Consider the following 57671-nt stretch of genomic DNA (forward strand, 5'->3'; position numbering starts at 1 on the left):
AGAAGGCTTTGCTCAGACTGTCGCCCAGAGGCGTCAGCGTATAATCGACATGCGGTGGTATCACCGGATAGACAGTACGTAGAACAAGTCCATCTTCCTCAAGGCGCCGCACCGTCTGCGTCAGCATCTTTTGGCTGATCCCCCCGACAACCTTCCTCAGTTGCGTATAGCGAAGCGTCCCATGCTCGTGGAGCGCTTCGATGATCAGCATTGTCCATTTGTCGGCGACCTTGCCGATGATCTCCTCGACCAGCGCCTCGATAGCCGGATCGATTTCCTCGGGAATCGGCTGTTTGCGTTTTGCCTCGATCTCGGGGTCGGCCTCGGCGCGCCGCATGCTCCACTCTCCTTTTGGTGCGTATAAATCTTTCGGGTGCCTACTTTCTGGTCGGGAGCATGGAGCCTAAATTTTGCCTTCACAAGTCAGAAAAACGGCAAATCCATGAGAATGTCAGGCAATACAATTCTGATCACCGGCGGCGGTTCGGGCATCGGCAGGGCACTGGCCCACAGGTTTCATGGCTTCGGTAACACGGTCATTATTGCCGGGCGTCGCATGGAGGCCCTGCAAGAGGCCGTGGGCAAGCGCCCGCACATGCATGCGATGACAGTCGATATCGAAAACCCGAAGAGCGTGGCCGATTTCGCAGAACGGTTGCTGGCTGATTATCCGCAACTCAATATCCTTGTGAACAATGCGGGCATCATGCGCTTTGAAGCGCTCGATCGCTCCCGCGACTTGGTGGATGCCGAAGCGACGATTTCGACGAACCTTTTGGGCCCAATTCGCCTGACGGACGCGTTGATCGAGCATTTGTCGGCCCAGAACGGTGCGACAATCATCAATGTCAGCTCAGGTTTGGCCTTCGTGCCGCTTGCCGCCGCGCCGACCTATTGTGCGACGAAGGCGGCGATTCACAGCTACACCGTGGCGATGCGCGAGGCGTTGGCAGGTCATGTCGAAGTCCTCGAGCTTGTTCCGCCGCTCGTGCAGACCGAACTGACGCCTGGCCAATCGACGCGGGTCGGGCCCCTGTCCCTCGACGAATTCATCGACGAGGTCATGGACCTTTTTCAGGAACAGCCGACCCCGTGCGAAATCATTGTTGCGCGCGCAGAGTTCCAAAGACATGCCGAGGCCGAGCACCGCTTCGACGAAGCGGTCACAATCCTGAACGCTCGCGATCGGGAAAGTCGGGTGGGCGCGTAGCGGCGGCGGTCGCTCACTGCCCGCATCCCGTAAAATTCCACTTTGCGGACAGCCTGATGCAATTTGGTGTTCGCTCGGCACACTTGAGCGACAAATTGATCGTACCGCCTGTTCCCTGCCGCGAACGCCGTGCCGCAGTGAATTGTCCAAGAGAGCTCAGGGCAATGCAGGACGCTCCACATGTGGTCGTTGTCGACGATCACCACGATATCCGCGACTCGGTTCGGGAATATCTTGAGCGCCAGGGCTACAGGGTCAGCGTGGCGGAAGGGGGAGCATCCCTGCGACGGATCCTCGAGCGGCGGTCTGTCGATCTGATTATCCTCGATATCATGATGCCGGGGGAGGACGGCATCTCCCTGTGCCGGGAAGTCCGCGCCTCCGGCAATATTCCCATCATTTTCCTGACCGCCGTGGCCGAAGACACGGATCGCATCGTTGGCCTCGAGCTCGGTGCGGACGACTATCTGGCCAAACCCTTCAATCCGCGCGAGCTTCTTGCCCGCATTCGGGCTGTGCTTCGCCGGGCGGCCGGGTCTGCTCCGGCGCACGGCATTCTCGATCGCCGCATCGTTCACATCGGTCATTGGAAGGTCGATCTGGGGCGGCAAGAGATCTTCGGAGACGATGGGGTCGGGATCGCGCTCAGTACGGCGGAGTTTCGTCTTCTGAAGGTGTTCATCGAGCGGCCCGGTGTCGTGCTCAGCCGCGAACAGCTCCTTGATCTGACGGTTGGAAGAACGGCCGATGTCTTCGACCGCAGCATCGATAACCAGGTCAGCCGCCTTCGAAAGAAAATCGAAGAGAACCCCAAAAATCCCTCAATCATAAAAACGCATTGGGGCGGCGGTTACAGCCTGTTTGCCGAGGTTGGGTTCGAATGACCTATTTTGGGCAGAGGAGCTTGGCGACCCAGTTCATCGGGCTGATGCTCGCCGCGTTGATCGTCTCGCAGGCTTTCACCTTCCTCATCTCCATCGATGGGTACACTCGGAAATTCGATGCCGGGGTGAAAGCGGACTTTATCAGCCGGGCCGCGTCGGTGACCCGCTTGTTGGAAGCGCTGCCCGCCCAATCGTGGGAGCAAGCGCTCCGCGCCAGCGAGGGCAGCTATCTAAGATACTGGTTGAGCGACCGCGAGCCTGTGGACGCCAATGCATGGAGAGTGGGGGCGCTGGCCCAGCTTTCCCGGCCGCTGGATAGGTCCGTCGATCCGGGCGGAAAGTTGGGATGGGCCGGCTCGCCCGCTCCGCGCTTGCCCGATGCCGATGACGTTGCCACTGCAAATGCAGAGGACCCATGGGTGATCCCAGGGCCGTATTTGTGGATGCTGACCCGGCCGACGAAGGTTTTGCGGTTTTCCGGCAGCCGTGGATATGGGTACAGGACGCAGCTCGATGACGGACGTTGGCTGAACGCTGCCTTCTATCAGCACGACAAGGGTGGCTTGTGGACCTCCAGGTCCCTGATGTCGCTTGGGTTTACAGCTCTCATGCTGGCCTTGATCGGCGTTTTCATTGCACGGCGCATCGCGCGGCCGCTGCGGAATCTGGCGACTTCCGCCGAAGCCTTCGGGCGAGGGCAAAATCTGCCACCGTTGTCGGAAGACGGGCCCGAGGAGATCAAGCGGACGGCGCAGTCCTTCAACAGGATGCAATGCCGCCTGCAGCGTTTCGTTGAAGATCGAACCAAGATGTTGGCGGCGATCGGCCATGATCTACGTACGCCGCTGACCTCGCTGCGGCTAAGGGCGGAATTCGTCAACGACGATGATATCCAACGCAAGATGATATCGACGATCGACGAACTACAGTCGATGACGGAAGCCGCGATTTCGTTTGCGCGCGGCGAATCCGTCAGGGAGGAGACTCGCGTTATAGATCTCGAAGCGCTCGTCGGGAGCATCTGCGACGATCAGTCCGATCTCGGACATCCGGTCAGGCATGTGGAAGGGGCAAAAACGAAGTACCGGTGCCGACCCGATAACCTTCGCCGTGCGATCCGCAATCTGGTCGAGAACGCCGTGCGCTATGGCGGCGAGGCGAACGTCTATCTCCGGCACACCGCATCGGCTGTCGATATCATCGTAGAGGACCGGGGCCCGGGAATTCCGGACGACATGATGGAGAAGGTGTTCGAACCCTTCGTTCGCCTAGAAACGTCGCGGAACAGGCAGACCGGGGGCATTGGCCTTGGCCTCTCCGTCGTGCGTGCCGCAGCGCGGCAGCACGGGGGCGATATCTCGTTTGCCAACGGTGCAGCCGGAATGCAGGCGGTCATCTCGCTCCCGAGAGAAGGCTGCGTCGAAGCCGCATCGGAACCGAAAAACTATCTTTGGCGGCTCGAAAAAAGGACGCGTCCTGGGTATAGCGCCCAAGCTTCGAAGTAGATTTAACTTCTCTGTTGGCGATCAATTCGGGGATCGTTTTAGCGCCGCACGCGGCGAGCAGCCGATACGACCAGGTTCGCAGAAAGCGGATTGAGCGTCTGGTCTCTTACGGGTCGGTTCGAGAGGGCGAACTTGTCGCGGACCGAACGCGGCTAGACCCGCTCCAGCGTGCCCGCGTCGCGACGTGTCTCATCGAGAAAAGAAGCGCCTGACCGGCCTGTTGCTCGATGCCCAAAACTGCGCGGGGCCCGGCGCTCGTGATTTTCGCACGAATGCCGGGCGTGCAAGAGCTTCGGAGAACGCAACAGCGCTAGGTTTATTGCGCCTGGAGGATCAAAGGACGTCTTCGATACGGATGGGGAGCTTGCGAATGCGCTTGCCCGTCGCGTGATAAATCGCGTTTGCGATGGCAGGCGCCGTTCCGATCATGACAAGTTCGCCCATGCCCTTGACGCCGGCCGTGTTGACCATCGTATCGGGCTTGTCGATCAGGCCGACATCGACCTCGCCAATGTCTGCGTTCACCGCCATGACGTAGTCGGCGAGATCGTCATTCAGATATCCGGCGAAGCGCGGGTCGACCTCGCTCTGTTCGCGGAGCGCGGTGCTGAATCCCCAAACCATACCACCATGCATCTGGCCTTCGGCGGTCTTGGGGCTGACGACCCGACCGATGTCGGCAATGCTGACGGCGCGCGGCATGCGAATGCGCCCCGTTCGCGGCTCGATATGGATCTCCACAAACTGCGCGATATAGCTCATCGAGGTGAAGCCGGGATATTCCGAGCCTGCTCCCGCCGCCCAGCTTCCAGCCCGGAAACCCTCGAGTGCGGAGGCGTCCTGGCCGGGAGCGAGCTGCGATGCGGTGACCTCGATATAGGGTCGCTTGAGGCGCGCCAGTTGCTCGTGCAGGTTGCCAGCAGGAGGATTGGGGCCGGCGAGTTCTTCGAACCGTGCCTTCAGGGCTTCCACGACTTTGAGCGTCGCCGGGATGATGCTTGCCGTACCGCGTTCTCCGACCGTTGCCATCTGCGGCCCCACGGAGGTGTCGCCCATCAGGATCTCTATTCTGTCGGGATTGACGTTGAGCCCCTGAAGGATCGCGTTCGCGACGGCGGTGCGAATGCCCTGTCCCATTTCATGGCCTGAACTGACAATCCGCGTCGTGCCGTCCGCCCGGACCCTGAGTGTCGTCTCTGCGGCGGACCCGGACGCCCCGAAGATGCCGCAGGCGACACCGAGGCCGACGAGCGTGCCGTCTTCCAGGGTCATTGAGCGAGGCTCGGGCGTGCGGCGGCTCCACTCGAAGCGACGGGCGCCTTCCCTCAGGCAGTCGTTCAGGAAGTGCGGCGCGAGCGGCTGTCTGACGACGATGTCGGTCGTCGCCTCGTGATCGAGACGAAGCTGCACGGGGTCTTTGCCCAGCCGGTATGCCATTTCGTCGATCGCGCTTTCCAAGGCAAAGCAGGCCGGAAACGGATGGGTTCCGCGCGTGTGGCGGGGCATGTTGCGATCGATATAGACGTCGCCTGCGGTCGCGCGGAGTTCGTTGATGGCGTATAGCCGCGCAATGTCGCCATAGTAGCCGTTCGAGCGGAATCGGCCGCCGGGCCAATTTTCCTGCACCACGTCATAGTTGATCGCGGTCAGGCGCCCATCGCTGTTGGCCGCGAGTTGGATGTTGTGGATGCTGCGGGGTCGGTAGTTGGCGATGTGAAACAGTTGTCCCCGTGGCGTGACCAGCTTGACCGGGCGCCGGGTCAGCCTCGCGGCTTCGGCGACCAGGGCGGTCTGGAGCTTGGGGGGAGACTTCTGTCCGAAGCCGCCGCCGACATAGTCGGACTTGATCGTGACGGCATCGGGGGAAATCCCCATGGCTTCCGCGAGCGCATTTTGGGCCTGGGCGGAATTCTGGCAGCCTTCGTAGACGGTCAGGTGTCCTCCCGACCAATGCGCGACGGTGCCGAACAACTCCATCGCGTTGTGATGCTGGATCGGCGTTTCGAAGGTGCCCTCGACGATCTCGGTGGCATTCTGAAACGTGTCGCCGACATTGCCGGTATCAAACCCCTCTGAAGGAACGACCGAAGCGCCTGGGCTGTCCATCAGCGGGATGAAGGACGTGGTCTCATAGGTTGCGCGTATCGCCTCTGCCCCCTCGATCGCGGCCTCGAGCGTTTCGGCAACGACCATTGCGATAGGGTGGCCCAAATAGGGGATTTCGGCCGTAAGCGTTGGAAAGTCTCCTAGGGAGAGGACTCCTACCACGCCGCTGGTTTCGGCCGCTGGCGCGATATCGATGCTGCTGACCGTACCTTTGGCGATTGTAGCCGGAACCAGCATCGCGTAGAGCATGCCCGGCAATTGCGTGTCGGCGCCGTAGAGCGTCTGGCCGAGAACCTTGCCCCTGGCGTCGATGCGAGAGATTTCGGAAAACACGTCTGCAGGCATCAAGCCCTCCTTTGCGCGGCGATCAGCAGGGCATCGGCGATGACCCTGGCACCGAGCTCGATCTTGAATGCGTTGTGCTGACCGGCGCGGGCTTCGGCGAAGGCGGCCTGTCCGGCCCGAAGAGCCTGATCGGGAGTGAGGGGCGCGCCCGTCACAACCCGTTCCGCGGCTCTGGCCCGCCAGGGTGTGGTGGCGACGCCGCCCAATGCGATGTGGGCGGTGCGGACGCTGTCCCCGTCCATGTCTATGGCCACGGCGGCGGATGCCAGCGCAAAGGCGTAGCTCTCCCGGTCGCGGATCTTGTGATAGGTCGACGTGCGTCCCGCCGGGGTTTTTCGAACGGTGATCGCCGTCACCAATTCGCCCGGATCGATGTTGAACTCCCTGTGCGGCGTGTCTCCGGGAAGCCGGTAGAAATCCGCAATCGGAACGGTGCGTGTGCCTTCGGGCCCGAAAATCTCGATTGTGGCGTCCAGCGCGGTCAGCGCCACTGGCCAGTCTCCGGGGGCCACGGCGGTACAGGCCTCGCTGGTGCCGAGCACGGCTTGCGTGCGGTCGAGCCCGCCGATGGCGGCGCAACCCGATCCCGGTTCGCGCTTGTTGCACGGGTAAACGCCAACCGTGGACAAGGACCCGGCGCCATTGCGGAAATACATGCACCGGGTGCGCTGCAGCAGGTTGCCGCCGACCGTGGCCATGTTGCGCAATTGCTGCGAAGCGGCCTTGAGCAGGCTTTCGGCCAGAACCGGATACTCGTCGCGCACGATCGGGGTGCGTGCCACGTCCGCCATCAGGGCGCGACCGCCGAACCGCAGGACATCTCCGTCGGTCTCGATGGTATCCAGCCCTTCGATGCGGCTGACATCGATCAGGCGAACGGGGCGTTCGATCCTCAGCTTCATGAGGTCGTAGATGTTGGTACCGCCCGCGATGTAGCGCGCGTCTCCACCAGCGTCAGCAAATTGCGCGACGGCCGCGTCCGGTGTTTCTGCGATGGTGTAAGTTAATCCCCGCATGGTCAGCCTTTCATCGTTTCGGCGGCCTGCGAGACGGCGGCGAGAATGCCGACATAGGCGCCGCAGCGGCAGATGTTGCCGCTCATGAACTCGCGGATGGATTCCGGGTCGGTTGCATGTCCCTCGGTGACGCAAGCGACAGCCGACATGATCTGCCCCGGCGTGCAGTAGCCGCATTGAAGCGCATCGTTGTCGATGAAGGCCTGCTGCATGGGATGCAGCTCGCCGCCGCTTGCAAGCCCTTCGATCGTCGTGACCCGTCGTCCATCGACTTTGCCCGCCATCGTGAGGCAGGAGGAGACGGCACGGCCGTCCAGATGCACGGTGCAGGCCCCGCATTGGCCGTGATCGCAGCCCTTTTTTGTGCCGGTGAGCGCCAATCTTTCGCGTAGCAGGTCCAGCAGAGACGAACGTGAATCCACGTCCATCTCGACTTGTTCGCCATTGACCTGAAACGAGATGTGCGTCGTCGGTCCGGCCTCCTGGAGCGGGGCGGGCGCTTGCTCCTGGGCTTCGAGCCGAAGCGGAACCAGGCTGGCAGCCGTCACGCCAGCGCCCGCGCCAAGCACCGTGCGGCGGCTTACGCCGGATACTGTGCCGCCATAGCGATCCGAGTGGGCTTGTGAGTCCATCACTGTCAACTCTCCTTGCTTGCCCATGCACGCATCGCCCAGGAGAAGCTTGGGCAACGTTTGCATGGCGTAGTCGGCGAGGAGAGTAGGCAGGATGTTTTGCGCGGCTATGCCGTGGGCCGCCGGAATTGTCGCAAACTATCTCAACTTGTTACATATAAAGAATACTATACTGAATATTTTAAGAATAAATCGGATTCCGTGTTGCCGTTGGTGCGCTTTCTTCATGGTCGGGGGAGGGCGCCGGTCCGGCAGACCCGGCGAGGGGGCTGTCGGTCAGTTCGACGAACCAGGGATTGAGTGGTCTCGGCCAACGGCGCCTCTGACGCATGCCGACGATACATTTTCGTACAAGTTCGCCGCCTTCCGGCACATTCCTGGGATCGCGGTTGGCTAATGGACCGAGTGTTCATTGCCGATGCCAAGTAAGACGGCCTGGGCAATTCGCCGCACATGACAACCGGAAGGGCAGGTACGTGCAAATTCTGAAAATGAAATTCATGCAGCGCTGGACACCGGAATTGTTGAGTCTATTGCGCATCATTTCGGCGGCATCGTTCTTTACGCATGGAGCGATGAAATTGTTCGCATGGCCTGCGCCATTCGAGTTCCATATGAATTCGATACTTTATCTTGCCGGTGTCTTGGAAGTGTGTGGCGGATTTCTTTTGGTTCTTGGCTTGTTTTCGCGTCCGGTCGCCTTTGTTCTATCCGGTTCGATGGCGGTTGCCTATTTCATGGTTCACGCTTCGGGGGGATTTTTCCCGGTGCTCAACCATGGCGAGGCGGCAATGCTTTACTGCTTTGTCTTCCTGTATATCGCAGCCGCCGGGCCCGGCCCGCTCAGCGTCGACGCGCTGGTCGGCAGATCCAAGCAACGGCAACCGGCAGAAGCCGTCTGATCGACCGTGGGATCAGGCCGCGCCGGGCTTACAGTGTAGGGCCAGCCCCCGACACTCCGGTTCGCCTGCATCCATCTTGGGCGGCGAGTGGGCGGACCACTCGCCGCATTCTCGAGGGCGAGGCTGATTAGAGCCTTTTCGCTCAGACGGAATTATTTAAGAGACAAGAAAGCTCTAAATATTCAATAGGTTAAGTGCGTCATAAAGCGCCTTCGATCAACGAGGCGAGCGCTTGAACGGCTTCCGCCTCGCTGCAACGCCCCCGTGCCATGTGCGCCGAGAGAGCCTCTCCGGCACCGACCATGCCGACGCAGCGGCGTTCCAGTTCTGTCGGCGACAAGGTGCTGTGCGGCTGCAGCACCGAGACAAACATCTGAACGCTGTTGTCGAGCAGGTCCTGGAAGACGGCAGCCTTCTCCTCGCTTCCAGCCAATGCAGCCCCCACCGCGTGAAATTCGTCGGTCATATCGCCGGCACAACGGATATAGGCGGCTGCCAGTCTGTCCACGGTTTCTCCGAGGCTGCTTTCGCCACTGGCCATGGACTCCCGGAAGGCGTCCACCCGCTCGGTGTCGATCATCCTGTATAGGTCGATGAGCAGTCCTGAGCGGGTGCCGAAGTGGTCGTAGGCGACAGGCTTCGAGACCCCGGCACGCACGGCAAGATGGCCGAGGGTGAGCCGATCAGCACCTTCTTCCCGAACGATCTCAAGCGCCACGTCCAGCAACTGACGGCGCCGCTCCGCCCTGGCCAGCCTGCGGGTCGCCGTTTCCCGTGTTGCGTTTTGCCGTGTTGCGTTCGCCATTTCGATCTCACGCCTCTTGCGGAACCTACTTTTGGTAACCTAATTATCTGAACCTACGAATGGTAGGTTCACTGGCGCAGACCAAGAGGCTCCGCAATGTCGTCACATCCCATCCTGCTCATCGGCGGTTCGGGTGTCGTGGGTCGCCGAGCGGCGCAGTATCTGCGTCAAGCCCATCGCGAATTGCCGCTGCTGATCGCGGGCCGCGATCTTGCAAAGGCAAGGCAGGCGGCGGCCGAAATCGGCGGGGCAGAAGGCGTGGCGCTGGATCTTGCGGCCGACGATCTCGGCTTTAGCCGGAGACCGGTCAGCGCCGTCGCCGTCTTGTTTACGGACGAGCGGCTTGCCGGTCTCCGGTTCGCGCAATCTCGCGGGGTGCCCTATATCAGCATCTCTCCGCTTCTCCAGGAAATCGGCCCTGAAGTCGGCGGCTACATCCATAAACCGGGCGCTGCCCCCATCATTCTCGGCACGGAATGGCTCGTCGGCGCGACGACTGTCCCCACGCTGGAGTTCGCGAAGGCGTATGGCCGGCTCGACAGTATCTCGATTGGCGCCCTGCTGGACGACGAAGACAGCGGCGGTCCGGCGCAGACCGTGGATCTGGAGCGGGTGACGAAGACTGGGCCGGCCGCACTCGCGCGGCAAGAAGGCCGATTTGTCTGGCGTGTCGGCGATGATGCCACGGCGACGATCCGCGCCGTCGACGGGACCAGAATGGAGGCTTCCGCTCTATCGCCGAACGACGTCGTGGCCTTGGCGATGGCGACAGGCGCGCCAAATGTCGAGTTCAACCTCGCGACCGGTGTCAGTTCCACGCGCCGTCGGGGCGAGCCGATGTCGACCGAGATCATGATCGACCTTGCGGGAGAGGACCCTGCAGGCCGACCGCTGAGCAGCCGGCACGCCGTTGTCCATCACGACGGTCAGTTTCCGCTGACGGGGCTCGGGGTTGCTATGGTTCTGGAAAGGGCAACCGGCTTGTCCGGAGGGCCGGCAATCCCGGCTGGGCTCTATTTCCCTCACCAATTGCTGGAGCCTGAAGCCTATCTTGCCCGCCTGAAACAGATTGGCGGGTGCGTGCTGACACTCGATCCGCGATAGCGTAATCCGTCCCAGCCTTCGAACTTATCGAAGCGCTTGATGTCCGTTGGCGCCGGTGTGGAGCAGCGTTCGAATCCGCTCGGCATTTGTCGCGTCGACGGGCGTATAGACCTGCATCGCCAGATCCGGACGCCCATCGACGGCAAAGGAGGAGTATTCGAGCGCGAGCTCTCCGGCGATCGGATGGCGCAGCAGCTTTACCCCTTCGCCGAAGTCGCTGACATCGTTCTCCGCCCACATGGCAGCGAACTCGGGACTGGCGCGGCAAAGTTCATCCGCCAAGGCCAGCATTGACGTGGCCGCACCGGCCCTTGCCGCGTCGGCCCTGAACACCGACACGACGAAGCGCGCAACGCTTTCCCAATCGGTCTGCAAAGCCCGCACGTGCGGATTGAGGAACATCAGCCGGAGCACATTGCGGTCGTGCGGCGAGAGCGTCTCGTAGTCGGTGAGAACGGCGCTGGCGGCCCGGTTCCAGGCGACGACATCCCACGTCGCGGACGTCACAATGGCGGGGCTGGTTTCCATGCCGTCCAGCACGCGCTGCAGCCTCGGCGTGATGCCGTCGACAGGCTGGTAGCGGATTTCCGGCCGATGGCCGAGACCGAGAAGAAAGATATGTTCCCGTTCGGCTTCGGTCAGCATGAGCGCATGGGCGATCCGCTCAAGCACATGCGCAGAGGGACGTCCTCCGCGATCCTGTTCGAGGCAGGTGTACCAGGTCGAACTGATGTTCGCCCGTTGCGCCACCTCCTCACGCCGAAGGCCGGGCGTGCGCCTGCGCGCGGTGGAGAAGCCCAAAGCCGCCGGATCGAGCCGGCCCCGGCGGTCCTTGAGATAGGCGCCGAGCGATATGTCGTCGGGCATCGTCGCTTATCCTGTCAGAATCTATACTACTATAATGTCCCTACTTTACCGGTATAAGTCATCGACCGATCTTCTGCGCAACCCAACAGGAGATCGAATTGATGCATGTTTTCGTAACGGGTGCGACAGGATGGGTCGGCTCAGTCGTCGTGAAGGAGCTGCTCGGCGCGGGCCATCGTGTCACCGGGCTCGTCCGCTCCGAGGATAAGGCGGACACGTTGCGGGTGGCCGGAGCGGAGCCGAGATTGGGCACGTTGGACGATCATGAGGCGCTGCGCGCCGCAGCCAGCGATGCCGACGCCGTCATCCACACCGCTTTCAACCATGATTTTTCGAAGTTCGCGGAGAATTGCGAGCAAGATCGGCGCGCGATTGAGGCACTTGGAAGCGCGTTGGAAGGGTCCGATCGCCCGCTTCTGGTCACCTCCGGCCTGTCGGGATTGCCGCGCGGTGCCACGGAGGCCAATATGCCCGGCTCTGCCGGACCGAGGAAATCGGAAGCCGCCGCGCAGGCGCTCGCGGAACGCGGTGTTCGCGCGGCGACGGTTCGGCTCGCGCCATCGGTCCACGGTCTCGGCGACCATGGATTTATCTCCATCCTGGTTCGCCTTGCGCGCGAGAAAGGCGTGTCCGCCTATATCGCGGACGGTGGGAACTGCTGGTCCGGCGTCCACCGGCTCGATGCCGCGACGGTTTATCGCCTCGCTCTTGAGCAGGGGGCGAGCGAACCCGTCTATCATGCGGTCGCGGACGAGGCCGTGCCGTTCAAAGAGATCGCTGAGGTGATCGGCCGCCGGCTTGGCCTCCCCGTCGAGCCGAGAGACCGGGAGCACTTCGGTTGGTTCGCGGTGATGGCGGGCGGGGACATGGCCGTCTCCAGCGCCCACACCCGCGCGATCCTCGGTTGGGAGCCGACCGGCCCCAGCCTCATCTCCGACATCGATCAGCCCGGCTACTACGCCGGATAGGGCTGACTGACTGTGATTGTCGGGACAATCTCGGTTCCCGGCCGTAGGCGTTAACGTCAACCAACGCACCCAACAGCCACAATTGAAGAGTGCGTTTCCATGATGGAGGCCAAACGGCCCAACATGGCCTATCGCCGTGTCGTGATTCTGACGATTGCCCTGTTTCTCTCCTATCTCACCGTCGCCATGTCGCTGCCCGCCGTGCCGATCCATGTCGTGCAGCGACTTGGGCTCGACAATGCCTATGGCGGGCTGGCCGTCGGCATCGCGTTCCTGTCGACGATCCTGACACGCGGACGCGCCGGCGCGTGGTCCGACCGCATCGGTGGGAAGCTGACCATGCAGCGCGGGCTTTTGATCTATGCGGTCGCGGGGTTGGTTTGCCTTCTGACAAGTTGGCCTCAGCTTCCGGTCAGTGCCAGCTATGGAATCCTTATCGTCGGTCGGTTGCTGCTCGGCCTTGGGGAGAGCGTGGCCATGGTCGGCATGATGGGTTGGGCGATTGGTCTTATGGGACAGGCCCGTTCCGGCCGCGTCATCTCGCTCGTCGGCATGGGCATGTATGGCGCTTTCGCGGCCGGCGGGCCGCTTGGTCTGGCGCTGCTGGACCGGCTCGGTTTCGCAGGCCTGATGGCTGTTTGCACGGCGATGCCGCTTGTCGGGCTGGCGGCGATTCACTGGCTGCCCGCGGTGGCGCCCCATGCCGGGCCAAGGGAATCGTTCTGGCGGATTATCGGGCGCATCGCGCGTCCGGGTGCCGCCGTGGGGTTGCAAGGTGTTGGGTTTGCCGCGCTGGGCGCGTTCTTCTCGCTTTATTTCCTCAGCCGTGGCTGGCCCCATGCCGGGCTTGGCCTCACCTTCTTCGGCGTCGGCTTCGTTCTGGTGCGTCTGTTCTGTGGCCATTTGCCGGACCAGATCGGCGGTGGCCGGGTGGCCATCGTCGCTCTGACGGTGGAAGCGTGTGGACAATATCTGCTTTGGCTCGCGCCTGGGCCGTATGCCGCATTCGCAGGCGCGCTATTGACCGGCCTCGGCTGCTCCATGGTGTTTCCGGCGATGGGAACCGAAGTGGTGAAGCAGGTGCCACCACATCTGCGCGGGACGGCGATCGGCGGGTTTGCGGCCTTTCAGGACCTCGCCTATGGGGCCACCGCACCGGCGGTGGGAGTGCTGGCCGACCACACTGGCTATTCCTCGGTGTTCCTCGTCGGCGGTCTGGCCGCGACGCTCGGCCTGTTGTTGGTGGCGTCGGCCCGATTTGACAGTAGGCCAACCCGAGCGACCGCCGAGCCAAACATCGATGGGTGAGCCCTATGAAGAAACGCAGGTGGGATCTGTTTGAAGGCTGATGATATAGGCGCAGAACATGTCGGCCATCGCCTCGGCGTAGCTCTCGATCTCGCTCGGAGACCGAGGGCTTTCGGAGAAGTCTTTTCCGGCCGTGGTCAGCGTCGTCAAGATCAATTGGGCGGCCACATTGCGCACATGCTTGGGCGTGCCGGACAAGGCCTCCTCCATGAAGACCCGAAACGCGCGGCCACCGTTGGCTTTCGCCGCTTTCGCCTCGGGCGCATCGCGATAGAGAGGGGCCGCGTCGTCAAGCGCGCCGCGGACCTCCGCCTCCTCGCATTCGGAACGGATGAAGGCGTGAACCAGCGCCCGCAATCGATCGAGCGGCGGCGTGTCCGTCCCTTGAAGTATATCGCTCAGCAGATCGGTCGTTTGCCGCCATTCGTCGCTCTGAAGTCGGAACAGGATCGCGGCCTTGTTCGGGAAATATTGGTAGAGCGATCCGACGCTGACCCCGGCCCGTTCCGCTACCCGCGCCGTCGTGAATCGCTGTACGCCTTCTTTCTCCAGAACCTGAATGGCAGCGTCGAGGATCGTGGCGACGAGCTCGGCCGAGCGTTCCTGCTTCGGGCTCTTTCGTAAGGAGATATCTGGGTTTTGAGGATCGGTCATGAAGCGCGGCCAGAATGCGAATAGGAACGGCGACGAATTCATCATATTCTCGGTCTGGTCTGGCGGACAAGGTCATGGAAAAGAGAGATGCGGAATCCGGTTTGGGCCCGCATCCGCGTTCCGGCCGCTATCTCAGGCTGGGTTCATTGCCGCGAAGATGGCGTCGTAGTAGCCGTCTCGCTCCGCCCATCGCCTGGCGAAGTCGCGCTCCAGCAACACCTCGCCTCTAGGGTGATCTCCCGCCTCCAGCAGGCGCATCACCTCCCCAACGTAGTCGTCGAGAGGCATGGCCCGCGGGTCGGACATCTGCTGGCTGCCCGTAAGCTCGGTCTGCACGTAAGGAGGCGAGAGCTCCAGCACCTCGACGGGGACGTCGCGAAGCTGGTGGCGCACCGAGGTCAACCAAGAGTGCAGAAACGCTTTGCTGGCACAGTAGGTCGGGAAATCGGCGCGCGGCACGAAGGCGAGTGCCGAACTGGTCGCCATGATCGTTGCGTTCGGCTGCCCTTTCAGCATCGGCAGGAAGGCGGCTGTCGTCCGCAGCACGCCCAGGATATTCGTCTCGACGATCGTTTCGGCCTCGGAGAGTCCCCAACCGCCCGCCGTGAGGTTCTCGGGCCGCGAGACGCCGGCATTGGCGATAAGCACGTTGAGATCCGGAAAATCTGCGCGAACTTTGGATGCGGCGGCGGCCAAGGCCGTGGGATCGTCGACGTCGAGTTCCATGCCGATCAGCCCGGGGCGATCCGCCGTGATTACGTCGAGCATGTTTTGCCGGCGCCCGGCGATGATGACGCGGTTACCGTTGTCATGGAACGCTTCAGCAAGCGCGCGGCCGATGCCGCTGGTGCCGCCGGTGATGAAAATCGTGTTGCCGGTAATCTTCATGTCGTCTGCTACTCCCACAGGGTTCGGTCATTGAAAGACCACGGCATCCTGGGGACCTCGCCAAGAACAAGTCTGGTTGGACCGCAATCAACCCGATGGCGCGGAGCCTGTCGGACTATGCGGTTCGAACCGAAAAGCGACTGCTGAGGAGAGGTAGCGTACCGTGGCATCTTTCGGTCGAGTTCTCCCTGCTGGGGTCCCCTCGACAAAGGATGCGTTGGATAACGGTAACGCCTACGACAGTGCGATTTCATCGACTGCGCCTGACGAATATTTCGCTTGGCCTGCCCCTGTCAAGTTGCGCCAGCGCCGCCGGTACGAAGCTTTTTCGGGCTCAAAATCTGAATAAGGTCAGCCAAAATCGCCGAAGGAACGCGCCGATAGAACGCCGGAATAAGAAAATAGAGCGATTTTACAGGGGCGTAAGGGCGATGTGCGGTCGGGGCGGCGAATGCGAATAGAAAATGCGAGTGATGATTCGTATTTTTCCCGGAGCGACACATTCGCATCGGATTGGAAAAATCAATGACGACACTCACGACCGAGCCCGTCGCATCGCTGCTCGACAGGCTATTCCAGCAGGCGGATGCAGCAACCAGCCCGGCCATAGCGGAGATTTCACCGCAGGAGAGAATTCGGATGCTGCAAAGCAAGACCGAGTATCTCGATCTCTACGGGCGCCTCAAAGCGCTCTGGCTCCCCGTTTCTCCGGAAACCGGAAAGTTGCTTTATATGTTGGCGCGCCTGTCACGCGCCAAATCTATCGTCGAATTCGGCACGTCGTTCGGCATTTCCACGGTCCACCTGGCCTCCGCGCTCAGGGACAATGGCGGCGGCCGCCTGATCACCAGTGAGTTCGAGCCGTCGAAGATCGAGCGCGCACGCGAGCACATCACGGCGGCGGGCTTGATCGATCTGGTCGAAATACGCGCTGGAGACGCCCTGGACACATTGAGCACGGATCTTCCCGAGATTGTCGATTTTCTCCTGCTCGACGGTGCCAAAGGCCTCTATGGCGACATCCTCGACCGGGTCGAAAGCCGGCTCAGGCCGGGCGCAATCGTGGTGGCCGACAATGTCGATATGAGTCCCGAATACGCCGCCCGCGTGCGCTCGCCGGCAGGCAACTACATGTCCTTGTCGTTCGACAAGGACGTCGAGCTCTCCATCAAGCTGACCTAAAGCGTTTCCAGGCGAAGTGGAAACCGGTTCGCCGTCCGGAAGCGCGGCAAAACGACAACTTGGAGCGTTCGGCGATTCCGCGAACCGCAGAACGATCCAAGCGTCGCTGCCGGCGCCTTTGCGGCGCAAACCCGCACGTGCGCCGGCACGGAACGCATGCTTCGCCCGCCCCATTCGAGGATCGTCCTCATGTCCAATCGAGCACAACGCGAAACGCTTCGAGCCCGCCCAAGCGGGCTTGCCGAGAAGATATCGGATAGGCCGCTGCAATCCGCACTTGTTGCGCTTGTCGGCGGCCTCGTCACGCTCGGATGTGCGCCCGTCGATGCACAGCAAGAGAGCGCCACGTTCGCCGAACCCATCTCCACCGCCGACGCCGCACAAGCATCGTATCAGCGCATCCTCGACGCGGCGTTGAACCTGATGGACACGCTGTCTCCCGCTCAACGGGAGGCGCTGGTGCTCGACTATAATTTTGCCAATGCCACGCGGTGGCACACCTATCCCGACGCGACGTTGGGCAGGCGGCGCAATCGTTTGGGACTGCAACTGGACGGCCTGTCGGAGGAGCAATGGAATGCGGTGTACGCTCTGCTCGACGCCGCCCTGGGGAGTGCGCCCAACGAAGGCGCGGACGAGGTGCGTCAGCACCTGAGCGTCGACGACTACCTGCGGCGCGGCGGCACCCGGCGCGATTATGGCCGGGGTGAATTCAAGCTCGCCTTCCTGGGAATGCCGTCGCCGACGGGGCTTTGGGAACTGCAGTTCGGGGGCCATCATCTGGCTGTCGCCAACACCTATCGCGATGGCCTTTTGATTGGCGCGACGCCGTCCTTCCGGGGCATGGAGCCGCTGACCCCGATCGATCATGACGGGCGGTCCATCGCGCCTCAGCTTCAAGAACACGAAGCGTTCGTGGCGGTGTTGGCGTCTCTAACCGACGATCAGCTCCGCCGGGCTCGTCTGCCTCGACGCGGAACCCTGATGATGGCGAGGCGCAACTGGGATTTCCCGGAACGGCCTCAGGGCCTTCCCGTTGCAGAACTCAATCAGGAACAGCGTGCGCTGGTGGTGGCCGCGATGGCGACTTTCGTCGGCGATGCCGACGATGTCACGGCGGCGGCATTCATGGACAAATATCGCAACGAGTTCGACCAAACCTATCTCGGCTTTTCCGGCTCGCCAGCGCTCTCAAATACCGGGGATTATGTGCGGATAGACGGGCCGTCGGTCTGGATCGAGCTGGATATGGATCCGCCCTTCAGCACCCACCAGCCGCATCCCCATGCCCTCTGGCGCGACAAGCAGGCCGATTACGGCGGCAATCGGCGGTGACAGCGTCGGCGGGTTCACATCAAAGGGGGCACTGAATCGGCGCCGATCGCCCGCGCTCGCGCGGCTTTGACACTATGAGAATCCAAATTCGCCTCACCAGCGTTCATAATTCTTAACAAAAGAACATCCGATGGCCTGAATATGGGCCCGTGTTCGGTATCTATGTCGGCGCCTGGTGCATCTAGCGAACCCTCATGATCAGTCAAAACGTGCAAAGCGGCGGCGGGGCGCGGATCCTCGTCGTCGAAGACGATCCCGAAATCGGAAGTATGCTGGTCGAGGCGTTGGCCAGCGCCGGCATGCAGCCGGATCTCGCGCGGTCGGGCGTCGAGATGGACGCCCGGATGGGGCTTCGTGAATTCGACCTCATCATCCTAGACGTCATGCTTCCCGGCGAGGACGGGCTCAGCATCTGCCGGCGTCTCCGGGCGCACTTGACTGTTCCCATCATCCTGTTGACCGCACTTGGCGAAGAGGTCGACCGGATCGTCGGGATCGAGATCGGAGCGGACGACTACATCACCAAGCCGTTCAGCACGCGCGAGACGGTGGCGCGGGTAAGGGGACTCCTGCGCCGGGCATCCTATGGAACGTCCGGTGCCGACCGGCGGACCGCGCTCAGGTTCGACGGATGGCGGATCGATCCGGTGCGCCGGCTGGTGTTCGATCCCGCGTCGACGCGGATTGCCATGACCTCGGCGGAGTTCGATCTTCTCTATGTCTTCTGCCAGAACCCGGGCCGGATCCTCAGCCGCGAAGAGCTTCTGAGGCACACCCATGCCGGCCTGGCGGGACCGATCGAACGCAGTATCGATGTGCACATCAGCCGTATTCGGCAGAAGATCGAGGCCAATCCGCGCGAGCCGGTCTTTCTGAAGACGGTGCGCCTCGGCGGGTATCTGTTCACCGCGATCGTCGAGCCCGCCTGAGATCACGCCGTTGACGACTGATGGGCGCGAGCAGGGGTGAGCCCCCGCCAGTCGCGATTCTCCTGGAAACTCTTTGCCGTTTCAGGTGCTGGAGCGCTCGCATTTGCGCATCCGCCATGTAGCCTTTTTTGCGCCCCGCCTTAGAAACATTTCGTAACATCACTTAGCCCTGGGACCGATGCCTCGCGGGTACTCCGGATGGAAAAGGCAGCCGATGCGGCTGTCTCGGCGATCGCCATCGATTCCGGAGTACTCAATGATTTTGTCGTTCAACACGGCCATCCGCGGCGCGGGGTCAGCGGGCATGCTGACCGCAGCTTTGCTCGCTGCGCCTTCGGCGTCTGCGGCCGATCTGGTCCCCGATCCGCTGCCCTACGACGTGGACGAACAGGCCGCGGAATTGTCGCGCCTCCAACGCGTCACGGAGCAACTCCATCGGTGGCAGACGGTCATCGGCGGCGGCGCCAAGGTCAGCCCGGAATATGAAGGCAGCGACGAGTTCAAGATCAGTCCCATCCCCTATGTCTCGATGACGTTCGCCGACCGCGTGACGGTCAATTCGGCGGGCATTTCCGCGAAGGTTTTGGAGGGTGGGCCGTTCACCCTCTCCGCCACTCTGGGCTACGAGGATGGGCTCGAAGAAGACGCCGGCGACGAACTGGTGGGACTCGGCGATGTCGATTTCGGTGCGACCGTGGGCGGCCGGATCGAGGCCGCGTTCGGGGCCTTTACGGCCTATGCCGAAGTCGACAAGACGCTCGGCGGCAGCGAGGGCCTGCTCGGGGTTGCCGGCCTCGATCTCGGTTTCGCGGTCACCCGGTGGTTGCGGCTCGGTGCCGGCGCATCTGCGACGTTCGCCGACGAAAACCACATGGAGGCCTATTTCGGCGTGGATCCGGGGCAAGCAGCCCGCTCGGGCTACTCCGTCTATACGCCAGGGGCTGGCATCAAGCGGGTCGACCTGACGGCGACGGCGACGGTCGCGATGACGGAGAACTGGTTCCTGCGCGGAGAGGCCGATTTCGGCTTCCTTCTCGGTGACGCTGCCGACAGTCCGATCGTTCAGGACACTTTCCAACCCTCTGTCATGTTGGTGCTGGGCTACCGGTTCTGACGGCTGCTCTCTGCATCGTCTTTTGGGCGGTGCTGCGGCCCCGTCGCACCTCATTTGGGATGCCGTCTCATGCTGTCGCTTAAAACTGCCCTCCGGCTTGCTGCCCTTCCGACTACGGTGGTCGTGGGTGCGATGGCTTTTGCTCTGTTGCCGGGGCCCGCAAGCCCGTCCGCCGACCCTGTCGCAACGCCCAGCCTTCCGGCGATCAGCGTCGTGCAGGCGGGGGCCGGCGAGATCGCCGATCGCGTGCGTGTCACCGGTTCGCTCGTCGCGCAGCGCCTCAGCGTCGTTCGGGCCGAGCTCGACGGGGCGCGGGTAACCGAGCTTGCCGTGGAGGTCGGCGATGTCGTGGAGAAAGGCGATCTGCTTGCGCGTCTCGACGACACGATGATCGAGATCGAACGACAGCGGAACGCGGCGCAGCTCGGCCGTGCGGACGCCGCCATCGATCAGGCGCGAAGTGCCATCGAGGACGCCGATGCCGCCCATGAGCGCGCCGCCTCGGCACTCCAGCGGGCCCGCAGCCTGAGCACGAAAGGCGTGGTGTCCGATGCGACGCTGGAAGATAAACTCTATGACGAGCGCAGCACGGCATCCTCGCTAGAAGCCGCGCGGCACGGCCTTCGTCTCGCCCGGGCGGATCGCGACATCTTGCTTGGGGACCGGCACGATATCGAAACCCGATTGGCGCGCACGACAGTGAGCGCCCCGGTCGGCGGGCTCGTCCTCCAGCGCAAGGTGGAGGTCGGTTCGCTTGCTGCCCAAAGCGGCTCCGACCTGTTCGTGATCGCGGAAAACGGGACCATCGAGCTGGAAGGCCGCGTTCCTCAAGCCGACTTGGCCAGGATCCGTCGGGGCGCATCCGCCGAAATCCGCGTTCCCGGTTACTCCGAGGCGTTTTCCGGAACGCTGAGGCTCGTCGAGCCCCAGCTTACGGCGGAGGGGCGAATGGGCGTTGTCCGGATCGCCCTGAGAACCGATCTGCGGCTTCCCGTCGGCGCCTTCGCGCGCGGCGACGTGGTGGTTGGTAACCGCACCGCCGTCCTCCTTCCGTCTTCTGCGATTGTGGAGCTGGACGGCCGCTCGCAGGTGTTCGTCGTGGAGGATGACGTGGTTCGCCCGCGCGCGGTCGAAACCGGGCTGCGCTCCGGCGGGATCGTCGAGATCGTCTCTGGCGTCGGCGCCGGAGAGAGCGTCGTTCTGAAGTCGGGCCGTTTTCTGAACGCCGGCGATCGGATCGAGCCGATCGTCACCGACTACGACGCGCTGTCGTCCGGAGTGATTTCGGTCGCTTCGGAGGAGCGGCCATGAACCGGAACATTTCCGCCTGGGCGATCCGCAACCCGATGCCCTGCGCGCTCCTGTTCATTGTCTTGACGGGGCTCGGGTTGGCGAGTTTCCGGACGCTGCCGATCACCTATTTCCCGGTCATCGACGTGCCGGAGGTGAAGATTACCGTCGAGGATGCCGGCGTGGCGCCCACTCAGATGGAGACGGACGTCACGAAACCGGTGGAAGACGCCGTCGCCTCCCTCACAGGCGTCAAGGAGATCAAATCATCGGTGGTGGAGGGGGAGTCCCAGACGTCGGTCGAGTTCGAGCTTGGCGTCCCGGTCGATCGTGCCGTCGCTGACGTCAAGGACGCCATTGCCAGGATTCGCTCGGATCTGCCGGCAAGCATTGACGAGCCGATCGCCGAAAGGGTCGAGGCGGGGGCTCAGGCCGTCGTTTCCTACGCCATTGCTGTCAGAGGGATGACGCCAGCCGAGCTCTCCTGGTTCGTCGATGATACGGTCATCCGCGAACTGCAGGGCCTTGCCGGCATCGGGCGCATCGAAAGGGTCGGGGGCGCCGACCGCGAGATCCAGATTCGCCTTCATCCGGATCGGCTCGACAGCTTTGCAGTCACAGCCGCCGCGGTGACGGAGCAGCTTCGCGCGACCCAGCTCGATGCGCCGGCCGGGCGCAGCCTCGCCGACGGCCGCGACAGGGCGATCTCCGCGCTTGCCACCAGCACAACTCTTCATGAACTTGCCGCGACGCCCATCCATCTGAATGGTCTGCCGCCGCTGACTTTGGCTGATCTGGGCACCGTGCGGGACTCTGCGGAGGAGCCGACGGATTTCGCTCTTCTGAACGGGGCGGAGAGCGTGAGCATTTCCGTCTATCCGGCCAGGGGGGCAAGCGACGTGACGCTTGCTGCCGGAGTGGACCGCGTCCTCACCGCACTTGCGGCCGATCATCCGGACCTCACATTCGAGCGCGTCGACGCCAGCGTGGATTTCACGTTGGGCAACTACGATTCCGCCATGCACACGCTCCTGGAGGGGGCCGTGCTGACGATCCTGGTCGTCTTCCTCTTCCTTAGGGATTGGCGGGCGACGCTGATCGCGGCCATTGCACTGCCACTGGCGGCAATCCCGACCTTCTGGGTGATCGACCTGCTCGGCTTCTCCCTCAACATGCTGAGCCTTCTCGCGATCACGTTAGTCACCGGCATTCTCGTCGACGATGCGATCGTGGAAATCGAGAACATCGTGCGCCATGGCCAGATGGGCAAAGCGCCGTATGCCGCGGCCATGGATGCCTCCGATGAAATCGGCCTCGCCGTCATCGCCATCTCCGCAACGATCATCGCCGTTTTCTTGCCCGTTGGCCTGATGGGCGGGGAGATCGGCCAATATTTTCGCCAGTTCGGATTGACCGTCGCGATTGCCGTCTTCTTCTCGCTCCTCGTCGCGCGGTTGGCGACGCCGGTGCTTGCGGCCTACTTCATGCGGGCTCATCGGCAAGGCGTCGTTGGCCCATCGGCCCTTCGACATTCCTACATGCGGCTTGTCAGGGTCTGCGTTCGGTGGCGGTGGATGGTGCTTGCGACGGCGGCGGCGCTTTTCGCCGTCTCGCTCGGCTTTGCCGCGAAGCTGCCGACCGAGTTCCTGCCCGGCGAGGACACCGGCCGTCTGGCCGTTTCCGTCGAGCTGCCCCCCGGTTCGCCGCTGGAGGAAACCAAGCGCGCAGCGGTGGACATCTCCTCGCGGCTTGAATGGGTTCCTCAGATCAGGACCGTCTATGTTCAAGGCGGTGCGGATGCCACGGGCACGCGCGGTTCGCAGCGGATGGCAATCGTCATCGATGTCGGCCCGTCCGGAGAACGGGACCGCCCGCTCGCGGAAATCACCGGCGAGGTGGAGCAGATCCTGTCCTCCGTTCCCGACATCCGTTTCGAGACCGTCAACGATCGCGGCCGGCGGGATGTGTCCTTTTCGGTGCTCGGCCGTGACGGCGCAGCGGTTCAGGCTGCGGCGGGCGAGATCGTCGCAGCGCTGGAGCGATCGCCGATGGCCGTGAACCCGACCTCCGGCGCCTTGGCCGAGCGTCCGACCATCGCCATCCGCGTCGATGCGGAGCGGGCTGCCGACGCCGGCGTCTCGTCGTGGGTGATCGGCGAGACCCTCCGTGTCTCCACCGTCGGGGCCTCCGATTCCGATCTTCCGGGTTTTGTAGATGCGGCGCGGCGCGTGCCCATTCGCCTGATGCTTGTGCAGAGTGAACGGGACGATCTGGCAACGCTCGCGGCCCTGAAGATCCCGGCGAGCGGCGGCGGCACCGTTCCCCTTTCGCAGGTCGCCGATATCGCGTTCTCCTCCGACGTTGCCACGATCCGACGCATGGACCGCAATCGCAGCATCGAAATCGGTTTCGACGTCCCGTCCGGCGTTACGGCCGGGCAGGGCCTCGATGCGGTGTTCGCCCTGGACGCGGTTCGCACGTTGCCGGATGGGACCCGAGTGCAGGTGACGGGCGATTCCGACAACGAGGGGGAGGTTTTCGCCGCCTTCGGAACCGCGATGGCCGCCGGCGCCACGCTGGTGATGATCGTCCTGATCCTGCTCTTCGGAGGGCCTTTAACGCCGATGACGATCCTCGCCACCCTGCCGCTTTCGGTGGGGGGCGTCGTCGCGGCTTTGTCCCTGACCGGCATTGCCGTTTCGCTTCCCGTCGTGATCGGCATCTTGATGCTGATGGGGATCGTCACCAAAAACGCCATCATGCTCGTGGATTTCGCAATCGAGCGCGAGGCTGCTGGACTGCCGCGCCGCGAGGCGGTGGTCGAGGCGGCCTCAGAACGGGTGAGGCCGATCCTGATGACGACGCTGGCGATGATTGCGGGCATGGTGCCGGCGGCGATCGGAACGGGAGAGGGCAGCGGGTTTCGGGCGCCGATGGCGATCACGGTCATCGGTGGGCTGTTCGTCTCGACCGGCCTGTCGCTGGTCGTCGTTCCGGCGCTGCACACCGTGATGGCCGATCTCTCGACATTCTGCGCGGTCCGCTTTCGCCGGGTGCTGGAAACGGCCGGTACTGCGCCGGAACAGGGGAGAACGCCGGAGGGATGAAACGCTTTCGAGCTCTGCTCGAGCGGCTGCTGCCTCGGAGCGCGCTCGGCCAAATCACGATCATCATCGTTGTGTCTGTCGTCGTGGTGATCGTGGCCGGGCGCGGCTTCGAGGCGGTTCGAAAAAGCGCGGTGTTCAATCTCGGCGACGCCGACAGCCTGACTGAACGGGTCGAGGATTTCGTCAAGCTGATGCGCAAGGCTCCCGACGACCGTCGGGCGGAGCTGGTGGCCTGGGCCAATGAGCTGAACCTGAAGCTGGAGCTTCTCGAGGCGGCCGATGTCGCAGCGCTAGAAGCCCGGGGGAGGCCACCCGGTGCCTTTCGTCGCCTCCTCCACGATCTGTTTCCGCCGGATCAGCCGTTGCCGCCCGAAAGCGACCTCCTGTCCGTCGATGGCAAATGGGTGCTGGTCGTGCCGGTCGACAATCAGACGAGCCTCCTGGTCAACGATTTCCCCAATCAGGTCGTCACCAACGACGTCGCCGGCCCGATCAGCTACTACGTCCTTGCCCTCGTCGTCCTTCTGGTGCTGTTGAGGACCTATTCGCGACAGGCCTTCTTGGGCCCTCTTGCCCGTCTCTCTGAGGAAGCGAAGCGAGCCAACGGCTTGGAAGGTCTTCGCTTCCACGTCGACCGCGGCTCGCTTGAGGTCCAGGCGCTCACTCAGTCGCTCAATGAGATGCAGGACAGGGTGCGCGATCTCGTTCGCGCGCGCACACGCATGCTGCGCAGCGTCAGCCATGACCTTCGGACTCCGCTGACACGGCTTCGCCAAAGGGCCGAACGCATGGAGGACGGCGAGCTTCGGCAGAAGATGCTGTCCGATATCCAGCATATCGACGCGCTCGTGGAGGAAACCCTCGACTATATGCGCATCGACGTATCCGGAGAGAGCAAGGAGCGGATCGACGTCGCAAGCCTCCTGCAAACGATCCAGGCGGACTTCGCCGACATGGGCGCAAATGTCGTCTACGAGGGATCGGATCATCTCGTCGCCCTGGCAAAGCCCAATGCCCTGGTGCGGGCGATCACCAATCTTTGCGACAACGGCCTCAGATATGGTCACGTCGTCAAGATCGCTCTATCCGGCGACGATCAATGGATTTCCATTGCCGTCTCCGACGACGGACCGGGTATTCCCGAAGAGATGCGGTCCCATGTCGTGAAGCCGTTTTTTAAGCTGGATGCGCCTTGTGTCAGCGACGAGCGCGACGCCGATGGGCCGAAAAGTGCGGGGCTGGGGCTCGGCCTTTCCATCGTCTCGGAGATCGTCGCGGCTCACGAGGGTACGCTTCATCTCGGCGACAGCGAGGCCGGGGGCCTTCTCGTTCTGATCAAACTCCCCGGACTCGATGGATAGTCTGGCCTTCCTCCCGAATCACTCTCCATTGGTGCGTATAAATCTTTTCGGTTCCTGCTTCAGGATGAAGAGCGTGACGCATAACCTCGTGCGCAACGGCAGAGTCACTGGTCCGAAAGGGTGTCTGAAGCGTGCGGATCCTTCTTGTCGAGGATGACGAGCTCGTGGGGGATGCGGTGCGCACTGCCCTTACGCGCAACGAGTACCGCGTGGAATGGGTGCGTCGAGGCGACGATGCGGCCGATGCGCTGCTTGCCAACCGTTTCGACCTCGTGATTCTTGAGTTGGGCCTACCTGGTCGCGATGGACTTGATGTGCTGACCGGGCGCGTCTGCGCAAAGATCAGACACCCGTCATCGCTCTGACCGCGCGTGATGCCGTGACGGACCGGATCGCGGGGCTTGAGGCAGGTGCCGACGACTATCTCATCAAACCATTCGAGTTCGCTTCGCGCAGCGTGAGGGAATATACCGATCGAAGCCGTCAGTATCCGGTTGTCCTGCAGGCACGTGACGATGGCCGGGACAATGTCGAAGATCTTTCCGAAATCTTCGTGCGCGCCGACGATGGAGGGCTCGTTCCTCTCTCCGGCTTCGTGACGGTCGGCGAAGAGGCGAGCCCCCCGGCGCTCAACCGGTTCGATCGCATCCCATCGGTCGAAATCGGTGCCGATCTGGCCGAGGGGACCGGCATGGGCGAGGCCATTGCCTTTGTGCGGGAGGCGGCTGCGGAGTTGCCGGCCGGTGCCACTCTCGCCTTCGACGGGGAGGCGGCAACTTTCATCGAAACCTCCAGTGGAACGCAAACGACGTTCATTCTTGCGCTCCTGATTGTTTTTCTCGTTCTTGCGGCACAATTTGAGAGCTTCGTGCACCCGTTCGTGATCCTGGTCACGGTGCCATTGGCCCTGACGGGCGCATTCGGGACCGTTCCGCTCGTCGCCGCCTCAGGGGCCGGTGCGGCCAGCCGGATCGCCATCGGCCTGGTGATCTGCGGCGGGTTCGCCTTCGCCTCGGTGTTGACGCTGTTCGTCACGCCCGTCGTCTACGAGCTTCTGGCGCGGCCATTCGCATCGCGCGGCGAGCGGAGTGTGGGCACCGGTCCAGCCGCAGTGGGCGCCACAGGAGGCGATTAGGGCCTTTTCTGCTCAGATAGAATTATCCGAGCGACGAGCAAAGGCTCCGAATCCAATAGTTAAGCTGGTCCTTTTCGTTCAAGCCGGGTCAACTTGAACGGGACTGAACACCACCTTGGTCGCAGTAGGTCGTGTGTCGGCAAGTGCGCCTGACCTCATCGGAGTCGACATGACGAAGCTGCGCTTCGATCGCACCGGCCTGGCGTGCGTGTCCGGTGAAACGGGGCGCGCTGTCTTCGTCTATTCTGCCGATCTGACATCGGAGGCGAATTGCCGGCTGTTGCGACGACACATTCGATTGAAAAACCTCTCCCGCTGTGCTCCCTAACTCTCTCCAAGCGGCGATCAATCAAGAGGTTTTCGTTGTCTCTCCCGATCACCGAAGACGACTTCGTGCGCTCCCTAGCCGACGCGATAAGATTTATCTCCGTCTACCATCCGCCGGACTATATCCAGCATCTTGCGCAAGCCTATGAGCGCGAGAAGAGCGAAGCAGCGAAGGCGGCGATGGCGCAGATCCTGGCCAATTCGCGCATGGCGGCGGTGGGAAAGCGGCCGATGTGCCAGGACACCGGCACCGTCAACGTCTTCGTCGAGGTTGGGATGCAGGCGCGGTTCGCCACGCAGCGGCCGTTGGAGGAGATGGTGAATGAGGCGGTGGCCATTGCCTACACCGATCCTGCCAATCCGTTGCGCGCTTCCATGGTCGACGACCCGCTGTTTGAGCGCCGCAATACGAAGACGAACGCCCCGGCTGTAACCCATGTTCGCCTCGTCGCCGGCGACATGGTCAAGGTGAAGGTGGCGGCCAAGGGCGGCGGCTCGGAGAACAAGGCCCGCTTTGCCGCGCTCAACCCTGGTGCGTCGGTGACCGATTGGGTGCTCCAAACCGTGGAGGGGCTGGGTGCGGGTTGGTGTCCGCCGGGGCTGATCGGCCTTGGGATTGGCGGCACGGCGGAGAAGGCCATGCTGATGGCCAAAGAGTCGCTGATGGCCCCGATCGATATGACCGAGCTTTTGGCGCGCGGTCCGAGCTCGCCGCTCGAGGAAATGCGCATTGAGCTCTACGACAAGATCAATGCCTTGGGCATCGGCGCTCAGGGTCTCGGCGGGCTGACCACGGTTCTCGACGTCAAGATTGCGACCTATCCGGTCCATGCTGCGTCCAAGCCGGTCGGCCTGATCCCGCAATGCGCCGCCGACCGCCATCTCGACTTCACGCTCGACGGATCCGGTCCGGCCGTTTTCGAGGTTCCCGCGATCGATGGGTGGCCCGACATTGCCTGGGCGCCGGAGGCGGAGGGGTTGCGCCGGGTCGATCTCGACACGCTCACGCGCGAAGATGTGGCGAGTTGGCGGGCGGGCGAGACGCTGCTTCTGTCCGGCCGGCTTTTGACCGGCCGCGATGCCGCCCACAAGCGCATGGTGGCGATGATCGAGCGTGGCGAGGAGCTGCCCGTCGATCTGCGGGACCGCGCGATCTACTATGTCGGCCCGGTCGATCCCGTGGGCGACGAAGTGGTCGGCCCGGCCGGCCCGACGACGTCGACCCGTATGGATCCCTTCACCGAAACGATGCTGGACGCGACCGGCTTGCTTGTGATGGTTGGCAAGGCGGAGCGCGGGAAGGCGGCGATCGAGGCGATCAAACGCCACGGCGCGGCCTATTTGATCGCGGTCGGAGGCGCAGCCTATCTCGTCTCCAAGGCGATCCGCAGCGCGCGTCTGCTCGCCTTCGAGGATCTTGGCATGGAAGCCATCCGCGAGTTCGTTGTGGAGGACATGCCCGTCATCGTGGCGGTCGATTCCGATGGTACATCGATCCACAGCCTGGGGCCGTCCCAGTGGCGACGCCCGGAGATCGGCGTTCCAGCGAAGGCTGGCTGATCGACACAGCGAAAGCGAAGAGGAATCGCTCTACGCGTCGTCCAGCATCAGTCCTAGGAGCGGGGCATGCTGCTGAGCGCCATAGACGTCGGTTTCGCCGATCGCGCCGGACACGAGCGGGCGCTTGATCGTCACTTTGATGGCATTAGCGGGCTCGAACGGAACGATCCCGAGGATGTCCTCCTCGGCAATGCCATAGAGCCGAGCCATCAGCGGACGATTGAAAAGCTCCGAGCGCACGGCTTTCTCAAACCATGCCCGCTCTTTGAAGATGACGTCGAGGGTGAGCTCGTAAGGTCCGGCATTCTTGGAGCGGATCACGCTGGCAACTTCCGTCAGAGGAATCACGATGCCTCCTCCAGATTGGACATCTCGAATGGAAACGCGCGCGCCGGATCTTGAAGGCGCAGCAGATGGTAGAGGCTGAAACCGTACACGATCCCGGCCTTGAAATCGGACGGGGAGTAGGGAAAGGCCAGGTTGCCGGCCGTGGAGATCCGTCCCGGATAGCCGAAATGCAGCATGGTCGAGCGCGCGAAGGAGCAGATCATGTCGGCCCTTTCCTGAGTCTCAGACACCGCTTCGATGACGATCCCGACCTCATGCGCCGATTGGGCGCGTTCGGGCTCGAGTGCTCCCATCACGCCGTCGCGTCCGTAGACGCGGAACAGAAGCTCGGCGTTGCCGGTCTCGACCTCGGTGAAATTGTCGGAGACCCTGGCGCGAACACCCGCGATAATGGTGTCGAGGTTCGCGATAAAGTCGGGCGAGCGACTGCCGGCAATGGAGACGGTCCGGAAACCGAGCGGTCGCGCCCCTTCGATCTTAACAAAGTAATCCGAGGTCGGCTCGAAGCGGCTGCCGGCCACGCGGACGCGACCTCCGTCGAGCTGCTCGAACGTTGTGGCGGTGAGATCGAGTACGCCGCCAGGTCCCGGCAAGCGATAGGGATCCGACTTCTCATAGAGCGTATGGGCGGCAACGGAGGCGACGGTGCAGGTCCGATCCGGCGACAGGGTCTCCAGCACGAAGCCGTCTTCGTCGAGCGTGGCTAGCATGCAATCCGATCCGCTTCCCGGCACGGCGGCTATCGCCGCGCATTCCAGGATTTTGCCGGCGTGCAGCGCCAGACCGCGTGGGTAGCCGCGCAGGATCGGTAGGGCGGCAAAGACTGCCGGGTCGTAACAGCGCCCCGCGATGACGACGTCCGCGCCTGCTTCCAGCGCGGCGATCAACGGCTCCTCGCCCATCTGCGCGACCATGTTGGTGGAGGCCTGAACATCGGCCGCCGTCGCTTGTTCGCCCGGCGGCAGGGGCTGGAGGTCGCCGCGCTGGAGGGCCGCGGCAAGGCCCGGCTTCTCGATGTCCGAGGCGATTACGGCAAGACGTCCGGAGAGCCCGTCTTCGCGCGCGATTTCACGGACGATATCAACGCACCAGTCCAGATGCGGCCTGGCGCCGGCACCCCCGGCCGTCCCGACCAGGATCGGGATCCCGCGTGCGCGCCCGGCCACAAGCATGTAGCGCAGATCACGCTTCACCGCGGTGCGGTCCGTGAACGACACGCCGGCGCCGAGATAGTAGGGACCGGGGTCGGTCGATCCGGCATCCACGGCGATGACGTCGGGATTCTTTTCCAGGCCGGCCTCGAAGGACGCCTTCGGGAAGCCATATCCGAGAATGGCGGTCGGTGAGAGAATGCGTAGGGGTGGGAGAGACGTCACCGGGGCCTCGCAAAACGGTGGCTTGGGTTAGATCCGGTCCGAGATTCCGAGAAAAGCGGAATGGCGCCAAGGGGCTTTGTGGGTGGAACTTCAGCCGTCCGACAGCGCGCTCACCAGAAAGCGCACCAGCGCTTCCATGCGCTCCGCACGGCTTGCCGTCGAGATTTCGCCGCCGGACAAGACTTCGATGCGTTCGAACGAGGTGTCTTCGGCACTGGAAATCATAATTGTATTCACCATGAACTGGTAATGCCAGAAGATGTCCTTTGGGCAGAGCGACGGGCAAACCTTCTTCAGCTCTGCGATATATTCGTGCGCAAAGGGATTGTTGTAAGTGTCGGTAATCCGCTGCGTGCCTTCTGTCGGGTGCAGCCGGTGCCTGAGGAAGAAGCGCGCGAGTAAGCGCCCACTGACCTCGTTGCCCTCTCCGAGATAGGGATGCACGAAGATCCGGACCAAAGCCTCCAGATGGGAGCGGCGGTCTTCGATCTCCTCGCCCAGCTCGGCGATCTTCTGGCGACGGTAGGCGCACGCCTCCTGGGTGAGCCGTTCGAACACGGCATCGGTCAACGCCTCTTTCGAGCCGAAATAGTAGTTGACCGCGGCAACGTTCACGCCGGCGCGCGAGGTCAACTGGCGCAGCGAGACATTTTCGTGACCGAACTCCGCAAACAGCTCCTCGGCGGCCTTCATGAGGCGGGACACCGTTTCGTTGTTCATATCGTTGCGCCGTTGGACGTTCATCTATCGATTATCCTCGTGACCGCTCAAAGCCGCATTCATCGCATCAGATCCGGAAGCACCGTGACCAGTTTGGGAAACAGGGTCAGTAAAAGCAGAAGGACGACGCTTGAGGCAACGAAGGGGGTGACGCCAACAAACATCGTGCGCAGCGGCACTTCCGGAATCAGCCCGCGCATGATGAAGACGTTCAAGCCGATGGGTGGCGTGATCAGGCTGATCTCGATCGCCACAATGACCAGAATGCCGAACCAGACGGGATCGAAACCGAGAGCGACCGCAATCGGAAAGAACAAGGGTACCGTCAGAAACATCATCGAAATGCTTTCGATGAAGCATCCGAGCAGAAGATAGATTGCGAAGATGAGCAACATCGTTCCGGTCGCGCCCAGGTCGAGCGAGACCACGAACGACGCCAACGCGGACGTAAAGCCAGAGACTTCGAGAAACGCGCTCAAATAGATCGCGCCGAACAGAATGATGAAAATCATCGCCGTCGTTCGGCAGGCTTCCTGTGCGATCGTGACGAACTCCTTGAAGGTGAGTCCACCCTTGAAGATCGCGAACAGGAGCGCGCCGGCGACGCCGACCGCGCCCCCTTCCGTCGGAGTGAAAATGCCGAAGTAGATCCCGCCCATCATCACCAGGAAGAGGACCACGATCCCCCAGACATTTGCGACCGTGCGCCACCGGTGCTCCCAACGGACGCGCGGGGCCTTGGGGGCGGCATCCGGATAAAGGCGGCCCATGACCCAGATGGCCAAGAAATGGCAGAGCACGGCGATTGCGCCGGGGATGAAGCCGGCAGCGAATAGGCTCACGATGTTGGTTTCCGTGAGCACGCCATAGAGGATCATGATGGTGCTCGGCGGGATGAGAATGCCGAGCGTGCCGCCGACCGCCACGGCGCCGGTCGCGATCTCGTTGCCGTAGTTGCGTTCCCGCATCGCGGGATAGGCGACCCTAACCATGGTGGCCGTGGTTGCCGCGCTCGATCCGCACACGGCACTGAAACCGCCGCTCGCCGTGACGGTGGCGTAGGCAAGTCCACCTCGCCGATGTCCGAGAAAGGCGGCCGCCGCCTCGAAAAGATCATGGGATAGGCGCGAACGCGCAATCAGTGTTCCCATGAGGATGAACATCGGAAGGACCGAAAAGCTGAAATTCGTGGTGTTGTCGTAGACGATCTGCCCGGCAAGCGCGGAGGCGGGCCCAACGCCGACAATCGACGCAAAGCCGACAACTCCCACCACGGTCATCGCGATGCCAACAGGCACACCGCACGCCAGCAAGAGAAAGAGCCCAACCAAGCCCAAGAGCGCGGCTTCCATCACTCTTCTCCTCGCGCCGAGATAAGCTTCGCGGTGTCGTCGACAGCCAGCACGACAAAGCACAGCGCTGTGATCGCCCACATGACGGCCATGAAGATCACGAACGGATAGACGGGGACCAGCAGGTTCGACGTCACCTCTCCCGTCCTCTCCAGATACGCGCCTCGCTTCCAGAGCTGCAACGCGTAGAACACGCAGGTTCCAGCCCCGACCAAACCGACCAGCACGAGCAGGACGCGTCGAACCTTGGAGGGCAGCGCGGACTGTACGAGATCGACGGTGACGTGCTCGCGCTGCAAGGTCACCGACGGCAGCGCAGTGAACACCAGGAAGATCATCGCGATCTGGATCATCTCAAAGGCGCCGTAGAGCGGATGATTGAAATACCGCCCGACGATGTCGATCAGCGTCGCCGCGCCAATAAGAACGATCGCGATGACGGAAATCCAACTCAATAGCCGCGCGGCACCATTTGCCCATCGTTGCACGTATGACCTCCCAATATTGGCGCGTTCTTGGCCGCCGTGCCGCAACTGCGCTGCCGGAGTCTTGAAAGCGGACACGGCCGTTGGACGAAGCGTCCTTGACACCAAGGATTATGTCTGCATCCTACCGAAACGAAATACGCGTTTCAAACATTTGTTTTGATCCGCCATAACCGATATTGGGAGGAAACATGAGAATCGCGAGCTTCGCAGGCGCGGTTGCCGCGACGGCGGCAGCCTGCCTGTTCGCCACGAACGTTTCGGCGATGGAGTTGCGCTACAATCGCTGGCTGCCGCCGACGCACCATCTCGATAACCGCGTGCTCAAACCCTATTTCGACAAAATTGCCGAAGTCACGGACGGGCGCGTCACCGTCACATTCACCAGCTCTTCTCTCGGAGGGCTGGAGCGGCAACACGAACTGGCGGTCATGGGAATCGCCGATGTTGCCTTGGTCTCCGAAAGTGTGACGCCGGGCCAGTTTCCACTAGCCGAAATCGTTGAAATGCCGGGAATTGGAGAAGACAACGAGGCCGTGTCGGTCGCCTATTGGCGGACTTACGAAAGATTTTTCGAAGAAAAGAACCCGTATCCGGACGTCCATCTTCTCACGCTTGCGACCCTTCCTCCCTACCATATCTACAATGCCGAGCGGCCCGTTGAGTCGATCGAAGACATGGAGGGTTTGAAGATCCGCGCCGCCGGTGTTCTCGCCAGCGAAAAGGTGCGGGCCCTCGGTGGCACCGTCGTTCCCGCCCAAGTGACGCAGTTCCTCGAGCTGATCTCAAAGGGTGTGATTGATGGCTGCTATTTCACCGATGACGGCGTGTATGTCTTCGGTTTTCTTGATACTTTGAAATATAAGACGCAATTTAAGGGTGGCCTTGGCGGGCTTTCGATCAGCCTTGTTATGAATAAGGCGAAGTGGGATCAAATTTCCCCGGAAGATCAGGCTGCTATTACGACGATCTCCGGCGAAGAACTCGCAAGGAAAATCGGCGTTTCCTACAATCAAAGCATCGCGGAAGCGCAGGCTGCCATCTCGAAAGCAGGTATCGAGACGACCGTTGCGGACGACGCCTTCATGGCCGAAGTGCGCGAAAGGCTGGCTCCGTTGGAGGACGAGTGGATCGCTAAAGCGAACAAGCTCGGCGTGGACGGTGCCGCTGCCCTGAATATGCTGCGCACGGAAGCCCAGAACTACACGGAATAGAGGCCGCGTTGGCACGTGAGGACTGCATCTGATCCGGACATCAAGTGGAAAGTTGAAACAATGATTACCCCTATCCGCCGCATCGTCACTGGTCACGACGAGAACGGACGCTCGATTTTCGTTTCCGATGCGGCCGCGAAATCCGTGTATAGCCCGCAAGGGCAGCCGAACGTCGGGATGACCGATCTTTGGCTCCAACACACCATGCCGGCGAACAACACAGGCAACGAGGATACCGCGCCGGAGCAGGTGACCTTGTTGCCGCCGACGAACGGCTCGGTCTGTCGGGTCGTCGAGTTTCCGCCGGATGCGGAACGCAATTTCGCGGCAATGGGAGAACACTTCCAGGGTATGAGCGCGAGCGATGTCCTGGCGAAGGAAGGCGTCCGGCACCCGGCGTTCCACAAGACGAATTCGCTTGACTACATCTTCATCCTGAAAGGCGAGATTTGGGCGCTGGTGGATGAAGACGAGGTTCTCATGAAGGCGGGCGACTGCCTGATCCAGCGCGGCACCAGCCACGCCTGGTCGAACCGCTCGAACGAGCCCTGCCTGATGGCGGCCATCCTCATCGACGCGCATCCGGCGCCGTAAACCCATGAAGTTCGTTACATTCGACACCGCCAGCAAGGCTGCGCGGCCGGGCGCCGTCGTCAATGATGGGGCTCACATTCTGGACCTGAGGCGCGCCGCCGAATTGAGCGGCGCATCGGCTCCGGGTTTCGGCTCTTTGCTCGAGCTCATCCAAGCCGGCGAGGCGGGACTGGAATGGGCGCGAACCCTCGTCTCGCGCAGTCCCGAAGAGGCGCTCTTGGATGCTGGCGGCGTCCGTCTTCTTGCGCCGCTGCCAAGGCCCGAACAAATTCGCGACTTCCTCTGCTTCGAGATGCACCTGAGGCAGGCAAGACGGCAGCGGCTGCAGCTACTTGCCAGCAAGACGGCGGATCCGGATCAGGCTTTGCAGCGAATGATCGATAACGGTCAGGCCGATCCGCCCGAGATCTGGTACAAGCAGCCCGTCTACTACAAGGGCAACCGGTTTGCCGTCGTCGGCCCCGACGCCGATGTCGAATGGCCGGATTACTCGGACTTCATCGACTATGAGCTGGAGCTCGCCGCCGTCATCGGTCGCCACACCAGAGACGCCGATCGCGGATCTGCCCAGAATGCAATCTTCGGCTACATGATCTTCAACGACTTCTCGGCCCGGGATACCCAGGCCGAAGAAATGCAGGGACAGCTCGGCCCGGCAAAATCGAAAGACTTCGATACCGCCAATGCGCTCGGCCCGTGGCTGGTGACTGCGGACGAAGTGCCGGATCCCTATTCGCTGCAGATGGAAGCACGGGTGAATGGCGGGCTCTGGTGTTCGGAAAACACCAAGACGATGTACCACTCCTTCGAGGATATCATCGTCCACGTGTCGCGTAGCGAAACGCTGTACCCCGGCGAAATCATCGGTTCCGGGACGATTGGAGGCGGGTCGGCATTCGAGATCGGCCGCAGACTTCAGGTCGGCGATCGGATCGAGCTGTCAGTGACCGGGCTTGGCAGCCTGCGCAACACGATCACCCGGCGCGGCGCCGCTGCGTGATCCAGGCGCTTTTGGGCGCACCATTGCGCCGAAGCCAGTGCGATCGAGCGGTCGCTTCGGTGCGTAGCGGCGCGTTCAAGACGATACGAACGGCGGGCGACACATACGCCGTCGGCTGCAACGCGGCCGGCAACGCCACACAAAGCGAGGGATGAAACGATATGGTCGCGAACTCCGACGCCCCGATGCGCCATGTTCACATGGTGGGAACGGTTCCGGTCACCGACGCGGAGACGTCTTTCCGCTTAGTTGGCGGCATCCTCGGCGACAGGCTGCCGCGTATGACCGACGGTGAGACCGGCCCGCGAAACTACTGGATCACCAGTCAGGCGCGGGTGCTCCATCTCGCTGATGCCTTCGAACCGGCCGGTCACGACTGGCATCCCGATTCCGGGACGGTTCCGGAGAACACGGCGCCCAAATATCGGCTTAAGCCCGGCGTCGATCCGGCAACGCTCAAGGTGCCGTCCTTCGGCTACGCCAAGATGGCCGAGGAGTCCTATGCTCTCTTCCGCCGCCTCCGAGAAGAAGGGGCGATCGCGCCGAATGTGCGCTTCCAGGTATCGCTGCCCACGCCGATCGGCTTCCTGACCGGCCTGATCGCTCCGGAGAGCCATGAGGACGTTGCCGAGGCGCTCGAAGAGAACATGTCCCAGGAAGTGCGCGATCTCGCTGCCTCGATCCCGCATGAAGATCTCGCGATCCAGTGGGATGCTTGCCTTGAAATCTTCATCTGGGAAAATCTCAGGACGCTTTTCTACGAGGATGCGAAGACGGAGTGCCTGGTCCGCCTAGCGAAACTCATCGACCTTGTCCCTTCCACCGTCGAGGTCGGCTATCATCTCTGCTACGGCGATTTCCGCCACAAGCACGGCGTCGAGCCGAAGGACATGGCGGTCATGGTCACGATGGCCAACTATGTCACCGACCATGTCCACAGGCCGGTCAATTTCGTCCATATGCCGGTCCCGCGCGACCGTGACGACGACGCCTATTTCGAGCCGCTGAAGATGTTGCGGCTCCATGATGAGACGGACCTGTTCCTCGGCCTGATCCACTATACCGACGGCGAGGGCGGCACGTTGCGTCGCATGGCCGTTGCGGAACGGTACTGGCCGAAGTTCGGTATCTCCACCGAGTGTGGCCTCGGTCGTCGCGATCCGGCAACGATCGAAGAGCTGCTGCGCATCCATGCCCGTTGCGCCGATGCCGGACATTTCGCCGCAGCCGCTGGCTAACGGTGCGGGAAACGACGCTCGCCGATGAGGATATGAGACCGTGAACCTCGCAGACTGGCTCGTCCGGACAGCGCGTCTGATGCCGAATGCGCCGGCCCTTCTCCACGGCGCGCGCACGGTCGCGACCTACAGCGAGTGGGCGGACCGCGCAGCACGTATCGGGCGCGGTCTGCGAGAGGCCTACGGTGTGGCGCCAGGCGACCGGGTTGCTCTCTTCATGGCGAACAGCATCGATTATCTCGAGGTGCTCTACGCGATCTGGTTTGTCGGTGCCGTCGCGGTTCCGATCAACCACAAGCTTCATGGGCGCGAGGCGGCCTATATCGTCTCCGACTCCGGTGCTCGGTTGGTCCTTGTGTCCGGCGACGAACGCGACGCGGCCGCGGCGTTCCAAAACGCGGCGACTGTCCTCTCGGTCGAGAGCGGGCGCTATCGAGAGCTTTGTCGGTACGAGCCGCTCTCAGCGCCTCACGCCCAGGCCTCCGATAGTCTTGCCTGGCTGTTTTACACCTCCGGCACGACCGGCAGTCCGAAGGGTGTGATGCTCTCGGTGCAGAATCTTCAGGCCATGTCGTTTGCCTATTTCGTCGATGTCGACGAAGTCAGGCCGGAGGATGCCGCACTTTACGCGGCCCCGATGTCGCATGGGGCGGGTCTCTACAATTTCATGCATGTCGCCCGTGGAGCGCGTCATTGCGTTCCGGAATCGGGCGGGTTCGATGCAGCGGAGATCCTGGCGCTTGCCGAGACCGTCGGCAGCCTATCGATGTTTGCCGCGCCGACCATGGTGCGCCGCCTGATCCAGCAGGCCCGCGCAGTGGGTCATTCAGGCGACGGCATTCGAACCATCGTCTATGGCGGCGGACCGATGTATGTCGCCGATATCGAAGCGGCCGTGGAGCAGTTCGGACCGCGCTTCGTGCAGATCTACGGGCAGGGCGAGACGCCGATGACGATCACCGCGCTTTCGCGCGCGCTGGTGGCGGACCGGGCCCATCCCAGGTGGCGCGATCGCCTCGGTTCGGTCGGTGTTGCCCAATCCTGCGTCGACGTGCGCATCGCTGGGCCTACCGGCGAAACCCTGCCTCCGGGCGAAACCGGAGAGATCCTGGTGCGTGGCCCGAGCGTCATGGACGGCTACTGGAATCGTCCCGATGCGACGGCCGAGACGCTACGGGACGGATGGCTTTGGACGGGCGACATGGGCGCGATGGACGAAGATGGCTTCGTCACCCTCAAGGATCGCTCCAAAGATGTCATCATTTCCGGCGGCACCAATATCTATCCGCGCGAAGTGGAAGAGGTGCTTCTGCGGCACGACGCTGTTCACGGGGCTTCCGTCATCGGTCGGCCGAGTGCGGAGTGGGGGGAGGATGTCGTCGCTTTCGTCGTCATCACCGCTGACAAGTCTCCAAGCGTCGACGAGCTCGATGCCTTTTGCCGTGAGCAGATTGCCCGCTTCAAGCGCCCGAAACACTATGTTTTCGTGTCCGCTCTACCCAAGAACAACTATGGCAAGGTGCTGAAAACCGAGTTGCGGCGCCAGCTCGATGCGGACGCTTGCTTGTAGCGCTCGCCTGCCTCGTACTGCGGAGCAACCGGCGCGCAACCGCGCCGGCTCGAAGACTTAGCCATCCGCAGGGGCTCTTTCTATCCTCTCGCGAACGTTCCGCTTTCGGACGAGCGCATCGCGGCCATTCGACGGTCGGATTCGCCTTCGTTCAAGACGCGCCCGCCCCACTGCTCGATCGTCTCGGAGATCCGCGCACGGGCGGCTTCCAGCAACTCACATACGCGGGCCACGTCGCCCACCATCTTGCCGTGGCGTTTCACGAAGCGTCCGTTGACCATGACGCTGTCGACGTCGGCAGTCTGGCCTTGAAGGATGATGGTCCCCGCCACGTTGCTGCGATCCCAGCCGACCAGGGACAGCGATTTCGTGTTTAAAAAGACGAGGTCGGCCTTCTTGCCCGGCGTCAGGCTTCCGACCGCGCTTTCAAGCCCCAGGGCCTTTGCGCCATCGATCGTTCCCCACCGCAAAGCCTCCTCGCAGGTGAACGGTACGCCGGATCCGAGCAGGTCCTCTCGGTCGATCACCCGGCAGCGGGTCGTCTGCAGACCCAGGCGCAAGGCGGTGAACATGTCGGCGCTGTTGTTGGATGTGATGTCCGTACCGTAGCTCTGGGTGATGCCGTATCGCTTGGCGATATCGCCGCTCGGCCACATCATGCCCATCTGCAGTTCGGTATCTGGCGTGAAGACGACCGAAGCGCCGCAATCGGCGACCATCTTCCATTCGTCCTCCTCGGTCGCCGACATGTGCACGAAGAGAATGTCGTCGCCCAGAAGCCCGAGATCGTGTACCCGGGCAACGCCCCTCGGAATGCGGATGCCGAGCGGTTTCTTGGAGTTGCAGTGCCAAAAGATGTGGGCTCCGAGCTCGCGCGCGAGATTGAACTGCCCGCTGAGCGTGTCGTTATCCAGGGCGTGCTGGAGTTCTTCCGGGGCGATCCCGAGGGTGAGCAACTGATCTTTTGACGAGAAATGCGTCTTGGCGACGTCGCGACCGAACGCGACGCGGTCGTCGAAGGTCTTGAAGACAGGGTTCTCAAGTGGCGGGTAGTTAAAGCCATAGTTCCAAACCACCCGCATGCCGCTGTCTTGGAGCCCCCGGATGGCTTCATGGGCATGGTCGGGTGAATGGATGTTGTGACAGTAGTCCGCAGCCGTCGTCACGCCGGCATTCATGGCCTCAAAGGCCCCGTGAAGTTGAACGGCGTACATGTCCTCGGCGCCGAACGCGGCGGCGACGTTGAGCCGAATGTAGTTGACGTAATCGTCGAGGGACCAATCGGTGCAGTAGGCTCGCACCGCTGCGCCCTGCCAGATGTGTTTGTGAGCATCGACGAAGCCGGGCATCACGATGCAGTCGGTTGCATCGACGATTTCGGCGTCCGTCACTTCCAAGTCACGTCCCACCTCTTCAATCCGGTCGCCGCTGATCAGCACGTCCCCGTTGGCGATGTTGCCGATGGTGGGGTCGACCGATGCCACGAAGCCATTCTTGATGAGCAGCTTTCGCATTTTGACGTTCCACTCCCTGTCCAATCCCTGCTCAGTCATAACGCCAATTCATTCAGAATCAAACGCATGTTTCAATTGTTTGTTTGTCCATTCCCGTGTGGCCTTTCTGGATAAATGTCCTCTACGCCGACCCGATCGTTAGGCGGGTACGGGAACGGGCGATGCGCGAGGGAGATCCGGCGATCTCCGAGGACGGCGTTCATGTTGAGGTTGAATTGGAAGACGGTCGGGTGCTGGTGAAGGAGCTTGATCGTTCCCTCGGCAATCTCGACCGTCTAATGAATGACGAGCAGCTTTCGACGAAGTTCCGGGATCAAGCTGTGCGCATCCTGCCGGAAGACCGGTCGAAGCGCTCCTTGCGCAACGCTGGTCGGCGGACCGGATCGAGAATGTCGACCGAGATCTCGTAGCGGCCAGTGTTCCTCTGCCGAGTTGTTTTCTCGGAAAAGCTTTCGATTGGACCGCGAATATATTCAGCGCAACTGGGGTATCTGCAGGTTCGGCGCAGGTCTGTCCGATTTGCGCTACTTTATTCTCAGTTTCGAGAGGCGATAGTCCAGCGTCGGCCGGCTCATTTTCAAGGACCGGGCGGCCTCGGAAACGTTGCCGCCGGCCGCATGCAGTGCGGCTAGGTAGACTCTTCGTTCGATCTCCTCGAACGAAAGCCCCGATTCAACCATGTCGTTGATGCCTGGTTCCGTTTCGGCGCTTTGGCATTCGTCGCCGCTCGGCTCGAGCCGGCCACCGACAGAGATCTCGAAGGCGTGGGGCAGTGCTTCGGACGATCGGAAGACGTGTGCGATGTCGATCAGGCTATCGTTGGCTGCGTAGACGACGCCTCTCTCGACCAGATTCTGCAGTTCCCGAATGTTGCCGGGATATTCGTATTTCAGCAGAGCGTCGGTCGCGCGGCGGCTGAAGCCGAGAACCGATTTGCCATGCCGTTCATTGTAGAGGTGGAGAAAATGCGCCATCAGAAGCGGGATGTCGTCGCGGCGTTCCCGCAAGGGGGGAATGTCGATCGGGAACACGCTGAGGCGGAAATAGAGGTCTTCCCGAAACCGTCCGGCTTTGACCTCGTCGCGAAGGTCTACATTGGACGCGGCCACGACGCGAACGTCGACCGCCTGCGTCTTGGTCCCACCCACGCGTTCGAACTGCATCTCCTGGAGAATGCGAAGCAATTTGCCCTGAGCGGCATGGGGGAGAGAGGCGATCTCGTCCAGGAAGAGGGTGCCCCCGTTGGCCCTCTCGAAATAACCCGGTCTGGAGCTGACCGCGCCGGTAAAGGCGCCTTTTTCGACGCCGAAGAGCTCCGATTCAACGAGTTGCTCGGGGATGGCTGCGCAGTTGAGCGCGATGAACGGACCGTCGCGGCGCGTGCTCAGGTCGTGCAGGCTACGCGAAAAGAGCTCCTTGCCGACCCCGGTTTCACCAGCGAACAGCACCGTCGCTCTCGTGGGGGCGACATTGGAGAGAAGCTGCTTGGTTCGCATAAAGTTGGCCGAGACGCCGACCATCGCTTCGTGAATGACGGGCTTCTCGGGAATCACGGCTACCTGCTTGGGGCTTACCGGCCGGACGTACCCGTAGGATTTGGCGTCCGTATCAAGGCCTAGAAATTCCCGTTCCGGGCAGTCGGATCCCCAACCTTCCATGTGCTGGCCGATGATCTTGCAGCGCGAATGGCCCATTCCGACACATTCGATTTCGCGGAACAGCACGGGCTTACCGAAAAGCTGTGTCGTATAGCCGGACGGATAGCCCACTTGGAGCCAGCAGACGGGCTCGGAGGAAAGCCCGAAACAGGAAATGTGCTCGGAGGCTTCCGAGGAATCATGCCAGAGGAAACTGCCGTAGTATCCACCGCGTGCGGTGTCGAATTCGAAGTGTTCGGTTGTAACTTTGGCAAATCCTTCAAGCGTGTGGACGCGTGGTCCGGCGGCAAGTGCGTGGGTTAGGTCTTCCTGGGGCCACTTCTTCTGAATGAGTTGGGCGTCTTTGACGCCCTGCATGTAGCCGACACGCATGAACAGGGAGCGTGCACGCTCCTGGCCCAGCGCATTGATGACTTCCTGCTTGATGCGCCCCAACACGAGTGACTGGACCAGCACCATTCGCTGATCGTTTAGCCAGATGCGTCCGTCCCCGAGCGCGAAATGCAAGCATTCCGCCAGTTCCGAAAAGGTGGGAGGCGCACCAGTTTCCAGATTGTCGCTGTTGCCTTGGTTTAGAAGCTCGCCTGTGAGGCGGGAAACGTCGGCTAATGATATTCTATTATTGGTTGTTTTCATTGAGTTCCTCCCTAGTGCGATAATATTTGCGCATCCTGCAGGGTGTGAACAGATTGTTTTTTGCAGAATGCCCGGCCTCGTGAGTGCCCGAGGCGGGTCTTATTCTTTGGGATCGCCTGCACCCTCGCAAACGGGGAGACGAATTGGGCGACGAAATAGCGCTTAGAGGTCGTGGGTTGATCGTTCGAGGGATCCCCTCCGTCTCATGGGATCCGATCTCGCAACAGGTTGGCGTTGGGTCGGCCAATTTGAAGCCCTTCAATGTGGCTCAGACAGCGCCCTTTAGCATTTCATGCCGCGTGCGCCTTTCCATTCATGAAATCGTGAAGGTGAAAGCAGCTCACTGGGGAGGCTGACACGGCTGCGAGCCCCTTCTGACGACGCCGGCGTCAATTTTCTGAATCGGATCTAAAGGTCTGGAATCAAAAGAAAAGCGGAGCTCGATTCCGACTTTTGATCGGCGCTATTCCCGGCACGTTCCTGCTTTTGGCACGTCCTTTGCCATTGAGTTGGCTACAGGCTCGAAGAAAAGAAGCCGGGAGGAAGGATGACCAAGGAAGTTGTGCGCGAGCGCGATGGTGCTCGCGTCTGGGCTCGCTTTGCCGAAAACACGCGTCTGGCCAGAATTGCGGCCCGCCGACTGGTTCACGCCTTGCCGGTAATTGGGGCGGTTCTAGTCCTCAACTTCTTTCTCATTCATCTCGCTCCCGGCGATGCCGCGGACGCAATCGTTGCCGGCTCTGGACAAGCGACAGAAGCCGGAATGGAGACGTTGCGGTCCCAGCTGGGGCTCGATCGGACACTGTTTGCGCAGCTCGTCGACTATCTCCACGGAATTGCGACGCTCGATCTCGGAACCTCGCTGCGCTTCAACGAGCCGGTGTTGAGGCTGATCCTCGAAAGGTTGCCGAAAACCCTTCTTCTGGCCGGTTCCGCCTTGCTGGTTGCCCTTGCTGCGGGCGTCGCGCTCGGCATCGTCATGGCCTCGTTCGCCGGCGGGATCGTCGATCGTGTGCTCTCGGTTGTGGCGGTGGCGTTCTATTCGCTGCCGATCTTCTGGATTGGGTTGATGCTGATCGTTTTGTTTTCCGTCCATCTCGGCTGGTTGCCGACAGGCGGATACGAGACCGTGGGGGCCGATTTCAGCGGCTTTGCCCTCGTCGCCGATCGACTCCGGTATCTTACGCTTCCAGCGCTCTCGCTGGCGCTTTTCTACCTCGCCATCTACGCGCGGTTGATGCGCGCCTCGATGTTGGAGGTGCAGTCCCAGGACTTTGTGCGAACCGCCAAGGCGAAAGGCCTCGCACCATCCGTGGTCTCCGTCCGCCATGTCGCGCGCAACGCGCTGCTGCCGATCGTGACGATGGCCGGGGTTCACGTCGGTGCGATGCTCGGAGGCGTCGTCGTCATCGAGACGATCTTCTCCTGGCCTGGTCTCGGTCGGCTCGCCTTCGAAGCGGTCATGGCCCGGGATTTCCCGGTCCTGCTTGGGATCTTGTTGCTCTCTTCGGTTCTAGTGATCGTCACCAATATTCTCGTTGATCTGATCCAGGCCAGCCTGGATCCGCGAGTGGAGGCTTGACGATGGCCCGTTCGCTCGCTGCCTCGTCTGGTCCGCTCGATACGGCTTCGGGACAAGCCGCAAATGCGATGCCGCCCGCGGACCGCTGGCGCTCGCTCCGTCTCTTCGCGGCAAACCCGTCAGCGTGGTTCGGGATGATTTTTCTCCTGGCCGTCTTCGCGGGAGCGGCTTTGGCGCCGGTCATCTATCCCGGCGATCCGCTGTCCATGGTCGGGCGGCCGCTCTTGTGGCCGGGAGAAAATCCGGCCTTTCCACTCGGGACGGATGGACTCGGGCGCGATGTCGCCGCCGAGCTTTTGCATGGCGCGCGCCAGTCGTTGTTCGTCGGAATCATCGGCACCGCGTTGGGAGCGGTGGTCGGCGTCGTGGTCGGTGCTGCCGCCGGCACATTCGGTGGCTGGGTAGACACAATCCTGGTTCGCATTCTGGAGGTGTTCCAGACGCTTCCGAACTTCGTGCTTCTCGTCGTCCTGGTGGCGATCGCCGGTCCCCAGCTTTGGTCGATTACACTGGCGCTCGGTATTGTCACCTGGCCTCCGCTGGCCCGTATCACCCGCGCGGAGTTCCGCGCGCAACGCAACAAAGAGTTCGTCTTGGCGGCGGTTGGCCTTGGATACGGCAAGACCCGCATCATTTTCCGCGAAATTCTGCCCAACGCCCTGCCTGCGATTGTGGTGACGGCCTCCATCATGCTGGCGATGGCGATTTTGATGGAGTCGGCCCTTTCGTTCATGGGGCTCGGTGACCCGAACACGGTCAGTTGGGGCAGCATGATCGGTGACGGTCGGCAGTTTCTGCGAACGAACTGGAATCTTACCGCCATTCCCGGCGTGGCAATCGCGCTTACCGTGCTTGCCTTCAACTTGATCGGTGACGCGCTCAATGACGCGCTCAACCCGCGCTATGTGAGGCGCGGCTGATGGTGGATCTCCTGACGCTCAAAGATCTCACTGTGCGCTTTCCGGGGCTGACGGCGGTCAGCGGGCTGAACCTGACCGTCGAGCGCGGCCGGACAACGGCCCTCGTGGGCGAGTCCGGGTCAGGGAAATCCATGACCGCGCTGTCCCTGATGCGCCTATTGCCACGTTCGGCACGTGTTTCAGGAGATATTCGGCTCGACGGTAGGATCATCTCCAGTCTGGACGACCGGGCTTTCCGTCGCCTGCTCGGGCGCGAATTGGCCATGATTTTCCAAGAGCCGATGACGTCGCTCAATCCGGTGATGACGATCGGTCGGCAGATCGAGGAAGCTTTGAACGTGCACGAACGCCTATCGCGACGTGCTGCGCGGGCGCGGGCCGAAGAACTGCTGCAACTCGTCCACATTCCCGACGCCCGGGCCTGGCTCGACGGATATCCGCACACGATGTCCGGTGGAATGCGCCAGCGCGTGATGATTGCCATTGCCGTTGCCTGTCGGCCGAAATTGCTGATCGCCGACGAGCCGACGACGGCGCTCGACGTTACCATCCAGGCGCAAATTCTGGCCCTCCTGCGCGAGCTGCGCGAGGAGCTCGACATGGGGCTTCTCCTGGTCACGCACGATCTGGACGTTGTCGGGCAATGGGCCGATCACGTCGTGGTCATGTATGCGGGGCACAAGCTGGAGGAGGGCCCTCCGGCGGCGTTGTTCGAGCGACCGTTGCATCCCTACACCCGTGGACTGATGGCATCGTCGCCGACGGCCGGGACGTCGTATCGGCAGGCCCGTCTGCCTGAGATCCCCGGCGGCATTGCATCCGCGCTTGGCCAGGCCGGGTGTCCATTTGCGCCGCGCTGCCCCGACGTCCTTCCGGTGTGCCGGACAGCCGTTCCGCCGTGGCGAACACCGGCCCTGGGCCACCACGTGTCCTGCCACCTGCTCAACGAAGAGGAGCGCCGCGATGCCGTTGCTCTCGGTTGATGGCCTGTCCACGCACTATCCGGTTGCCGGCGGAACGTTGAAGGCCGTCGACGGTGTCTCGTTCGCGGTGGAGGCCGGCGAGACCGTCGGGCTTGTCGGGGAGTCGGGTTGCGGCAAGTCCACCCTCGGCAAGGCGATCTTGCGGCTCGCACCGGCGACATCCGGTGACATTCGCTTCGACGGCACCTCCATATCAAGCGTCGAAGGCGCGGCGCTGAAGCCGTTCCGACAGCGCCTGCAAATGGTCTTTCAGGACCCTTTCGGTTCTCTCAATCCGCGCCAGACCGTCGGTGAGATCCTGATCGGGCCGTTGAATGTCCACGGCATCGGCTCCCGCCGAACGCGGACCGAGCGCGTCGCCGACATATTGAGGAGCGTCGGTCTGCCGGAGGACGCGCGGTTTCGCTATCCGCACGAGTTTTCCGGCGGACAGCGTCAACGGATCGGCATCGCCCGAGCCCTGATCCTGCAGCCGGAACTTGTCGTATGCGATGAGGCCGTCTCCGCGCTCGACGTTTCGGTCCAGGCGCAGATTCTCAACATCCTGTCCGATCTGAAGCAGCGCCTGAACCTCTCCTACGTGTTCATTTCGCACGATCTGGCCGTGGTGCGCTATTTCTGCGACCGCATCCTCGTGATGTATCTCGGTCGCATCGTCGAAAGCGCATCGAGCGAGGCGCTGTGGGACGCCCCGCGCCATCCCTATACGCGGGGTCTCATCGCTGCGGTGCCGAACCGAGCCCGCCCGCGCCCCGAAAGCGTGTTGCCGGGCGAAATCCCGAGCCCGCGCAATTTGCCTCCAGGGTGCCGTTTCTCCACGCGCTGCGCGCGCGCAACCGAAATCTGCCGGACAGTCGACCCGCAACTGGCCCGCGTCGGCGCCGGTCACGACGTCGCATGTCATCACCACGACCACACAGACCCCTGATCCCCAAAGGATCCAAAACGCGGTGAACACGACGGTCGTCGTCGGAAAGCTCACCGCACGCAAAAACCAAAAAGGGAGGAGACCTATGAAGATCGAAGATACGACAAAGAGGCGAGGCCGGATACGCCGCTGGGTGTCGGCGGCCATCTTCGCGGTGCTGAGCGGCACGACGGCGCAGACGGCACTCGCGGACGGAGGGACTTTGACGGTCGCCTCCCCGTTCGAGCCGGCGACATTGGTTCCCATCAGCGATATCGGGCTGTCGACCCAACGCATCGGCCCCAAGGTCACGGAGGGCCTGCTCGACTATGATGGCGATCTCAATCCTCAGCCGCAGCTCGCCAAGGAATGGACCGTCAGCGACGACGGTCTGACCTACACCTTCACCCTCCAGGACGGGGTCCGCTGGCACGATGGCGAACCGTTCACGTCTGACGACGTCGCGTTTTCCGTGATGCTCTTGAAGGAAACGCATCCCCGCGCGCGGACCACGTTTGCGAACGTTACGGAAGTGGAGACGCCGGATCCTCAAACGGCGGTGCTCAAGCTTTCCAAGCCGGCCCCTTATCTGTTGTCGGCCCTGTACGCGACGGAAGCGCCGATGCTTCCAAAGCACATCTATGAGGGCACCAATGCGCCAACGAATCCCCAGAACGCCAAGCCGATCGGCACGGGTCCGTTCAAGTTCGAAGAGTGGGAGCGTGGTAGCCACGTCATCCTTGTCCGCAACGATGACTATTGGGACGAGGGAAAGCCGTATCTGGACCGTGTGATCTACCGTTTCATTCCCGATGCGGCTGCGCGTGCGGCTGCCTTGGAGGCGGGAGAAATCCTCCTGGCCGGCGACACGCCGGTTCCGCTCACCGATCTGGAGCGGCTGAAAGCGATGGACACGCTCGAGGTTAAGACCGACGGCTATTCCTACAACGGCAACCACAGCGAACTCGTTTTCAATCTCGACAACGAGATCCTTGCCGAGCAAGCGGTGCGGAGAGCGCTGGCCCATCTGATCGACATCGATGCGTTGGTGAACGTGGCCTGGTTTGGATATGCCGAACCGTCTCCCACGCCGATCGGTCCCACGTTGGCGGCCTACACGAACACCGACGTCGAACCTTATCCCTTCGATGTCGCGGAGGCGGAGCGGTTGCTGGACGAGGCGGGTTTTCCGCGGCAGGGCGACGGCACGCGCTTCACCTTGAAGCTGAATTACAATCCTTCCTTCGATAGCGTCCGTCGCATGGCGGAGCTGATTAAGCAGTGGTTCCAAAAGGCTGGCGTCAAAGTTGAAATCGAAGCGTTGGATTTCCCGAGCTATGTGAGGGCGATCTACGCGGATCGCGACTTCGACATGACCGTCGAAACGTTGTCGAACAGCTTCGATCCGACGATCGGAGTCCAGCGCGTCTTCCACACCAAGGCGTTCAAGCCGGGCCTGCCGTTCTCCAATCCCAGCCACTATTCCAACCCTGAAGTCGACGCCTTGTTTGAGAAGGCCGCGGTTGAGGCGGACGAAGCGGCCCGCGTCGAGCAGTTCCGCCGGATTCAGGAGATCGTTCACGAGGAGCTCCCTGTGGTGGATCTCGTGAATTTCGACGGCGTCACGGTGTCGAACGTGAAGGTGCAGGATCACACCTACAACGCGGCATCGATGGCCTCGAATTTCGCACGCGTGAAGCTCGCGGAATAGGGCGTGCGCGGGCAGCCGAGAATCGATGCGGCTGCCCGCCACAGAGGGGCTCTCATGTTACCCATCCCCAATAACCCGACCTTTGCCGCGCACTTCGGCGTCTATCGCGTTTCGCGCGGGGCGGACGGACGACCGGTCTTTACCGGCATAGACCGTGACCCTGCGCCCTCGCGTTTTGCCGATGGATTGGGTGCCGCGGCGACGTCGCCAGCACGGGTCCGGCGGCCCTCCGTCCGGCGCTCCGTTTGGGAACGCGGTGGCGGGGCGAACCGGGAACGTCGCGGCCAGGAGCCGTTTGTCGAGGTCTCCTGGGACGAGGCGGTTGCGCTCGTCGCGTCCGAGCTTGATCGTGTCCGCACGCGGTACGGCAATTCGGCCATCTTCGGAGGTTCGTATGGCTGGGCGAGTGCCGGTCGCTACCATCATGCCCAGAGCCAGGTTCATCGCTTCCTGAACACGATCGGTGGCTACGTGCGATCGATCCAGGATTACAGCTACGGTGCCGGGCTGGCGATCCTGCCGCATGTCATCGGTAGCACGGACGGCTTGTTGCGGGGGCACACGCCGTGGTCTTTGATCGCTGGCTACGCAACGCTGATCGTCATGTTCGGCGGCGCGCCCGAACGCAACGGGGCCGTCAGTCCCGGCGGGGTCGGTCGTCATAGCGTTCGCGAGTCGCTGGCCACCTGCCGCGACAAGGGCGCAGAATTCGTCCTTGTCAGCCCTTGCCGCGACGACCTTTCGACGGATCTCGGAGCGGAATGGATCTCGCTTCGCCCTGGTACAGACACGGCAATGATGCTGGCCATCGCGCATACCCTTGTCACGGAAGGGCTGCACGATCGGGCTTTTCTCGACCGCTACACGGTCGGCTTCGATGGCTTTTGCGTCTATTTGCTCGGAACCGACGATGGCATTGCAAAATCGCCGGACTGGGCCGCTCCGATTACCGGCGTTCCGGCCGAGGCGATCCGGGGGCTGGCTCGACGTATGGCGGCTGAGCGGTGCTTCGTTTCCGCCACCTGGTCGGTGCAGCGTGCGGATCGCGGCGAGCAGCCCTACTGGATGGCGATCGTTCTGGCGGCGATGCTTGGTGGTATTGGGCTGCCGGGCGGTGGGTTTGGTTTTGGCTACGGATCATCGAACGGTGTCGGGCATGCGACCCATCCGATCCGGTGGCCTTCCGTGCCGCAGGGGATCAACCCGGTCGACGATTTCATTCCGGTGGCACGTCTTGCCGACATGTTGCTGAATCCGGGAGGGTCCTACGAGTTCGGCGGAGAATGCAGGACCTACCCGGACATACGACTGGTCTATTGGGCCGGCGGAAATCCGTTTCATCACCATCAGGACTTGAACCGGCTCGCGCGCGCCTTCCATCGGCCGGAGACGATCGTCGTCAACGAAATCGCTTGGACGGCCACGGCCCGTCATGCCGACGTGGTGTTTCCGGTAACGTTGCCGTTCGAACGCAACGACATCGCCTGTTCCGGCCGCGAGAACTTTCTAGCTGCGTCTCACAAGGTTTCCGATCCGTCCTGTGAGGCTCGCAACGATGTTGAGATCTTCACGGCGTTGGCGGACGTTTTGGGCGTTCGGGATGCCTATACCGGCGGATGGACGGAGGAAGATTGGCTGCGGCATCTCTACGGGGAAGCAGCGGAACGGTTGAACGAGATCGGCATCGAGACGCCCGATTTCGAGACATTCTGGCAGGAAGGGCTGATAACGCTTCCCGATGCCGAGCCCGCACCCCTGTTGGGCCGTTTCCGTGCCGACCCGTACCGGAACCCTCTGTCCACGCCATCGGGCCGCATCGAAATCTGCTCCGCTGAAATCGCAGGCTTCGGCTACGACGATTGCAGGGGGCATCCGAGTTGGCTCGAGCCCGAAGAGTGGTTGGGGGCGGAAACGGCGAAGGACTATCCGCTCCATCTTCTGTCCTGCCAGCCGTCACATAAGCTCCACAGCCAGTTCGACTTCGCCTCATCGTCGGTTCAAGCAAAGCGTGACGGGCGCGAGGTGGTGCTGATCAACCCGGCCGATGCCGCCAGGCGCGGGGTCGCGGATGGCGACGGCGTGCTCGTCTACAACGCGCGAGGCCGATGTTTCGCCACTGCTCAGCTAAGTGACGACATGAGAGCCGGCGTCGCCAGGCTTCCGACGGGTGCCTGGTTTACGCCCGACGAGGCAGCCGGCGACGGCGATACACATGGAAATCCCAATGTGCTTACGGCGGACCGTGGCACGTCGCGCCTGGGACAGGCGACGAGCGCGAATTCCTGCCTTGTCGAGATCCGCCGGCTGAACGGCTCAAAAGCACACCCGACTGCATTTCAACCGCCGGAGATGGTCGCCCGCTCGACCAGCGCTCGCGCGACCCCCGATCGACATCCAATCGCGGCCAAGCGTGAAAGGAATGACTTATGAATAATACTATCGTTCTGACGGATCCGGATGCGCAGTCAGAGGGCAGCGACTATGTCAGGCGCGCCAGGGCGCTGCTTCCGATGCTTCGTGACAATGCCTTCGTCGCTGATCGCAACAGACGGGTGCCGGATCAGAACATCACGGCGTTGGTGGAAGAAGGGCTGATCCAGATGCTCGCCCCCAAACGGTTCGGGGGTGATGAAAGCGACTTCGCGACCTTCCTGGATGTAAGCGCGGAGATTGGGCGCGGATGTGGGTCGACGGCTTGGCTGTTCGGGATTCTGGGCACGCATCACTGGGTGCTCGGGCACTTTCCGATCGACGTGCAGGAGGAACTCTACGATGGTAAGAACCACATGTTCTGGCCGAGGAGCTCTGCTGGGCGCGGCGGCGTTGCGGTTCCGGTGGAGGGGGGGTATCGCGTCAGCGGCCATTGGGGCTTTGCCAGCGGTATTGATCATTCCGATTGGGTCGGCGCCACGGCCAAGGTCGAGGGTCAAGACGATCTGACGATCGCTCTGATCGCCCGCAAATCCGAAGCCGAGGTGCTTGACGCGTGGTTTACTGCGGGCATGCGCGGTACGGGAAGCCGCGACTTCGTCCTCAGAGATGTCTTCGTTCCCAAGGCGCGGACCATGCGTCTTGCCGAACTGGAGGCCGGTGACACGCCCGGAAGTCGCAGCCTGCATCAATTTCGAGGATTAAAGGCTCCATTCTACGTGGTGCTGAGCGCGGCGCTGGTGGGGCCGGCACTCGGATTGGCGACGCGAGCGGTCGCCGAATTCACGTCCTATTCACGAGAGCGCGTCGTTTTCGGGAGCCGCGCGGCCACGTTGCCCACGGCCCAGATGCGGGTCGGCCGTCTGCATGCCCGCTTGTCGGCCGTGCGCACGGCGGCGCGCTTGCCGTTCGAAGAAGTTGACGCTCGGATTGCCGAGGGCGCTCGCTGCGACGTCGAACTGCGTCTCCGTCAGCGTCGCGATGCGGCCTATGTCGTCGATGAGTGCGCGAGAATTGTCGACGAAATCTCCGACAATATCGGATCGCGAGGCCAGCTCGAGACAAGTGTCTTCCAGCTCATCCAGCGCGATATTCATATGATTAGGACGCATGCCGCCTTGGATTATGACAGCGCTATGGAGTGCTACGGGCGGTGCTTGCTTGGGGTGGAGATCCCGCCGAGCGTCCGATTCTGAATAAATGCCGCACAAGACAGAAAAGATGATCTCCATGAAACAGGTAAAGCTTGGAGTGTTCCTGCTGCCGAGTGGCCAATATGTCGGCGCTTGGCGGCGTGCCTCGGCTGTTGCGGACGCGCCGATCAATTTTGCGCATATCAGCGATCTCGTCCGAACCTGCGAAGCGGCGAAGTTGGACTTCGTTTTTCTCGCCGATTCCGACGGTTTGACGCGGCCGTGGACGGAGATGGGCCGCGATCCGTCCAGCTTGGCTCTTGAGCCGATGACGCTGTTGGCCGCTCTTGCGAGCATCACGGAGAATATCGGCCTGGTCGGCTCGGTCTCGACGGAGTTCAACGAGCCGTTCCATGTGGCGCGGAAACTGCTCTCGCTCGATCAGATCAGCGGTGGCCGGGCGGGCTGGAACTTGGTCACTTCCGCCTGGAAGCTGGCGGCGGCCAACTTCGGTCAGGAGCATTTACGGTCGCACGCCGACCGATATGAGCGAGCGATTGAATTTGTGGAGGTCGTCAAGGGGCTTTGGGACAGCATCGACGAAAGCGGCGTTGATTTCGACAAGGCGACCGGCGAGGTTGTCGATCTCGAAAAGGTTCACGTTCTCGGTTATCGCGGCCGACATTTCCAGGTCGAGGGACCGTTGAACCTGCCGCGGTCTCCCCAAGGGCATCCGGTGATCGTCCAGGCCGGTTCTTCGGAGCCGGGCCGCGAGTTGGCGGCCCGCACCGCGGAGGTGATTTTTACCGCTCAGAGCACGATCGACGACGCGAAGGCCTTCTATGCCGATGTCAAAGGACGGCTCGGAAAATACGGGCGCTCGCCTGACGATCTGAAGATCATGCCGGGAATTTTTCCCATCGTCGGCAAGACGATGGAAGAGGCGCAAACAAAATCTCGCGATCTGGCGGCCAACGTGGATCCGGATGTGGCGCTGTCGAACCTGTCGATGTTCACCGGTACGGATCTCTCCGGCTGCAGCTTGGACGAGAAACTGCCCGATTTGCCCGAAACGGAGGGGCATACGACGCGTCGCCAGATGATTGTCGACAAGGCGCGCCAAGACGACCTCACCCTGCGCGAGCTGTTTCAGTGGTTCGGTGCGGCGAGGGGCCATTTCTACGTGGTCGGGACCGCTGAGACCATTGCTGACCAGATCGAAACCTGGCTGAGGGAGGAGGCGGCTGACGGCTTCAACCTCATGGTGCCCGATTTCCCCAATGGCCTTACGGAATTCTGCGATCTCGTCGTGCCGGAGCTGCAACGCCGCGGGTTGTTTCGAACTGAATATGAAGGTCCGACGCTGCGCGCCAATCTTGGGCTGCAGGTGCCGGCGAATCCGTTTCTCTGAGGATCGGCGGAGAAAGCCCGACGAAGAAGCCAACCGATCCTACTCTCCCTCGGAGTCCTGCTCCCCTGCTTCGGCAGGGGATTTTTTTTGAGTGCCGGCAGGCAGTCCCCCAAAATCATCAATGCACTTCATCAAACCGCGAAGTCGCCGCTGAAACGGTTCCCGAAATCCTCAATCTAGACTTCTGCCCTTGCTGTCCATTCTCGGGTTCTGGATTCGCGGTATTTTTATAAGCCATTGATATTTAATAGTAATATGGATTTTCTCTCCTCGCGCATCCGGTCTTGGCACAGCCGTTGCTCTAACAGAGGCAGCGCCTGCGAAAAGAAAGGGCGTATTTGGGAGGAAAGACGGAACGGGTCGCTGTGCGACCGTTCGACGGCGGACGCGTGCCCGTTCGCCTGCGATCTCCTCCCGCCGGTTCGGATCCGTGCGTCTCGACAAGGATCGGGCGCCTTGAGGAGGAAACGCGATGAATGTCCAAGTGCCCAGCTTTCTCGATCAGGCCCGATGGAATGGCAAAGGATTGATCGATGGCTGGCAATCGCTGAGTGGCGGAACGCACGACATTCGCAATCCTGCAACCGACGACGTTATCGCGACAGTTGCGATGGCGACCCCGACCGATGTTGGAGCGGCGGCTGGCCGGGCGAGTGCCGCGCAGGCGGAATGGGCCGCCTTGCCTGCGGCCCAACGTGGCAAGATCCTCTCGAAAGCGGCCGATCTGCTCGAAGAGCACGGCGAAGAACTCATTGCGTGGATCATGCGCGAATCCGGGTCGATCCAGCCGAAAGCGGCTGTCGAGATCGAGCATAGCGCGGGCTTCATCCGTCATGCCGCCGCAATGGCGACAGAGCCCAACGGGCACACGATACCCTCCGACGACGGCCGGTTCAGCATCGCGCGCCGCGTGCCTCACGGGGTTGTGGGGGTTATCTCTCCGTTCAATTTTCCATTGATCCTGTCCATCCGTGCCGTGGCGCCGGCGCTCGCCGTCGGAAACGCCGTCGTGCTGAAGCCGGATCCCCGTACACCGATTTCCGGTGGCGTGACTATCGCCCGGATCTTCGAGGAAGCTGGGCTTCCCGCAGGCGTGCTCTCCGTGATCTCGGGCGGTGCGGATGCCGGCGAGGCGATGTGCACGGACCCGAACATTGCCATGGTGTCGTTTACCGGTTCGGCGGAAATCGGCGCGAAGGTCGGCGAACTGTGCGGGCGGCACATCAAGAAGGTGCAGTTGGAGCTCGGCGGCAAGAATGCCTTGGTCGTGCTCGACGACGCGGACCTCGATACAGCTGTCTCCAATGCGGCCTGGGGATGCTACCTTCATCAGGGTCAGATCTGCATGGCGACCGGCCTCGTGCTGGTTCAGGAGGCGATTGCCCAGACCTTTGTGGAGAAGCTTGCGGCCAAGGCCCGGCAACTGCCGGCGGGCGACCCGATGAGCGGTCAGGTCGCGCTGGGCCCGATCATCAACGATCGTCAAGTGGACCGCATTCAACGGATTGTCGACGAGAGTGTCGCACAAGGTGCGAGGCTCGTGACTGGCGGGCGACATGACGGCCGTTTTTATGCAGCAACCGTGTTGGCGGACGTACGGCCCGGCATGCCTGCCTTCGACGAGGAAATCTTTGGGCCCGTTGCCGTCGTGGCGGCATTTGCAACTGACGAAGACGCGGTCGATCTGGCGAACCGATCGGACTACGGCCTCGCGGCCGGCGTGATCTCATCCTCTCTCAATCGCGCGCTTGCAGTCGGCAACCGGTTGAACGTTGGGCACCTCCACATCAACGACCAGACGGTCATGGCCGGTCCGTTCGCTCCGTTCGGCGGATGCGGAAAGTCAGGCAACGGTGGGCGCATCAGTGGGCCAGCCAACTGGGAAGAATTCACCCAATGGCAGTGGGTCACGGTCAAGGATTCTGCTGGGTTATACCCGTTTTGAGGCAGCGAGCCCCGCTCAAATTAAATATAAGTAGATCTTTAGAGTGCTTTTCTTAGGAAATATTATGTATTTTCCGCTAAAGTAGAATAATATCACCTTTATAGGTGTGTATATAAGGTGTATTGGCCGAATAAGCTAATTCGCATAGCTGCCGATTGGGCTGGGGTAGGCTGAGTCACCTGCAGTGGCTGGGTTTCAATTTCCAAAAGTTGGGTATGGGAAAAGAGAAAAAGTGATGAAGCTAAACGGCAAGACAATCGTCATCACCGGGGTGTCGTCAGGGATGGGGGCGGAAGTCGCACGACTTGTGCGCTTTGAAGGCGCGCAGGTCATTGGTATGGACCGCAATCCTCCGATGATATCGGTGGACGGGTTCGTCGAGGTCGACATGGGCAATCCTGCTTCGATCGATGCTGCTGTCAAAGAGCTGCCAGATCGGTTCGAGGGTCTATGTAACGCTGCCGGCATCCCGGGGACCTCGCCTAAAGACGATGTCGCCAAGATCAACTATCTCGGCCTTCGCCATCTGACCGAAGCGGTTGTCGACCGGCTCGTGCCGGGCGCCGGGATCATCAATTTCGCGTCCATCCTTGGCGGCGAGTGGCAAACTCGGCTCGATCGGCACAAAGCGCTCGCTGCGACGAACGATTTCGCATCCGGCTGGGCCTGGCTGGAAGCGAATCCGGTTCCGCAAGAGACCTGTTATCAATACTTCAAGGAGGCGCTGATCGTTTGGACTTACATCAAATCTCAGGCTTGGTTTCTTGAGAAAGATATCCGAATGAACAGTATTGCTCCCGGACCTGTCTTCACGCCGATCCTTGATGATTTCGTGATCATGGTCGGCGCGGACCGCGTCGAAGCGGATGCGGCAAAGATGAAGCGACCCGGCTATGCCGATGAAATCGCTCCGGTGGTGTCTTTTCTGCTTTCGGACGAGGCGCGCTGGGTGAGCGGCGTCAACCTGCCGATCGATGGCGGCCTCGCGTCGACCTACGTCTGATCTTCTGAGTACTTTTTGCGGGGTTCGCAGGTGAAATCCTTCTCGATGTCCGGATACAGCAATCACCGCGCCGTCTCCCTCGCCATGGGACTCGGCGGAGGGGTTCTGCTTCTCGCCATGTGGGAAACGGCGGTCCATCTCGTGGAATTGCCGGCTTACCTGTTGCCGCCGCCGCTGATGATCTTTTCGGATCTGGCCGATAACTGGCAGCGCGTGCTTCAACACTCTTTCTACACGGCGGCCAATATTTTCATCGGCTTCGGCCTCGGGATCGTGTTTGCGATCCCGTTGGCAATGCTGGTGACGTTTTCCAGATTTTTTGAACGAACTATCTATCCAGCGATCGTGTTCTTTCAAATAATTCCAAAGATCGCGATTGCACCGCTATTTATTATCTGGTTCGGGTTCGGTTTGCTGCCAAAAGTCTTAATTGTCTTTCTGTTGACCTTCTTTCCTGTCGTGGTGAGCGCTGTCGCGGGCTTCAAGTCGGCCGATCCGGACCTGATCGAACTGGCGCGTTCAAGCGGCGCGGGCTCGTTTCGAACGTTCGCGAAGATCCGCTTTCCGTCTGCGCTTCCGGAGATCTTTACGGGATTGAAGGTCGCCGCCGCGATGGCGTGCACCGCGGCGATCGTCGCGGAGTTCGTCACGTCAGATTCCGGGCTTGGATATCTTCTCCTGACCTACAACGGCGAGCTCCGCACTTCGATGGTGTTTGCCGTCATCTTCGTGCTCGGCCTGATCGGCGTGGCGGTCTTTTACTTGGTGGAAGTCGCCGAAAAGCTGATGATCCCCTGGCACGTAAAGTCACGGGGCGACGCACATTAGAATTGGCATATGCTCATTTGCCGATTTTGCTCAAAAGAACAGAAAATCAAGGGAGGAAAACAATGTTGAAGAAATGGATCGCCGCGGGTGCGGTGCTGTCGGTGTTGACCAGTGCGGCCATGGCCGCTGACGACGTGTCGTTGCGGCTGAACTGGCAGATTCAAGGTGTGCACGCACCATTCTATCTGGGCCTGGAGCGTGGCTATTACGCGGATGAGGACATTGACCTCACCATTGGGGAAGGCCGCGGTGGTGGGGCGGTCGCGCAATCCGTTGGCGCGGGAAGCGACACTTTCGGCGTGATGGACGCCGCGACCGCGATGATCAGCATCAGCAAGGGCATTCCCATTCGCACGGTGATGTCTTTCATGAACCAGAGCACGCTCGCCATCATCGTCCGGGCGGACTCCGGCATCGAGACGATCCAGGACATGAAGGGAAAGACGCTGGCGCTGACGGCCGGGGATTCCGGTACGCAGCTTCTGCCTGCGGTTATGAGCGCCGCCGGTCTCGACGAGGACAGCGTTCGCAAGGTGTTTGTCGATCCCGCGGGCAAGCTGGTGTCGGTATTGGAAAAGC

The 57671-nt window shown here is 61.9% G+C and carries 51 protein-coding genes and 1 pseudogene (2 of these 52 cut by a window edge); 36 read left to right on the forward strand and 16 right to left on the reverse strand.

Annotated elements, in window-relative coordinates; all coding sequences use genetic code 11:
* Positions 1-337, reverse strand: the 5' portion of a protein-coding gene (locus HNS03_RS16045; protein WP_367196680.1) for a winged helix-turn-helix transcriptional regulator. It extends 98 nt beyond the left edge of the window; 337 of the gene's 435 nt are visible here — the first part of the coding sequence; it begins with the start codon at positions 335-337; its stop codon lies off the left edge, out of view.
* 105 nt (positions 338-442) lie between these two features.
* On the opposite strand from HNS03_RS16045, the gene HNS03_RS16050 reads away from it, so the two are divergent.
* From HNS03_RS16050 to HNS03_RS16060, 3 genes are all read left to right on the forward strand, one after another.
* A complete protein-coding gene (locus tag HNS03_RS16050; RefSeq protein WP_367196682.1) occupies positions 443-1210 on the forward strand; it encodes an SDR family oxidoreductase in 768 nt (255 codons plus the stop codon).
* 164 nt (positions 1211-1374) lie between these two features.
* The gene (locus HNS03_RS16055; RefSeq protein ID WP_367196683.1) at positions 1375-2094 is read left to right on the forward strand and encodes a response regulator; all 720 of its coding nucleotides are present in this window, start codon (positions 1375-1377) and stop codon (positions 2092-2094) included.
* Between the two features lie 20 nt (positions 2095-2114).
* Positions 2115-3599, forward strand: a complete 1485-nt coding sequence (locus tag HNS03_RS16060) for an ATP-binding protein (protein WP_367196685.1) — start codon at positions 2115-2117, stop codon at positions 3597-3599.
* 333 nt (positions 3600-3932) lie between these two features.
* Here HNS03_RS16060 and HNS03_RS16065 read toward each other — a convergent pair whose 3' ends face one another.
* Genes HNS03_RS16065 through HNS03_RS16075 form a run of 3 tightly spaced genes read right to left on the reverse strand, consistent with a single transcriptional unit; the run spans position 3933 to position 7698 of the window.
* A complete protein-coding gene (locus HNS03_RS16065) occupies positions 3933-6050 on the reverse strand; it encodes a xanthine dehydrogenase family protein molybdopterin-binding subunit (protein ID WP_367196687.1) in 2118 nt (705 codons plus the stop codon).
* Positions 6050-7066 (reverse strand): xanthine dehydrogenase family protein subunit M, encoded by a 1017-nt coding sequence (locus HNS03_RS16070; protein ID WP_367196689.1) that lies wholly within the window; start codon positions 7064-7066, stop codon positions 6050-6052. The genes HNS03_RS16065 and HNS03_RS16070 overlap by 1 nt, the downstream gene beginning before the upstream one ends.
* Positions 7067-7068: 2 nt before the next feature.
* On the reverse strand, positions 7069-7698 hold the full coding sequence (locus HNS03_RS16075; protein ID WP_367196690.1) for a (2Fe-2S)-binding protein: 630 nt from the start codon (positions 7696-7698) through the stop codon (positions 7069-7071).
* A 491-nt stretch (positions 7699-8189) separates the two neighbouring features.
* On the opposite strand from HNS03_RS16075, the gene HNS03_RS16080 reads away from it, so the two are divergent.
* On the forward strand, positions 8190-8600 hold the full coding sequence (locus HNS03_RS16080; RefSeq protein WP_367196768.1) for a DoxX family protein: 411 nt from the start codon (positions 8190-8192) through the stop codon (positions 8598-8600).
* 199 nt (positions 8601-8799) lie between these two features.
* Here the strand turns inward: HNS03_RS16080 and HNS03_RS16085 are convergent, their stop codons facing one another.
* A complete protein-coding gene (locus HNS03_RS16085) occupies positions 8800-9405 on the reverse strand; it encodes a TetR/AcrR family transcriptional regulator (protein ID WP_367196691.1) in 606 nt (201 codons plus the stop codon).
* Between the two features lie 96 nt (positions 9406-9501).
* On the opposite strand from HNS03_RS16085, the gene HNS03_RS16090 reads away from it, so the two are divergent.
* Positions 9502-10509, forward strand: coding sequence for an NAD(P)-dependent oxidoreductase (locus tag HNS03_RS16090; protein ID WP_367196693.1), 1008 nt, complete (start codon positions 9502-9504; stop codon positions 10507-10509).
* A 24-nt stretch (positions 10510-10533) separates the two neighbouring features.
* Here the strand turns inward: HNS03_RS16090 and HNS03_RS16095 are convergent, their stop codons facing one another.
* On the reverse strand, positions 10534-11376 hold the full coding sequence (locus HNS03_RS16095) for a helix-turn-helix transcriptional regulator (protein WP_367196694.1): 843 nt from the start codon (positions 11374-11376) through the stop codon (positions 10534-10536).
* Positions 11377-11477: 101 nt separating this feature from the next.
* Here HNS03_RS16095 and HNS03_RS16100 point away from each other — a divergent pair, with 101 nt between their 5' ends.
* A complete protein-coding gene (locus HNS03_RS16100; RefSeq protein WP_367196695.1) occupies positions 11478-12344 on the forward strand; it encodes an SDR family oxidoreductase in 867 nt (288 codons plus the stop codon).
* 99 nt (positions 12345-12443) lie between these two features.
* The gene (locus HNS03_RS16105; protein ID WP_367196696.1) at positions 12444-13652 is read left to right on the forward strand and encodes an MFS transporter; all 1209 of its coding nucleotides are present in this window, start codon (positions 12444-12446) and stop codon (positions 13650-13652) included.
* A 3-nt stretch (positions 13653-13655) separates the two neighbouring features.
* On the opposite strand, the gene HNS03_RS16110 is transcribed toward HNS03_RS16105, so the two are convergent.
* The 3 genes from HNS03_RS16110 to HNS03_RS16120 form a co-directional block, all read right to left on the reverse strand.
* Entirely contained in the window at positions 13656-14306 is a 651-nt protein-coding gene (locus HNS03_RS16110; RefSeq protein WP_367196770.1) for a TetR family transcriptional regulator, read from the reverse strand.
* A gap of 132 nt (positions 14307-14438) precedes the next feature.
* Complete coding sequence (locus tag HNS03_RS16115; RefSeq protein ID WP_367196698.1) at positions 14439-15194, reverse strand: SDR family oxidoreductase; 756 nt, start codon at positions 15192-15194, stop codon at positions 14439-14441.
* A gap of 293 nt (positions 15195-15487) precedes the next feature.
* On the reverse strand, positions 15488-15802 hold the full coding sequence (locus HNS03_RS16120; protein ID WP_367196779.1) for a hypothetical protein: 315 nt from the start codon (positions 15800-15802) through the stop codon (positions 15488-15490).
* On the opposite strand from HNS03_RS16120, the gene HNS03_RS16125 reads away from it, so the two are divergent.
* From HNS03_RS16125 to HNS03_RS16175, 11 genes are all read left to right on the forward strand, one after another.
* Positions 15720-16376: an O-methyltransferase gene (locus HNS03_RS16125; RefSeq protein ID WP_367196699.1), complete on the forward strand. Its 657-nt coding sequence runs from the start codon at positions 15720-15722 to the stop codon at positions 16374-16376. The two genes, HNS03_RS16120 and HNS03_RS16125, sit on opposite strands and share 83 nt — an antisense overlap.
* 189 nt (positions 16377-16565) lie before the next feature.
* Entirely contained in the window at positions 16566-17711 is a 1146-nt protein-coding gene (locus HNS03_RS16130; protein WP_367196701.1) for a DUF3500 domain-containing protein, read from the forward strand.
* 194 nt (positions 17712-17905) lie between these two features.
* Positions 17906-18640 carry a response regulator transcription factor gene (locus HNS03_RS16135; protein WP_367196702.1) on the forward strand — a complete coding sequence of 245 codons (735 nt, stop codon included), beginning with the start codon at positions 17906-17908 and terminating at the stop codon, positions 18638-18640.
* A gap of 256 nt (positions 18641-18896) precedes the next feature.
* Positions 18897-19754 carry a MipA/OmpV family protein gene (locus tag HNS03_RS16140; protein ID WP_367196703.1) on the forward strand — a complete coding sequence of 286 codons (858 nt, stop codon included), beginning with the start codon at positions 18897-18899 and terminating at the stop codon, positions 19752-19754.
* Between the two features lie 69 nt (positions 19755-19823).
* The gene (locus tag HNS03_RS16145; protein WP_367196705.1) at positions 19824-21065 is read left to right on the forward strand and encodes an efflux RND transporter periplasmic adaptor subunit; all 1242 of its coding nucleotides are present in this window, start codon (positions 19824-19826) and stop codon (positions 21063-21065) included.
* On the forward strand, positions 21062-24151 hold the full coding sequence (locus tag HNS03_RS16150) for an efflux RND transporter permease subunit (protein ID WP_367196706.1): 3090 nt from the start codon (positions 21062-21064) through the stop codon (positions 24149-24151). The genes HNS03_RS16145 and HNS03_RS16150 overlap by 4 nt, the downstream gene beginning before the upstream one ends.
* Positions 24148-25512: an ATP-binding protein gene (locus HNS03_RS16155; protein WP_367196708.1), complete on the forward strand. Its 1365-nt coding sequence runs from the start codon at positions 24148-24150 to the stop codon at positions 25510-25512. Before HNS03_RS16150 ends, HNS03_RS16155 begins: the two co-directional genes overlap by 4 nt.
* Before the next feature lie 131 nt (positions 25513-25643).
* A complete protein-coding gene (locus HNS03_RS16160; RefSeq protein WP_367196710.1) occupies positions 25644-25877 on the forward strand; it encodes a response regulator in 234 nt (77 codons plus the stop codon).
* A gap of 14 nt (positions 25878-25891) precedes the next feature.
* The gene (locus HNS03_RS16165; protein WP_367196711.1) at positions 25892-26647 is read left to right on the forward strand and encodes an efflux RND transporter permease subunit; all 756 of its coding nucleotides are present in this window, start codon (positions 25892-25894) and stop codon (positions 26645-26647) included.
* A gap of 169 nt (positions 26648-26816) precedes the next feature.
* Complete coding sequence (locus tag HNS03_RS16170) at positions 26817-26975, forward strand: hypothetical protein (protein ID WP_367196713.1); 159 nt, start codon at positions 26817-26819, stop codon at positions 26973-26975.
* Between the two features lie 35 nt (positions 26976-27010).
* Entirely contained in the window at positions 27011-28534 is a 1524-nt protein-coding gene (locus HNS03_RS16175) for a fumarate hydratase (protein WP_367196715.1), read from the forward strand.
* Between the two features lie 30 nt (positions 28535-28564).
* Here HNS03_RS16175 and HNS03_RS16180 read toward each other — a convergent pair whose 3' ends face one another.
* The 5 genes from HNS03_RS16180 to HNS03_RS16200 form a co-directional block, all read right to left on the reverse strand.
* Entirely contained in the window at positions 28565-28882 is a 318-nt protein-coding gene (locus tag HNS03_RS16180) for a DUF4387 domain-containing protein (RefSeq protein WP_367196716.1), read from the reverse strand.
* On the reverse strand, positions 28879-30258 hold the full coding sequence (locus HNS03_RS16185; protein ID WP_367196717.1) for an acyclic terpene utilization AtuA family protein: 1380 nt from the start codon (positions 30256-30258) through the stop codon (positions 28879-28881). Before HNS03_RS16185 ends, HNS03_RS16180 begins: the two co-directional genes overlap by 4 nt.
* 90 nt (positions 30259-30348) lie before the next feature.
* On the reverse strand, positions 30349-31002 hold the full coding sequence (locus HNS03_RS16190) for a TetR/AcrR family transcriptional regulator (protein WP_367196718.1): 654 nt from the start codon (positions 31000-31002) through the stop codon (positions 30349-30351).
* Positions 31003-31037: 35 nt separating this feature from the next.
* Complete coding sequence (locus tag HNS03_RS16195) at positions 31038-32330, reverse strand: TRAP transporter large permease (RefSeq protein ID WP_367196719.1); 1293 nt, start codon at positions 32328-32330, stop codon at positions 31038-31040.
* Positions 32330-32818, reverse strand: coding sequence for a TRAP transporter small permease (locus HNS03_RS16200; RefSeq protein ID WP_367196720.1), 489 nt, complete (start codon positions 32816-32818; stop codon positions 32330-32332). Before HNS03_RS16200 ends, HNS03_RS16195 begins: the two co-directional genes overlap by 1 nt.
* A gap of 188 nt (positions 32819-33006) precedes the next feature.
* Here HNS03_RS16200 and HNS03_RS16205 point away from each other — a divergent pair, with 188 nt between their 5' ends.
* The 5 genes from HNS03_RS16205 to HNS03_RS16225 all read left to right on the forward strand — a co-directional run bounded on the left by HNS03_RS16205 (position 33007) and on the right by HNS03_RS16225 (position 38431).
* On the forward strand, positions 33007-34029 hold the full coding sequence (locus HNS03_RS16205; protein WP_367196722.1) for a TRAP transporter substrate-binding protein: 1023 nt from the start codon (positions 33007-33009) through the stop codon (positions 34027-34029).
* A gap of 177 nt (positions 34030-34206) precedes the next feature.
* Complete coding sequence (locus tag HNS03_RS16210; protein ID WP_367196724.1) at positions 34207-34623, forward strand: cupin domain-containing protein; 417 nt, start codon at positions 34207-34209, stop codon at positions 34621-34623.
* Positions 34624-34627: 4 nt separating this feature from the next.
* Positions 34628-35623 (forward strand): fumarylacetoacetate hydrolase family protein, encoded by a 996-nt coding sequence (locus HNS03_RS16215; protein ID WP_367196725.1) that lies wholly within the window; start codon positions 34628-34630, stop codon positions 35621-35623.
* Between the two features lie 161 nt (positions 35624-35784).
* Positions 35785-36861: a hypothetical protein gene (locus HNS03_RS16220; protein ID WP_367196726.1), complete on the forward strand. Its 1077-nt coding sequence runs from the start codon at positions 35785-35787 to the stop codon at positions 36859-36861.
* Between the two features lie 40 nt (positions 36862-36901).
* Positions 36902-38431 (forward strand): class I adenylate-forming enzyme family protein, encoded by a 1530-nt coding sequence (locus tag HNS03_RS16225; RefSeq protein ID WP_367196728.1) that lies wholly within the window; start codon positions 36902-36904, stop codon positions 38429-38431.
* Positions 38432-38511: 80 nt separating this feature from the next.
* On the opposite strand, the gene HNS03_RS16230 is transcribed toward HNS03_RS16225, so the two are convergent.
* Positions 38512-39945, reverse strand: coding sequence for an amidohydrolase family protein (locus HNS03_RS16230; RefSeq protein WP_367196730.1), 1434 nt, complete (start codon positions 39943-39945; stop codon positions 38512-38514).
* Between the two features lie 95 nt (positions 39946-40040).
* Between HNS03_RS16230 and HNS03_RS16235 the strand changes: the two genes are divergently transcribed.
* On the forward strand, positions 40041-40355 hold the full coding sequence (locus HNS03_RS16235; protein ID WP_367196772.1) for a hypothetical protein: 315 nt from the start codon (positions 40041-40043) through the stop codon (positions 40353-40355).
* A 114-nt stretch (positions 40356-40469) separates the two neighbouring features.
* Here the strand turns inward: HNS03_RS16235 and HNS03_RS16240 are convergent, their stop codons facing one another.
* Positions 40470-42239 carry a sigma 54-interacting transcriptional regulator gene (locus tag HNS03_RS16240; protein ID WP_367196732.1) on the reverse strand — a complete coding sequence of 590 codons (1770 nt, stop codon included), beginning with the start codon at positions 42237-42239 and terminating at the stop codon, positions 40470-40472.
* A 547-nt stretch (positions 42240-42786) separates the two neighbouring features.
* Here HNS03_RS16240 and HNS03_RS16245 point away from each other — a divergent pair.
* From HNS03_RS16245 to HNS03_RS16300, 12 genes and pseudogenes are all read left to right on the forward strand, one after another.
* Positions 42787-43821 (forward strand): ABC transporter permease, encoded by a 1035-nt coding sequence (locus HNS03_RS16245; RefSeq protein ID WP_367196734.1) that lies wholly within the window; start codon positions 42787-42789, stop codon positions 43819-43821.
* Between the two features lie 89 nt (positions 43822-43910).
* Positions 43911-44741, forward strand: a pseudogene (locus HNS03_RS16250) (ABC transporter permease); the annotation flags it as partial.
* On the forward strand, positions 44741-45724 hold the full coding sequence (locus HNS03_RS16255; RefSeq protein WP_367196736.1) for an ABC transporter ATP-binding protein: 984 nt from the start codon (positions 44741-44743) through the stop codon (positions 45722-45724). The pseudogene HNS03_RS16250 and the gene HNS03_RS16255, both read left to right, overlap by 1 nt.
* A complete protein-coding gene (locus HNS03_RS16260; protein ID WP_367196737.1) occupies positions 45705-46652 on the forward strand; it encodes an ABC transporter ATP-binding protein in 948 nt (315 codons plus the stop codon). The genes HNS03_RS16255 and HNS03_RS16260 overlap by 20 nt, the downstream gene beginning before the upstream one ends.
* An 85-nt stretch (positions 46653-46737) precedes the next feature.
* A complete protein-coding gene (locus HNS03_RS16265) occupies positions 46738-48342 on the forward strand; it encodes an ABC transporter substrate-binding protein (protein ID WP_367196739.1) in 1605 nt (534 codons plus the stop codon).
* 54 nt (positions 48343-48396) lie between these two features.
* The gene (locus HNS03_RS16270) at positions 48397-50772 is read left to right on the forward strand and encodes a molybdopterin-dependent oxidoreductase (protein WP_367196741.1); all 2376 of its coding nucleotides are present in this window, start codon (positions 48397-48399) and stop codon (positions 50770-50772) included.
* An 80-nt stretch (positions 50773-50852) separates the two neighbouring features.
* The gene (locus HNS03_RS16275; protein ID WP_367196774.1) at positions 50853-51968 is read left to right on the forward strand and encodes an acyl-CoA dehydrogenase family protein; all 1116 of its coding nucleotides are present in this window, start codon (positions 50853-50855) and stop codon (positions 51966-51968) included.
* A 34-nt stretch (positions 51969-52002) separates the two neighbouring features.
* Entirely contained in the window at positions 52003-53316 is a 1314-nt protein-coding gene (locus tag HNS03_RS16280; RefSeq protein WP_367196743.1) for an LLM class flavin-dependent oxidoreductase, read from the forward strand.
* A gap of 484 nt (positions 53317-53800) precedes the next feature.
* Positions 53801-55261 (forward strand): benzaldehyde dehydrogenase, encoded by a 1461-nt coding sequence (locus HNS03_RS16285; RefSeq protein ID WP_367196744.1) that lies wholly within the window; start codon positions 53801-53803, stop codon positions 55259-55261.
* A 235-nt stretch (positions 55262-55496) separates the two neighbouring features.
* Complete coding sequence (locus tag HNS03_RS16290) at positions 55497-56264, forward strand: coniferyl-alcohol dehydrogenase (RefSeq protein ID WP_367196746.1); 768 nt, start codon at positions 55497-55499, stop codon at positions 56262-56264.
* A 162-nt stretch (positions 56265-56426) separates the two neighbouring features.
* Positions 56427-57092 carry an ABC transporter permease gene (locus HNS03_RS16295; RefSeq protein WP_367196748.1) on the forward strand — a complete coding sequence of 222 codons (666 nt, stop codon included), beginning with the start codon at positions 56427-56429 and terminating at the stop codon, positions 57090-57092.
* A gap of 62 nt (positions 57093-57154) precedes the next feature.
* Positions 57155-57671 carry the 5' portion of an ABC transporter substrate-binding protein gene (locus HNS03_RS16300; RefSeq protein WP_367196749.1) on the forward strand. 449 nt of this gene lie beyond the right edge of the window, so only the first 517 of its 966 coding nucleotides appear in the window; its start codon is at positions 57155-57157; its stop codon lies off the right edge, out of view.

Origin of the sequence: Amorphus sp. 3PC139-8 (assembly GCF_040750475.1) — a bacterium.
In the GTDB taxonomy this organism is placed as follows: Bacteria; Pseudomonadota; Alphaproteobacteria; order Rhizobiales; family Amorphaceae; genus Amorphus.

Bases quoted from the DNA above. Each gene is read 5' to 3' on its own strand.
- HNS03_RS16075 (WP_367196690.1), bottom strand. From the start codon at position 7,698: ATGGACTCACAAGCCCACTCGGATCGCTATGGCGGCACAGTATCCGGC.
- HNS03_RS16210 (WP_367196724.1), top strand. From the start codon at position 34,207: ATGACCGATCTTTGGCTCCAACACACCATGCCGGCGAACAACACAGGC.
- HNS03_RS16240 (WP_367196732.1), bottom strand. From the start codon at position 42,239: ATGAAAACAACCAATAATAGAATATCATTAGCCGACGTTTCCCGCCTC.
- HNS03_RS16120 (WP_367196779.1), bottom strand. From the start codon at position 15,802: ATGGCCGGGCTGGTTGCTGCATCCGCCTGCTGGAATAGCCTGTCGAGC.
- HNS03_RS16135 (WP_367196702.1), top strand. From the start codon at position 17,906: ATGATCAGTCAAAACGTGCAAAGCGGCGGCGGGGCGCGGATCCTCGTC.
- HNS03_RS16245 (WP_367196734.1), top strand. From the start codon at position 42,787: ATGACCAAGGAAGTTGTGCGCGAGCGCGATGGTGCTCGCGTCTGGGCT.
- HNS03_RS16205 (WP_367196722.1), top strand. From the start codon at position 33,007: ATGAGAATCGCGAGCTTCGCAGGCGCGGTTGCCGCGACGGCGGCAGCC.
- HNS03_RS16215 (WP_367196725.1), top strand. From the start codon at position 34,628: ATGAAGTTCGTTACATTCGACACCGCCAGCAAGGCTGCGCGGCCGGGC.
- HNS03_RS16095 (WP_367196694.1), bottom strand. From the start codon at position 11,376: ATGCCCGACGACATATCGCTCGGCGCCTATCTCAAGGACCGCCGGGGC.
- HNS03_RS16220 (WP_367196726.1), top strand. From the start codon at position 35,785: ATGGTCGCGAACTCCGACGCCCCGATGCGCCATGTTCACATGGTGGGA.
- HNS03_RS16280 (WP_367196743.1), top strand. From the start codon at position 52,003: ATGAAACAGGTAAAGCTTGGAGTGTTCCTGCTGCCGAGTGGCCAATAT.
- HNS03_RS16090 (WP_367196693.1), top strand. From the start codon at position 9,502: ATGTCGTCACATCCCATCCTGCTCATCGGCGGTTCGGGTGTCGTGGGT.
- HNS03_RS16155 (WP_367196708.1), top strand. From the start codon at position 24,148: ATGAAACGCTTTCGAGCTCTGCTCGAGCGGCTGCTGCCTCGGAGCGCG.
- HNS03_RS16070 (WP_367196689.1), bottom strand. From the start codon at position 7,066: ATGCGGGGATTAACTTACACCATCGCAGAAACACCGGACGCGGCCGTC.
- HNS03_RS16170 (WP_367196713.1), top strand. From the start codon at position 26,817: ATGACGAAGCTGCGCTTCGATCGCACCGGCCTGGCGTGCGTGTCCGGT.
- HNS03_RS16115 (WP_367196698.1), bottom strand. From the start codon at position 15,194: ATGAAGATTACCGGCAACACGATTTTCATCACCGGCGGCACCAGCGGC.
- HNS03_RS16195 (WP_367196719.1), bottom strand. From the start codon at position 32,330: ATGGAAGCCGCGCTCTTGGGCTTGGTTGGGCTCTTTCTCTTGCTGGCG.
- HNS03_RS16130 (WP_367196701.1), top strand. From the start codon at position 16,566: ATGTCCAATCGAGCACAACGCGAAACGCTTCGAGCCCGCCCAAGCGGG.
- HNS03_RS16105 (WP_367196696.1), top strand. From the start codon at position 12,444: ATGATGGAGGCCAAACGGCCCAACATGGCCTATCGCCGTGTCGTGATT.
- HNS03_RS16190 (WP_367196718.1), bottom strand. From the start codon at position 31,002: ATGAACGTCCAACGGCGCAACGATATGAACAACGAAACGGTGTCCCGC.
- HNS03_RS16065 (WP_367196687.1), bottom strand. From the start codon at position 6,050: ATGCCTGCAGACGTGTTTTCCGAAATCTCTCGCATCGACGCCAGGGGC.
- HNS03_RS16260 (WP_367196737.1), top strand. From the start codon at position 45,705: ATGCCGTTGCTCTCGGTTGATGGCCTGTCCACGCACTATCCGGTTGCC.
- HNS03_RS16055 (WP_367196683.1), top strand. From the start codon at position 1,375: ATGCAGGACGCTCCACATGTGGTCGTTGTCGACGATCACCACGATATC.
- HNS03_RS16150 (WP_367196706.1), top strand. From the start codon at position 21,062: ATGAACCGGAACATTTCCGCCTGGGCGATCCGCAACCCGATGCCCTGC.
- HNS03_RS16100 (WP_367196695.1), top strand. From the start codon at position 11,478: ATGCATGTTTTCGTAACGGGTGCGACAGGATGGGTCGGCTCAGTCGTC.
- HNS03_RS16230 (WP_367196730.1), bottom strand. From the start codon at position 39,945: ATGCGAAAGCTGCTCATCAAGAATGGCTTCGTGGCATCGGTCGACCCC.
- HNS03_RS16265 (WP_367196739.1), top strand. From the start codon at position 46,738: ATGAAGATCGAAGATACGACAAAGAGGCGAGGCCGGATACGCCGCTGG.
- HNS03_RS16080 (WP_367196768.1), top strand. From the start codon at position 8,190: ATGAAATTCATGCAGCGCTGGACACCGGAATTGTTGAGTCTATTGCGC.
- HNS03_RS16270 (WP_367196741.1), top strand. From the start codon at position 48,397: ATGTTACCCATCCCCAATAACCCGACCTTTGCCGCGCACTTCGGCGTC.
- HNS03_RS16290 (WP_367196746.1), top strand. From the start codon at position 55,497: ATGAAGCTAAACGGCAAGACAATCGTCATCACCGGGGTGTCGTCAGGG.
- HNS03_RS16085 (WP_367196691.1), bottom strand. From the start codon at position 9,405: ATGGCGAACGCAACACGGCAAAACGCAACACGGGAAACGGCGACCCGC.
- HNS03_RS16145 (WP_367196705.1), top strand. From the start codon at position 19,824: ATGCTGTCGCTTAAAACTGCCCTCCGGCTTGCTGCCCTTCCGACTACG.
- HNS03_RS16110 (WP_367196770.1), bottom strand. From the start codon at position 14,306: ATGACCGATCCTCAAAACCCAGATATCTCCTTACGAAAGAGCCCGAAG.
- HNS03_RS16050 (WP_367196682.1), top strand. From the start codon at position 443: ATGAGAATGTCAGGCAATACAATTCTGATCACCGGCGGCGGTTCGGGC.
- HNS03_RS16275 (WP_367196774.1), top strand. From the start codon at position 50,853: ATGCTTCGTGACAATGCCTTCGTCGCTGATCGCAACAGACGGGTGCCG.
- HNS03_RS16125 (WP_367196699.1), top strand. From the start codon at position 15,720: ATGACGACACTCACGACCGAGCCCGTCGCATCGCTGCTCGACAGGCTA.
- HNS03_RS16140 (WP_367196703.1), top strand. From the start codon at position 18,897: ATGATTTTGTCGTTCAACACGGCCATCCGCGGCGCGGGGTCAGCGGGC.
- HNS03_RS16255 (WP_367196736.1), top strand. From the start codon at position 44,741: ATGGTGGATCTCCTGACGCTCAAAGATCTCACTGTGCGCTTTCCGGGG.